66 protein-coding genes (2 of these 66 running past the window's edge) are annotated in these 56,603 nt (G+C 40.1%); 18 read left to right on the forward strand and 48 right to left on the reverse strand.

The features are described 5' to 3' along the window. From pdhB to ACRRMM_RS07065, 3 genes are all read right to left on the reverse strand, one after another. A protein-coding gene (gene pdhB, locus ACRRMM_RS07055) for a pyruvate dehydrogenase complex E1 component subunit beta (protein WP_007498597.1) crosses the window boundary here: on the reverse strand, positions 1-589 show its 5' portion. The gene continues 389 nt to the left of window position 1, outside the view; only the first 589 of its 978 coding nucleotides appear in the window; it begins with the start codon at positions 587-589; the stop codon falls past the left edge of the window. 3 nt (positions 590-592) lie between these two features. Then, positions 593-1,708, reverse strand: coding sequence for a pyruvate dehydrogenase (acetyl-transferring) E1 component subunit alpha (gene pdhA, locus ACRRMM_RS07060; protein ID WP_007498599.1), 1,116 nt, complete (start codon positions 1,706-1,708; stop codon positions 593-595). 562 nt (positions 1,709-2,270) lie between these two features. After that, positions 2,271-2,939 carry a YkyA family protein gene (locus ACRRMM_RS07065; RefSeq protein WP_342493478.1) on the reverse strand — a complete coding sequence of 223 codons (669 nt, stop codon included), beginning with the start codon at positions 2,937-2,939 and terminating at the stop codon, positions 2,271-2,273. Between the two features lie 235 nt (positions 2,940-3,174). Here ACRRMM_RS07065 and ACRRMM_RS07070 point away from each other — a divergent pair, with 235 nt between their 5' ends. After that, a complete protein-coding gene (locus ACRRMM_RS07070) occupies positions 3,175-3,354 on the forward strand; it encodes a YjcZ family sporulation protein (protein WP_026050085.1) in 180 nt (59 codons plus the stop codon). 112 nt (positions 3,355-3,466) lie between these two features. Then, positions 3,467-4,024 (forward strand): peptide deformylase, encoded by a 558-nt coding sequence (gene def / locus ACRRMM_RS07075; RefSeq protein WP_008345111.1) that lies wholly within the window; start codon positions 3,467-3,469, stop codon positions 4,022-4,024. A 39-nt stretch (positions 4,025-4,063) separates the two neighbouring features. On the opposite strand, the gene ACRRMM_RS07080 is transcribed toward def, so the two are convergent. Beyond that, positions 4,064-4,843 (reverse strand): Cof-type HAD-IIB family hydrolase, encoded by a 780-nt coding sequence (locus ACRRMM_RS07080; protein ID WP_024719544.1) that lies wholly within the window; start codon positions 4,841-4,843, stop codon positions 4,064-4,066. Between the two features lie 394 nt (positions 4,844-5,237). Here ACRRMM_RS07080 and ACRRMM_RS07085 point away from each other — a divergent pair, with 394 nt between their 5' ends. Both ACRRMM_RS07085 and rnjA read left to right on the forward strand, forming a co-directional pair. Continuing rightward, positions 5,238-5,447 carry a DNA-dependent RNA polymerase subunit epsilon gene (locus ACRRMM_RS07085; RefSeq protein WP_008345114.1) on the forward strand — a complete coding sequence of 70 codons (210 nt, stop codon included), beginning with the start codon at positions 5,238-5,240 and terminating at the stop codon, positions 5,445-5,447. 5 nt (positions 5,448-5,452) lie between these two features. Beyond that, entirely contained in the window at positions 5,453-7,120 is a 1,668-nt protein-coding gene (rnjA, locus tag ACRRMM_RS07090; RefSeq protein ID WP_008345116.1) for a ribonuclease J1, read from the forward strand. A gap of 99 nt (positions 7,121-7,219) precedes the next feature. Here rnjA and ade read toward each other — a convergent pair whose 3' ends face one another. The 5 genes from ade to ACRRMM_RS07115 all read right to left on the reverse strand — a co-directional run bounded on the left by ade (position 7,220) and on the right by ACRRMM_RS07115 (position 12,501). After that, a complete protein-coding gene (gene ade / locus ACRRMM_RS07095; RefSeq protein WP_060781035.1) occupies positions 7,220-8,950 on the reverse strand; it encodes an adenine deaminase in 1,731 nt (576 codons plus the stop codon). A gap of 262 nt (positions 8,951-9,212) precedes the next feature. Then, the gene (locus ACRRMM_RS07100) at positions 9,213-9,881 is read right to left on the reverse strand and encodes a potassium channel family protein (RefSeq protein ID WP_008345123.1); all 669 of its coding nucleotides are present in this window, start codon (positions 9,879-9,881) and stop codon (positions 9,213-9,215) included. Positions 9,882-9,918: 37 nt separating this feature from the next. After that, positions 9,919-10,761 (reverse strand): gamma-glutamylcyclotransferase, encoded by an 843-nt coding sequence (locus ACRRMM_RS07105; RefSeq protein ID WP_428828924.1) that lies wholly within the window; start codon positions 10,759-10,761, stop codon positions 9,919-9,921. 27 nt (positions 10,762-10,788) lie between these two features. Further along, positions 10,789-12,078 carry an ATP-binding protein gene (locus ACRRMM_RS07110; protein WP_428828923.1) on the reverse strand — a complete coding sequence of 430 codons (1,290 nt, stop codon included), beginning with the start codon at positions 12,076-12,078 and terminating at the stop codon, positions 10,789-10,791. Between the two features lie 144 nt (positions 12,079-12,222). Further along, on the reverse strand, positions 12,223-12,501 hold the full coding sequence (locus ACRRMM_RS07115; RefSeq protein WP_017359400.1) for an AbrB/MazE/SpoVT family DNA-binding domain-containing protein: 279 nt from the start codon (positions 12,499-12,501) through the stop codon (positions 12,223-12,225). A gap of 276 nt (positions 12,502-12,777) precedes the next feature. On the opposite strand from ACRRMM_RS07115, the gene mreBH reads away from it, so the two are divergent. The 3 genes from mreBH (at position 12,778) to ACRRMM_RS07130 (ending at position 15,330) form a co-directional block, all read left to right on the forward strand. Beyond that, on the forward strand, positions 12,778-13,785 hold the full coding sequence (mreBH, locus tag ACRRMM_RS07120; RefSeq protein WP_017359401.1) for a rod-share determining protein MreBH: 1,008 nt from the start codon (positions 12,778-12,780) through the stop codon (positions 13,783-13,785). A 74-nt stretch (positions 13,786-13,859) separates the two neighbouring features. After that, positions 13,860-13,991: a protein YkpC gene (locus ACRRMM_RS07125; protein WP_003210922.1), complete on the forward strand. Its 132-nt coding sequence runs from the start codon at positions 13,860-13,862 to the stop codon at positions 13,989-13,991. A 106-nt stretch (positions 13,992-14,097) separates the two neighbouring features. Beyond that, on the forward strand, positions 14,098-15,330 hold the full coding sequence (locus ACRRMM_RS07130; protein ID WP_326114381.1) for an aminopeptidase: 1,233 nt from the start codon (positions 14,098-14,100) through the stop codon (positions 15,328-15,330). Positions 15,331-15,372: 42 nt separating this feature from the next. Here the strand turns inward: ACRRMM_RS07130 and ACRRMM_RS07135 are convergent, their stop codons facing one another. After that, positions 15,373-16,992, reverse strand: coding sequence for an ABC-F family ATP-binding cassette domain-containing protein (locus ACRRMM_RS07135; RefSeq protein ID WP_007498620.1), 1,620 nt, complete (start codon positions 16,990-16,992; stop codon positions 15,373-15,375). Between the two features lie 144 nt (positions 16,993-17,136). Between ACRRMM_RS07135 and ACRRMM_RS07140 the strand changes: the two genes are divergently transcribed. Continuing rightward, positions 17,137-17,412, forward strand: a complete 276-nt coding sequence (locus ACRRMM_RS07140; RefSeq protein ID WP_008345136.1) for a hypothetical protein — start codon at positions 17,137-17,139, stop codon at positions 17,410-17,412. Between the two features lie 63 nt (positions 17,413-17,475). Here the strand turns inward: ACRRMM_RS07140 and lepB are convergent, their stop codons facing one another. From lepB to ACRRMM_RS07180, 8 genes are all read right to left on the reverse strand, one after another. Beyond that, positions 17,476-18,048 (reverse strand): signal peptidase I, encoded by a 573-nt coding sequence (lepB, locus tag ACRRMM_RS07145; protein ID WP_034647709.1) that lies wholly within the window; start codon positions 18,046-18,048, stop codon positions 17,476-17,478. Between the two features lie 210 nt (positions 18,049-18,258). Continuing rightward, positions 18,259-20,151, reverse strand: coding sequence for a PTS fructose transporter subunit IIABC (locus ACRRMM_RS07150; protein ID WP_008345139.1), 1,893 nt, complete (start codon positions 20,149-20,151; stop codon positions 18,259-18,261). 13 nt (positions 20,152-20,164) lie between these two features. After that, entirely contained in the window at positions 20,165-21,076 is a 912-nt protein-coding gene (gene pfkB, locus ACRRMM_RS07155) for a 1-phosphofructokinase (protein ID WP_048003195.1), read from the reverse strand. Next, complete coding sequence (locus ACRRMM_RS07160; protein ID WP_048003194.1) at positions 21,073-21,828, reverse strand: DeoR/GlpR family DNA-binding transcription regulator; 756 nt, start codon at positions 21,826-21,828, stop codon at positions 21,073-21,075. The genes pfkB and ACRRMM_RS07160 overlap by 4 nt, the downstream gene beginning before the upstream one ends. Positions 21,829-22,163: 335 nt before the next feature. Beyond that, the gene (locus ACRRMM_RS07165) at positions 22,164-23,357 is read right to left on the reverse strand and encodes an ABC transporter permease (RefSeq protein ID WP_041092427.1); all 1,194 of its coding nucleotides are present in this window, start codon (positions 23,355-23,357) and stop codon (positions 22,164-22,166) included. Further along, entirely contained in the window at positions 23,344-24,045 is a 702-nt protein-coding gene (locus ACRRMM_RS07170; protein ID WP_017367165.1) for an ABC transporter ATP-binding protein, read from the reverse strand. Before ACRRMM_RS07170 ends, ACRRMM_RS07165 begins: the two co-directional genes overlap by 14 nt. Next, positions 24,042-25,148, reverse strand: coding sequence for an efflux RND transporter periplasmic adaptor subunit (locus ACRRMM_RS07175; protein WP_050827224.1), 1,107 nt, complete (start codon positions 25,146-25,148; stop codon positions 24,042-24,044). The genes ACRRMM_RS07170 and ACRRMM_RS07175 overlap by 4 nt, the downstream gene beginning before the upstream one ends. Positions 25,149-25,157: 9 nt before the next feature. Beyond that, complete coding sequence (locus ACRRMM_RS07180) at positions 25,158-25,790, reverse strand: YIP1 family protein (protein ID WP_428828922.1); 633 nt, start codon at positions 25,788-25,790, stop codon at positions 25,158-25,160. Between the two features lie 518 nt (positions 25,791-26,308). Between ACRRMM_RS07180 and ACRRMM_RS07185 the strand changes: the two genes are divergently transcribed. Continuing rightward, positions 26,309-26,686: a hypothetical protein gene (locus ACRRMM_RS07185; RefSeq protein ID WP_017359410.1), complete on the forward strand. Its 378-nt coding sequence runs from the start codon at positions 26,309-26,311 to the stop codon at positions 26,684-26,686. 47 nt (positions 26,687-26,733) lie between these two features. Here the strand turns inward: ACRRMM_RS07185 and moaD are convergent, their stop codons facing one another. Genes moaD through ACRRMM_RS07215 form a run of 6 tightly spaced genes read right to left on the reverse strand, consistent with a single transcriptional unit; the run spans position 26,734 to position 30,864 of the window. Then, positions 26,734-26,967, reverse strand: coding sequence for a molybdopterin converting factor subunit 1 (gene moaD, locus ACRRMM_RS07190; protein WP_008345159.1), 234 nt, complete (start codon positions 26,965-26,967; stop codon positions 26,734-26,736). Then, on the reverse strand, positions 26,960-27,451 hold the full coding sequence (locus tag ACRRMM_RS07195) for a molybdenum cofactor biosynthesis protein MoaE (protein WP_008345161.1): 492 nt from the start codon (positions 27,449-27,451) through the stop codon (positions 26,960-26,962). Before ACRRMM_RS07195 ends, moaD begins: the two co-directional genes overlap by 8 nt. Beyond that, positions 27,444-27,971 (reverse strand): molybdopterin-guanine dinucleotide biosynthesis protein B, encoded by a 528-nt coding sequence (gene mobB, locus ACRRMM_RS07200; protein ID WP_046527034.1) that lies wholly within the window; start codon positions 27,969-27,971, stop codon positions 27,444-27,446. The genes ACRRMM_RS07195 and mobB overlap by 8 nt, the downstream gene beginning before the upstream one ends. Further along, entirely contained in the window at positions 27,953-29,227 is a 1,275-nt protein-coding gene (locus ACRRMM_RS07205; RefSeq protein WP_048003191.1) for a molybdopterin molybdotransferase MoeA, read from the reverse strand. The genes mobB and ACRRMM_RS07205 overlap by 19 nt, the downstream gene beginning before the upstream one ends. A 9-nt stretch (positions 29,228-29,236) precedes the next feature. Then, positions 29,237-30,253, reverse strand: coding sequence for a MoeB/ThiF family adenylyltransferase (locus ACRRMM_RS07210; RefSeq protein ID WP_428828921.1), 1,017 nt, complete (start codon positions 30,251-30,253; stop codon positions 29,237-29,239). Between the two features lie 29 nt (positions 30,254-30,282). After that, on the reverse strand, positions 30,283-30,864 hold the full coding sequence (locus ACRRMM_RS07215) for a molybdenum cofactor guanylyltransferase (RefSeq protein ID WP_428828920.1): 582 nt from the start codon (positions 30,862-30,864) through the stop codon (positions 30,283-30,285). Positions 30,865-30,947: 83 nt separating this feature from the next. Between ACRRMM_RS07215 and ACRRMM_RS07220 the strand changes: the two genes are divergently transcribed. Then, positions 30,948-31,865 (forward strand): sigmaE regulated sporulation protein, encoded by a 918-nt coding sequence (locus tag ACRRMM_RS07220; RefSeq protein WP_428828919.1) that lies wholly within the window; start codon positions 30,948-30,950, stop codon positions 31,863-31,865. Positions 31,866-31,927: 62 nt separating this feature from the next. On the opposite strand, the gene ACRRMM_RS07225 is transcribed toward ACRRMM_RS07220, so the two are convergent. From ACRRMM_RS07225 to ahpA, 3 genes are all read right to left on the reverse strand, one after another. Beyond that, complete coding sequence (locus ACRRMM_RS07225; protein WP_007498648.1) at positions 31,928-32,509, reverse strand: hypothetical protein; 582 nt, start codon at positions 32,507-32,509, stop codon at positions 31,928-31,930. Between the two features lie 481 nt (positions 32,510-32,990). Beyond that, positions 32,991-33,449, reverse strand: coding sequence for a TlpA disulfide reductase family protein (locus tag ACRRMM_RS07230; protein WP_008345174.1), 459 nt, complete (start codon positions 33,447-33,449; stop codon positions 32,991-32,993). 276 nt (positions 33,450-33,725) lie between these two features. Continuing rightward, on the reverse strand, positions 33,726-34,268 hold the full coding sequence (gene ahpA / locus ACRRMM_RS07235) for a biofilm-specific peroxidase AhpA (protein ID WP_007498654.1): 543 nt from the start codon (positions 34,266-34,268) through the stop codon (positions 33,726-33,728). 271 nt (positions 34,269-34,539) lie between these two features. Between ahpA and ACRRMM_RS07240 the strand changes: the two genes are divergently transcribed. Further along, complete coding sequence (locus tag ACRRMM_RS07240; RefSeq protein ID WP_428828918.1) at positions 34,540-35,349, forward strand: mechanosensitive ion channel family protein; 810 nt, start codon at positions 34,540-34,542, stop codon at positions 35,347-35,349. Between the two features lie 24 nt (positions 35,350-35,373). Here the strand turns inward: ACRRMM_RS07240 and ACRRMM_RS07245 are convergent, their stop codons facing one another. From ACRRMM_RS07245 to fadH, 15 genes are all read right to left on the reverse strand, one after another. Then, a complete protein-coding gene (locus ACRRMM_RS07245; RefSeq protein WP_003211408.1) occupies positions 35,374-35,616 on the reverse strand; it encodes a YkuS family protein in 243 nt (80 codons plus the stop codon). 50 nt (positions 35,617-35,666) lie between these two features. Then, on the reverse strand, positions 35,667-36,845 hold the full coding sequence (locus ACRRMM_RS07250) for an N-acetyldiaminopimelate deacetylase (RefSeq protein ID WP_046527697.1): 1,179 nt from the start codon (positions 36,843-36,845) through the stop codon (positions 35,667-35,669). Positions 36,846-36,879: 34 nt separating this feature from the next. Beyond that, on the reverse strand, positions 36,880-37,590 hold the full coding sequence (gene dapD, locus ACRRMM_RS07255) for a 2,3,4,5-tetrahydropyridine-2,6-dicarboxylate N-acetyltransferase (protein WP_008347987.1): 711 nt from the start codon (positions 37,588-37,590) through the stop codon (positions 36,880-36,882). 109 nt (positions 37,591-37,699) lie between these two features. Next, complete coding sequence (locus tag ACRRMM_RS07260; protein WP_035392205.1) at positions 37,700-38,158, reverse strand: flavodoxin; 459 nt, start codon at positions 38,156-38,158, stop codon at positions 37,700-37,702. Positions 38,159-38,174: 16 nt separating this feature from the next. Beyond that, positions 38,175-39,068 (reverse strand): hypothetical protein, encoded by an 894-nt coding sequence (locus ACRRMM_RS07265; RefSeq protein WP_035392208.1) that lies wholly within the window; start codon positions 39,066-39,068, stop codon positions 38,175-38,177. Continuing rightward, positions 39,058-39,534 carry a flavodoxin gene (locus ACRRMM_RS07270; protein ID WP_017367153.1) on the reverse strand — a complete coding sequence of 159 codons (477 nt, stop codon included), beginning with the start codon at positions 39,532-39,534 and terminating at the stop codon, positions 39,058-39,060. The genes ACRRMM_RS07265 and ACRRMM_RS07270 overlap by 11 nt, the downstream gene beginning before the upstream one ends. 199 nt (positions 39,535-39,733) lie before the next feature. Further along, complete coding sequence (locus ACRRMM_RS07275; protein WP_017367152.1) at positions 39,734-40,141, reverse strand: DUF4275 family protein; 408 nt, start codon at positions 40,139-40,141, stop codon at positions 39,734-39,736. Between the two features lie 103 nt (positions 40,142-40,244). Continuing rightward, entirely contained in the window at positions 40,245-41,126 is an 882-nt protein-coding gene (locus tag ACRRMM_RS07280) for a LysR family transcriptional regulator (RefSeq protein WP_007498669.1), read from the reverse strand. A gap of 96 nt (positions 41,127-41,222) precedes the next feature. Then, complete coding sequence (cbpB, locus tag ACRRMM_RS07285) at positions 41,223-41,666, reverse strand: cyclic-di-AMP-binding protein CbpB (protein ID WP_007498671.1); 444 nt, start codon at positions 41,664-41,666, stop codon at positions 41,223-41,225. Between the two features lie 146 nt (positions 41,667-41,812). After that, positions 41,813-42,004: an antirepressor AbbA gene (abbA, locus tag ACRRMM_RS07290; RefSeq protein WP_008347999.1), complete on the reverse strand. Its 192-nt coding sequence runs from the start codon at positions 42,002-42,004 to the stop codon at positions 41,813-41,815. A gap of 149 nt (positions 42,005-42,153) precedes the next feature. Continuing rightward, positions 42,154-42,669, reverse strand: coding sequence for a ribonuclease H-like YkuK family protein (locus ACRRMM_RS07295; RefSeq protein WP_008348001.1), 516 nt, complete (start codon positions 42,667-42,669; stop codon positions 42,154-42,156). A gap of 139 nt (positions 42,670-42,808) precedes the next feature. Further along, positions 42,809-43,051, reverse strand: a complete 243-nt coding sequence (locus ACRRMM_RS07300) for a YkuJ family protein (protein WP_003212254.1) — start codon at positions 43,049-43,051, stop codon at positions 42,809-42,811. Between the two features lie 184 nt (positions 43,052-43,235). Next, complete coding sequence (locus ACRRMM_RS07305) at positions 43,236-44,132, reverse strand: manganese catalase family protein (protein ID WP_007498675.1); 897 nt, start codon at positions 44,130-44,132, stop codon at positions 43,236-43,238. A 260-nt stretch (positions 44,133-44,392) separates the two neighbouring features. Next, positions 44,393-45,613: an EAL domain-containing protein gene (locus ACRRMM_RS07310; protein WP_076822023.1), complete on the reverse strand. Its 1,221-nt coding sequence runs from the start codon at positions 45,611-45,613 to the stop codon at positions 44,393-44,395. A 64-nt stretch (positions 45,614-45,677) separates the two neighbouring features. Continuing rightward, the gene (gene fadH / locus ACRRMM_RS07315; protein ID WP_019743904.1) at positions 45,678-46,442 is read right to left on the reverse strand and encodes a 2,4-dienoyl-CoA reductase; all 765 of its coding nucleotides are present in this window, start codon (positions 46,440-46,442) and stop codon (positions 45,678-45,680) included. A gap of 138 nt (positions 46,443-46,580) precedes the next feature. On the opposite strand from fadH, the gene ACRRMM_RS07320 reads away from it, so the two are divergent. The 3 genes from ACRRMM_RS07320 (at position 46,581) to ACRRMM_RS07330 (ending at position 49,443) form a co-directional block, all read left to right on the forward strand. Beyond that, complete coding sequence (locus ACRRMM_RS07320; protein WP_136944406.1) at positions 46,581-47,438, forward strand: metallophosphoesterase; 858 nt, start codon at positions 46,581-46,583, stop codon at positions 47,436-47,438. 156 nt (positions 47,439-47,594) lie between these two features. Next, entirely contained in the window at positions 47,595-48,092 is a 498-nt protein-coding gene (locus ACRRMM_RS07325) for a L,D-transpeptidase family protein (protein WP_019743906.1), read from the forward strand. A gap of 73 nt (positions 48,093-48,165) precedes the next feature. Beyond that, positions 48,166-49,443, forward strand: a complete 1,278-nt coding sequence (locus ACRRMM_RS07330) for an MFS transporter (RefSeq protein WP_048001612.1) — start codon at positions 48,166-48,168, stop codon at positions 49,441-49,443. A gap of 225 nt (positions 49,444-49,668) precedes the next feature. Here ACRRMM_RS07330 and ACRRMM_RS07335 read toward each other — a convergent pair whose 3' ends face one another. Next, positions 49,669-49,845 carry a hypothetical protein gene (locus ACRRMM_RS07335; protein ID WP_196297672.1) on the reverse strand — a complete coding sequence of 59 codons (177 nt, stop codon included), beginning with the start codon at positions 49,843-49,845 and terminating at the stop codon, positions 49,669-49,671. A gap of 167 nt (positions 49,846-50,012) precedes the next feature. Here ACRRMM_RS07335 and ACRRMM_RS07340 point away from each other — a divergent pair, with 167 nt between their 5' ends. After that, positions 50,013-50,228 carry a hypothetical protein gene (locus tag ACRRMM_RS07340; RefSeq protein ID WP_048001613.1) on the forward strand — a complete coding sequence of 72 codons (216 nt, stop codon included), beginning with the start codon at positions 50,013-50,015 and terminating at the stop codon, positions 50,226-50,228. Positions 50,229-50,397: 169 nt separating this feature from the next. Here ACRRMM_RS07340 and ACRRMM_RS07345 read toward each other — a convergent pair whose 3' ends face one another. Beyond that, positions 50,398-51,330 (reverse strand): DMT family transporter, encoded by a 933-nt coding sequence (locus ACRRMM_RS07345; RefSeq protein ID WP_008348018.1) that lies wholly within the window; start codon positions 51,328-51,330, stop codon positions 50,398-50,400. A 113-nt stretch (positions 51,331-51,443) separates the two neighbouring features. Here ACRRMM_RS07345 and ACRRMM_RS07350 point away from each other — a divergent pair, with 113 nt between their 5' ends. Both ACRRMM_RS07350 and ACRRMM_RS07355 read left to right on the forward strand, forming a co-directional pair. Further along, positions 51,444-52,340, forward strand: a complete 897-nt coding sequence (locus ACRRMM_RS07350) for an AraC family transcriptional regulator (RefSeq protein ID WP_282900346.1) — start codon at positions 51,444-51,446, stop codon at positions 52,338-52,340. Positions 52,341-52,559: 219 nt separating this feature from the next. Further along, a complete protein-coding gene (locus tag ACRRMM_RS07355; protein WP_007498684.1) occupies positions 52,560-53,021 on the forward strand; it encodes a YkyB family protein in 462 nt (153 codons plus the stop codon). Positions 53,022-53,109: 88 nt separating this feature from the next. Here the strand turns inward: ACRRMM_RS07355 and ACRRMM_RS07360 are convergent, their stop codons facing one another. From ACRRMM_RS07360 to ACRRMM_RS07370, 3 genes are all read right to left on the reverse strand, one after another. Beyond that, positions 53,110-54,018: a chemotaxis protein gene (locus ACRRMM_RS07360; protein ID WP_008348035.1), complete on the reverse strand. Its 909-nt coding sequence runs from the start codon at positions 54,016-54,018 to the stop codon at positions 53,110-53,112. Positions 54,019-54,091: 73 nt separating this feature from the next. Further along, positions 54,092-55,402 carry an MFS transporter gene (locus ACRRMM_RS07365; protein ID WP_428828917.1) on the reverse strand — a complete coding sequence of 437 codons (1,311 nt, stop codon included), beginning with the start codon at positions 55,400-55,402 and terminating at the stop codon, positions 54,092-54,094. A gap of 124 nt (positions 55,403-55,526) precedes the next feature. Beyond that, the gene (locus ACRRMM_RS07370; RefSeq protein ID WP_007498690.1) at positions 55,527-56,066 is read right to left on the reverse strand and encodes an RDD family protein; all 540 of its coding nucleotides are present in this window, start codon (positions 56,064-56,066) and stop codon (positions 55,527-55,529) included. Between the two features lie 300 nt (positions 56,067-56,366). Here ACRRMM_RS07370 and ACRRMM_RS07375 point away from each other — a divergent pair, with 300 nt between their 5' ends. Further along, on the forward strand, positions 56,367-56,519 hold the full coding sequence (locus tag ACRRMM_RS07375) for a hypothetical protein (RefSeq protein ID WP_017367142.1): 153 nt from the start codon (positions 56,367-56,369) through the stop codon (positions 56,517-56,519). A 64-nt stretch (positions 56,520-56,583) separates the two neighbouring features. Here ACRRMM_RS07375 and ACRRMM_RS07380 read toward each other — a convergent pair whose 3' ends face one another. Beyond that, positions 56,584-56,603: the 3' portion of a cation diffusion facilitator family transporter gene (locus ACRRMM_RS07380; RefSeq protein ID WP_428828916.1), read on the reverse strand. 865 nt of this gene lie beyond the right edge of the window; the window shows 20 of its 885 coding nt (coding positions 866-885); its start codon lies beyond the right edge, outside the window — the gene reads right to left on this strand; it ends in the stop codon at positions 56,584-56,586.

Here is a 56,603-nt window from a genome sequence, read left to right on the forward strand (position 1 = left end):
CAGCTTTACCGATTTCAATTGTGTACTCTTCTTCAGGAACTTCCTGACGGAAAGAACGATAAAGTTTCATATGCTCAAGGAATACAACCGGATCGTTGTCACGGATTGCAGAAATTAATAGTCCTTTTGCATCGTAAGGTGTTGAAGGAATAACAACCTTGATACCAGGCTGTTGTGCAATAAGACCTTCTAAGCTGTCAGCGTGAAGCTCAGGTGTGTGAACTCCTCCACCAAATGGAGAACGGATTGTCACTGGAGAATGCCAGCGTCCACCAGAACGGTAACGCATACGAGCCATTTGTCCAGAAACAGAATCTAATACTTCGTAAACGAATCCGAAGAATTGAATTTCCATTACTGGGCGGAATTCTTGTAGTCCAAGGCCAATTGCAAGACCGCCAATACCAGATTCAGCAAGTGGAGTATCGAATACACGATCCTCACCAAACTCTTTTTGCAATCCTTCAGTCGCACGGAATACGCCGCCGTTTTTACCAACGTCTTCTCCGAAAACAAGAACGTTTTCGTCATTTTTCAGTTCTGTGCGTAACGCATCAGTGATCGCTTGAATCAATGTCATTTGCGCCATGGCTTACTTCGACTCCTTCTGTTTGTAGATTTCAAGCTGTTCAACCAAGTTAAATGGTTTCACATCGTACATGTTTTCAATCAAATCAGTGACTTTCTGCTTAGGCTGTTCGTCAGCTTCTTTGATTGCTTGTTTGATTTGTTCTTTTGCATCTTCGATGACTTTATTCTCTTCTTCTTCAGACCAAAGGCCTTTGTTTTCCAAGAATTTGCGGTAGCGTACCAATGGATCTTTTTGCTCCCACTCATTTTCATCTTCTTTTGTACGATATCTTGTTGGATCGTCACCAGCCATTGTATGTGGGCCGTAACGGAATGTAAGAGTTTCAATTAATGTTGGACCTTCACCATTTACAGCACGCTCACGAGCTTCAGCAGTCGCTGCGTATACAGCTAATGCATCCATACCGTCAACTTGTACGCCTACGATACCAGCTGCAGCTGCTTTTTGTGCAATCGTTTGTGCAGCAGATTGCTTTTCAACAGGTGTAGAGATCGCATATCTGTTGTTTTGGACAACAAAAATCGCTGGCGCTTTGTAAGCCCCTGCAAAGTTAATACCTTCGTAGAAATCACCTTGTGAAGCTCCACCATCACCAGTGTAAGTGATTGCAACAGCATTTTTACCGCGCTTTTTCAAACCAAGAGCTACACCAGCAGCTTGAATGATTTGTGCACCGATAATGATTTGCGGAGAAAGTGCATTCACATCTTCAGGCATTTGGTTTCCAACAAAGTGTCCACGAGAGAACAAGAATGCTTTTGTTAGTGGAAGACCATGCCAGATTAATTGTGGTACATCACGATATCCTGGAAGAATGAAATCTTCTTTCTCAAGTGCAAAGTGAGTTGCAAGCTGAGAAGCTTCTTGTCCAGCTGTTGGCGCATAGAAGCCAAGACGTCCTTGACGGTTCAATGAAATTGAACGTTGATCTAATACACGTGTAAACACCATACGGCGCATTAATTCTTTTAATTGGTCATCTGAAAGATCTGGCATTGCCGCTTCGTTTACGACTTCGCCTTTTTCGTTTAAAATTTGGAACGTTTCAAACTGCTTTTTGATGGCATCGAATTGCTTTTTGCTATCAACAATTGCTTTTTTTGTTTTTGCAGCCATTCTAAAGTCACCTCTTCCTTTCTTTTAACAGTCAATTTGTCGTGAATCCATTTATACATACAGATATAGGATAACCCAAAATGCTCATATGACTCCTGTATATAATAGCCACAAAGATCATTGTCGAAACATTGGATGATCGCTTGCTTTTGAGTTTTTCTAACTGTATTAACGATAGTTCACAAAAAACTAATACAACTTCTGTTAACAAGGAATAGTTTACAACAAGAAAAATAGTCCGTCAATTGATTTAACGGCTTTATTTAAATAAATGTATTCGCTTTACTTTTTATGGTGACCTGTATCAATCTGTTTAATCAACAGCACAAACTGTACTAGTATAGAGTGGATCACTGTACTACAATAGCACATGTTTGTTTTTGTCGAAAAATAAAAAAAGAGCTATTTTTAGCTCTTTTGATCATGATGGACAAAGGGCTAAAATGAACTTCATTTTAACCCTTTCTCTTCTTTTCAGTTTGACATCTTGGAAAAACGAGTAACGACACGCAGGCACTTTGTGAGTAGCAGCGATAAACAAAACTAGCAGCAAGTACTGTTTTTAACTGTTTTGTGATTCTTTCTGAGCTGTTTTGTATAAAGCTTGTTTATATTCGTTCAATTGATCTGTATATTGATTGAACTTCTTGCTTTCTTTTCTCACTTTACTATAGGAACGATTGACTGTTTTCAGTTTGGATTTCAGTTCAGCGTATCCTAAGTCTTTTCTTTTTAAAGATTCATACAAGTGCTTGTCTTGTTTCAGCGCCTTTTGATACTCACGGTAAAGCTGATCATACGATGCATATCTTTTTTCAATTGATTTGACTGTTTGTTCTGCTTTGTCTTTTACTTCCGCATCTTTTATCTGTCCAGCGAATTCTTTTACAGATTGAAATTCTTTTTTCGATTGATCCATGCTGTCTTTTTCTGTTTTTAAATGTTCTTCACGCTTTTCTGCCGATGCTAATGCTTGATCAGACAAGCTTGAGACTGTTTTTGTGTGGTCTTTTGTTGTTTGAATCATTTTTTTATACAACTGCTGCTCTTTTTTCTCATAGCTTTGCAGTGTACCTTGTTCTTTTTCAAAGGATGCTTCTTTTTCGCTCATTTTCGTCATGGCATCTTGCATCTCATAAAGCGGATTTTGACCTCCGCAGCCCGCAAGCAAGAGGGTGCATATCCCCGCTAAAGTTGCACCTGCTTTTATTCTTCTTTTCATCTGTTTCAATTACAAGGTCCCCCTTTACATCTCCACATACCACTATAATTTTTCAGGGCGGTTGTGACAAGGAAAGAGGCTGGTTTTTTGAGGGGAAAGAAGATTTTTTTCATGCTCTAGGCTCATGACTATACAAATAGTGCATTCATACATAGTTTATATTACACGCTTCGCCTTCACTTATGAGAGGCTGAGTGTATTTCCAAAGGAGGTCAAAAGTATGTCTAATTATAGTCATGGAAGTATGTATGGTGGATACGGCGGTTACGGTTATGGATACGGCGGCGGTTGTTGCTATCCAAGTTATGGTGGTGGATACGGTTGCGGTTACGGTGGTGGACGTACATTCGCTTTAATCGTCGTCCTATTCATTCTATTGATCATTGTTGGCGCAGCATTCTTAGGCGGCGGTGGCTGCTGCTAATGGCTGAATAAGCCTCTGACCGGTCTCATACGACCGGTCTTCTTTATTTCATTGCATATGTTGTGTATCATTTTATATACTTTACATACAAAGGAAATAGGAGTGAAGTTTTGTGATTACCATGGATGATATCGTACGAGACGGGCATCCCGTCTTAAGACAAACAGCTGAAGCGGTCGAACTCCCGCCAACAGAAGAAGAAAAACAGCAATTAGCTGACATGATTGAATTTGTCAAAAACAGTCAGGATGCAGATATTGCTGAAAAATATGAACTTAGACCCGGTGTTGGCCTAGCAGCTCCGCAAATCAATATCAGTAAACGAATGATTGCTGTTCACTGTGAAGACGAGGGCGGAGAACTTTACAGCTATGCATTATTCAATCCTCGCATTGTTAGCCATTCAGTCAAAAGAGCTTATTTAGCTACTGGAGAAGGCTGTTTATCTGTTGATGAAGCCATCCCTGGATTCGTCCCGCGCTATGAAAAAATCAGGGTGAAAGGTACAACGCTTGAAGGTGAAGACATTGATATTCGCCTAAAAGGGTTTCCGGCCATCGTTTTTCAGCATGAAATTGACCACTTAAATGGCATTATGTTTTATGATCATATTCAAAAAGATCATCCATTCGCCGAGCCAGACAACGCGGTTGCGATCGGCAGATCATAATAAAAAAACAAGACCCGTCCATCAGCGGGTCTTGTTTTTTTATTCATCAATAAGGCCTAATTCAGTCACAGCGTGGAATATGCCATCCTCATCTACAGGTTTGGTGACAAAGTCAGCTAATGTTTTTAATTCATTGACTGCATTCCCCATCGCAACGCCTGTTCCAACAAACGAAATCATTTCTCGATCGTTCAGCCCGTCACCGAAGGCAATTGTGTCCTTTTGATCGTACGGGAGTCTTTCAATGACTCGTTTAATTCCTTCAGCCTTTGATCCACCTTTTGGCAGGACATCCGTAGACAGCTCATGCCACCTGACGAGATCAATTTCTTCACGGAACGCTTCATATAGATGTTCCTCTTCTGCTTTACAAAATAGCAGCATTTGATAAATGACGTTTTCTTTAAAGAATGACAAATCGTGCTCGGGATGCTCTGTTTTTAAAGTGCCAATCCCTTCATGGATAAATGGATGGTTCGGCACAGACGCCTTCATCGTCTTCTCTCCCATGAAAACAAGCGGATGATCATGTTGATCCGCTGTTTCATAAATTTTATCCATCAGCTCTTGCTTAAGCGGATTGCCATAAATGACTTCTCCTTCGTACATGACATACTGACCGTTATAAGCAATAAATGAGTCAAGCCCTATTTCTTCTAAAATAGGTTGGATGAGAAAAGGCGAACGGCCAGATGCAATGAAGAGATGATGCCCTTTTTCTTTTAATAAACGAACAGCTCGCTTCGTTGATTCAGGTATTTTTTTATCATGGTCATATAAAGTACCGTCGATATCAAAGAAGATGACTTTTTTATTCATATCTCGTCTCCTGTCTCTTGTTATGTATACCCTCTCCCCTTCATCATACAGAAAGATCTTCACTGACGAAACCACTTCCTCTTAAAACGCCCATTTCCCACATATAACCATGTAACATTAAGTGGAAACATCATATAATACAAGTATATAGAGAGAACGGAACAAATGGCTGAATGAGACACATACCGAAAGGAGGCGATCCGCGATGCTTCGTCGTCTGCGCAAGAAAATTCGAAGACAATGGAAGGACATGCTTCGTAAAAAATCGATTGCTTAAAAGGATCTTCCGCACATTTGCTGAAGGTCCTTTTTTCTCTGAGACTTTTCTTATGCGCGTTTTTTTAATATAATAGAATAAGCGAGTGTAACATACGGTATTTAAGGAGAGATTTGGATGATATATAAGGTATTTTTTCAGGCAAGTACGACTGAGGTACCTGTGAGAGAACACACAGATTCACTATACGTTGAAGCGGTTTCTGAAAGAGACGTACGCGATAAGTTGAAAAAACATAACTACAATATTGAATTCATTCAGCCTGTAGACGGTGCTTTTTTAGACTATGAACGAGAAAGTGAAAATTTTAAAGTATTGGAGCTATGAGAGGAATGAAATTTGTAAAAAACGATCAGGCGGCAGTTTTTGCGCTCGGCGGATTAGGCGAGATCGGTAAAAACACGTATGGCGTTCAATTTCAAGATGAAATCATTTTGATTGATGCTGGTATTAAGTTCCCTGAAGATGAACTTCTTGGAATTGATTACGTCATCCCTGACTATACGTATTTAGTTAAAAACGAAGATAAAATCAAAGGTCTTTTTATTACTCATGGACATGAAGACCACATCGGCGGTATCCCTTACCTTCTCAAGCAAGTGAACATTCCAGTTTACGGAGGCAAACTCGCAATCGGCCTACTTCGTAACAAATTGGAAGAGCATGGTCTATTAAGACAGACCAAACTTCACATCTTTGAAGAAGAGGATACGATCAAATTTAGAAAAACAGCTGTGTCTTTCTTTAGAACGACGCACAGTATCCCAGATTCTTATGGAATTGTCGTGAAGACACCTCCTGGTAACATCGTACATACAGGCGATTTCAAGTTTGACTTTACTCCTGTTGGCGAGCCTGCCAATTTAACGAAAATGGCTGAGATCGGGAAAGAAGGCGTTCTTTGTCTTCTATCTGACAGTACAAATAGTGAAATTCCAGAATTTACGATGTCCGAAAGACGTGTAGGTGAAAGCATTGATGACATCTTCAGAAAAGTAGATGGACGTATTATCTTTGCTACATTTGCATCTAACATTCACAGACTTCAGCAAGTGATCGAGTCAGCTGTTGCCAACGGCCGAAAAGTCGCTGTGTTTGGGCGTAGCATGGAGTCTGCCATTGATATTGGACAAGAGCTCGGATATATCAAATGTCCAAAAAACACGTTCATTGAACACAATGAAATCAACCGCCTTCCAGCAAACAAAGTAACCATTCTTTGTACTGGTAGTCAGGGCGAACCGATGGCCGCTCTTTCTCGTATTGCCAACGGTACGCACCGCCAGATTTCAATTAACCCTGGAGACACTGTTGTCTTCTCGTCTTCACCGATCCCAGGTAACAATATTAGCGTAAGCCGTACTATTAACCAGCTGTATCGTGCTGGTGCTGAAGTCATTCATGGCTCACTTAATAATATTCATACCTCTGGACACGGCGGGCAGGAAGAACAAAAGCTGATGCTCCGTTTAATTAAACCTAAATTCTTCATGCCGATCCACGGTGAGTACCGCATGCAAAAAACGCATATTAAACTTGCGAATGATTGCGGAATTCCTGAGGAAAACTGCTTTATCATGGATAACGGTGAAGTTCTTGCTCTGAAAGGTGACGAAGCAAGTGTCGCTGGCAAAATTCCATCAGGCAACGTGTATATCGACGGTAGCGGTATTGGTGATATCGGCAACATCGTGTTAAGAGACCGCCGCATTCTTTCAGAAGAAGGTCTTGTCATTGTTGTTGTCAGCATGGATATGAAAGAATTCAAAATTTCTGCAGGTCCTGATTTAATCTCAAGAGGTTTTGTCTACATGAGAGAATCTGGAGACCTCATTAATGACGCGCAAGATCTCATTTCAAAGCATCTTGAAAAAGTAATGGAACGTAAGACGACTCAATGGTCAGAAATTAAGAACGAGATTACTGACACTCTTGCTCCTTTCCTTTATGAAAAAACAAGACGCCGCCCAATGATCTTACCGATTATTATGGAAGTGTAAGGACGTACAGGGAGACACAGCCAATTGGCTGTGTCTCTTTTTTATGCGCAATAAAAAAACCCGCATATCTGTACGATACGTGCGGGTTCAGTCATTGTTTTACGATTGAATCGGGAGATGCTGAAAACTTCTCACATCAAACAATCCTTGTGTTGTCATTTTCACATCAGGAATGACTGGCAGTGCCAAGAAGGATAATGTCAAAAACGGATTAAAGTCTAAGACAAAGCCTGTTTCCTTTAAAGCATCATGAAGTGCATGAAGGCTTTCATTGACCGTATGTGCAGGTTGATCTGATAATAAACCGGAAATCGGTAATGGAAGCGTATGAAGAACTTCTCCGTCTTTTACAACGGTCAAACCGCCCCCTGCTTCTTTTAACGTTTCAATGGCTTTGATCATATCAGCATCATTTGTTCCAACGGCAATTAAGTTATGCGAGTCATGGGCAACTGTTGTTGCAATTGCCCCCTCTTTTAGGCCGAATCCGCTGACAACCCCTATCCCAATTTCAGATAGACCTTTGTGGCGTTCGACAAGCACTATTTTTAATACATCTCGATCAATATCACTCGTAAATTGTCCATCGCTTCCAGATGGAGATATTTGTTCTAATTTCGTTTCAAGTTGATTCGGTATAATGCGAATGACATTCATCTTTTGGTGATCTGTTATAGGCAGCGTTAGATCTTTCTCTTGAACGTCCACTGCATGTACCGATTGCATGAGCGAAGAATTTGGCGTGATCTTGTCGACACTTGGCAAATATTCTCCATGTTCAGAGACCAATTCTCCTGCGATAAAGACGCTTGTAATTCCTACCTCATGTAAGTCAGAAATGAGCATAAAGTCCGCGTCAAAGCCTGGTGCAATCGCTCCCTTTGTTTTGAGACCGAAGCACTCCGCTGCGTTTAAACTTCCCATTTGATATGCTAAAAAGGGGTCCAATCCTTCTTGTATCGACATCCGTACTTGTTCATCAATACTTCCTTGAGCCATTAAATCATCTAAATGTTTATCATCCGTACAAAAGAAAAAGCGTCTCGCATTCTTCTCATTGACAGCAGGTAATACGTTTTTCACGTTTTTAGCAACAGAGCCTTCTCTGAGCATGACATACATGCCTCTTTTGACACGTTCAAGGGCCTCTTGAGCTGTTGTCACCTCATGATCCGTTTGGACATTAGCTGTTCGGTACACATTAATTAATCGGTCCGTTAATCCTGCTAGATGGCCATCAATGAGTTTATGTTCATGTTGAGCATCAAGCAGTTTTTGAAGCATATCTTCTTCCGCTTGTTCAACCGCGACATAATCCATCACTTCGGCAAGACCAAGCACTTCTTTCTCCTGATAAAGAGGCTTTAAATCTTTTGCTTTTAGTGTAGCACCTGATCGTTCAAAGCTGACTGCCGGTACACAGGATGGCAGCATGAAATATATATTTAGAGCAGCTTTTCTCGCTTCTTCGAGCATAAAACGGATACCTGCAACACCGGATACATTGGCAATTTCATGCGGGTCTGTTACAACAGTTGTCACACCGTGAGGAACGACAGCTTTGGAAAATTCAGCAGGAGTCACCATCGAGGATTCGATATGAACGTGGCCGTCAATGAAACCGGGAACAAGCATTTGACCTGTTGCATCCAGCTCCTGTTCTCCTTCATACTCCCCAATTCCTACTATTTTTCCATTTTCAACAGCGACATCAGCGTCTATCCATTCCTGGTTAAACACGTCCATAACCTTCGCATGTTTAATCACTAGGGCTGCTTTTTTTCTCTTTGCAGCTACCTCAATTTGATGTCTGAAAAGCTCCTTATCCAACGACACTGCCTCCTCCGAGTAAACAATATAATGTTTCTTATCGTAAACGAATCTGTTTGTCCAGTCAATGACATTTAGAGAAAATCAACCATATCAAAAGATTGATTTTTATTTCTGAATAGTGATAATTGGCTGAAAAATAACCATGTTCTATTTTGCTGTTCTTTTAGAAAGTAAACGGCTCTTTTCCACTTTGTTCTCTCCCACAACGTCCGCCCCATATGTACAATTCTAAAGCAAAAAACACCCCTTCTCGGAGTGTTTAATAGTCGTTCTGCATTTCCCGTTTTTCAAAGCGCCCGATATCTGCCACTGCCCCAATGACAATGAGGATATCTTCTTTTTGAATCATTTCATCTGCGAGCGGTGAAACGATCACTTCTTTCCCGCGCTTAATTGCCACGATATTGATCCCGTACCTTGCACGAATGTCGAGATCTAACAAAGAATGCCCGGCGAGTCTGCTGTTGGCGACGATTTCAATAAGGCTGTACTCATCTGACAGCTCTAAATAATCAAGCACGTTGTTAGAAATAATTTTATGTGCAATCCGTCTGCCCATGTCTCGTTCAGGATGGACAATACGGTCCGCACCAATTTTATTCAAAACCTTTTCATGGTAGTCATTTTGAGCTTTCACTGTGACCATTTTGACACCCAGCTCTTTCAGCATAATCGTTGTTAAAATACTCGCCTGAATGTTTTCACCTATCGCCACGATCACATGATCAAAATTGCGGATGCCTAGGTTTTTTAGGACAGATTCGTCCGTCGAATCACCAATCACGGCATGTGATGCAATTTTAGCATATTCGTTCACACGATCTTCATTCATATCCATGGCCATGACTTCAAGTCCTTCTTCGCTTAGCGCCTTGCAGATACTTCCGCCGAAGCGTCCAAGACCAATGACTGCATATTCCTTTTTCATGTTCAGACTCCTTTTATATCACTTACCATGCATTTTACTACGGTTTGATTAATGAATCCATATGTGACCGTATTTTTTTACGGAATGCTTCACTTAAGTAAAGGTCTGCTCCTTTTTCGATTTCACTGCGATAATGACCAGGAGGCGCAATTTCTTCGCTCTTTTTTAAAACGAGAAACGTTAAGCAGTCCTCATACACTTGATCACCTACTGTGACATCGACAAATGCTGGGCGATAAGTCCCTTCATTTACACCTTCTCGTTTGTACAAATAACGAATGGCATCAAAAGGCACTTCATATAGAACACCCTCTGTTTCTCCGCCGTCTTCTACCATATCTGCTCTTGATCCATCAGGGCGCACCAATGTAAACCTTGTGGTAAAACGATCAAGTGTGCCGCCGCCGATGATTTGTTTGAAATAATGTTCCACTTTCGCAAGCTTAAACCTTGCATCATCCATACAGGACCCATAGGCAAAATAATAGAAGGAAGACGGTTTGCGCTCCCATAGTTGATATGACTTCCAGCAGCCGCTTTCAATCTCCTTCAGGCTCGATGCCTTCTGCTTACCTATTGTATAAGCAACGGCTGACCTTGGCCCCTGGTCTGTCATAACCTCTATTTCCTGCTGGTCATACCCTTCCTCTAGCTCATCTATCTTATGCAGCGTTTCATCACTGACCTCATACAATTCTCCATATACTGTGTTTTGTTCCGAGACAACACACACAGGGTAACCCTCACCTGTATCGTACAGTCTCCCCTTTATCCAAGCAGATGCTGCTAATGGACTGCTTTCTTTCATCATTGTCTCGTGATACTTTTCGTGCTTTAAAAGTGTCCCATACACAAATAACGTCTTTGTCTCCTTCGTCATCACACATCACGTCCTCTCACCTTGCTACTATCTGCTTTTTTGATACACAGGTAAGTAAATATCAAAAGCCGTCCCTTTGCTGAGCTCGCTCTTTACATCCATTCTTCCATGGTGATCTTTTAAGATCGTCGCACAGATCGTTAAACCAAGTCCTGTACCTTCTTTTTTAGTCGAAAAGAAAGGATCATATATTTTCAGAATGTCCTCTTCGGACATTCCTTTTCCTTCATCTTGAATCGTGATTTTCCATTCATTCATCACTTTTTCTGTTGATATGTATATATTGCCGCCTTCAGGCATCGCCTCGATCGCATTTTTGATTAAGTTAATGAACAGCTGCTTCATTTGATTGGCGTCTGCTAATATCGTGCCAGTATCCTGCTTTTTAAATGGCTGTTTGAGATCAATATTTGAAAGAACGGCATTTGTCTTTAATAAGGTAATCACCTGCTCTAGCAAATCATGGAGCTGTACTTCTTGAAATTGAACCGATTGAGGTTTTGCTAAGACAAGCAGTTCACTTAAAACAAAATCAATGCGTTTAATTTCAGAAAAGATGATATCAAAATAATCGGTTCTTTCAGGATATTGCGTTTTCATCAGCTGCAAAAATCCATTGACTGAGGTGAGCGGATTTCTGACTTCATGGGCAATGCCAGCGGCTATTTGTCCTGCAACAGCCAGCTTTTGTGCCTGCATTTGCAATTGCTGATTTGATCTTTCAAGTTCAAGCTTTGCCTGCTTTTGTTTCGTGATATCTGCAACCGTTCCAATACCTCCAGTAAACTGGTGCTGTTCATCGAAATAAAGCTTATAATGCACATCTCCCCATACCTTTTTTCCTTCTTTATGGAGAAGCTGCAGCTCCACCCGCCCCTCATCCTTATGCTCTTTGATCACAGACAACAAATGCTGAACGACATGCTCTTCTTGATCAAAGTACTGATTGTACATCGTACCTAGACACTCCTCTATGTCGTAACCCGTCATTTGTTTCCATGCTTGATTTAAAAAAATGATTTCACCTTTTTCATTGGTTTCAAAAACGATTTCTTGCAAGTTATCTGTGATTCGATTCAGCCGCTCTGTCAGTTCGTGTGCTTCTTTTTCTCGTTTATTTAAATCTGATACAAGCAAATTCAACCGGTCCACATAGCCTGAGATGCTCCAAATACCGGCCAAAACAACGACTGTAAAGGCTAGATCGAGCGGCCAATTAATGTGATAGCCGCTAAGATAATAAAAGAAATCCCAGCTCAAAATTAATATAAATGCAAGAACGGATAACAGGATCCGTACTTGATATGTTTTGTTCAAATAATTCCACCTGCCGCCCTGAGATTCTTTGTCAATTGTACCATTTTCCACTTATTTTTTGAGGAAGATGTGGCATTTTTAAGGAACTTTTTTAGAAAAAAAAGCCTGCTCTCAGCACAATGGGAGAGAACAGGCTATTTTTATTTACTGCTGAAGGGCTTCTTGAAGCTCTTTTAGCAGTAGTTCTGCGCCTTCAGCGCTTAATGTAATTTGACCATTTCCATACTCGTGGTTCTCAGAAGTAATCTCACCAGTCATCAGGCAGACGCCCTCTGGCTGATATTTTTTCAAGACGATTTTATCTCCATCTATAAAAAATTCCATACTGTCTTTAATAGCGATATCAAGTGCTCTTCTCAATTCGATTGGCATCACAATACGCCCTAGTTCATCTACTTTTCTTACAACTCCGATAGATTTCAATTTCGTTCCCTCTTTCTTTCATTAGCTCAAGATCAATCTGTTTTTCACCAATTGATATATCGTAGACGTAAGAGATTCTTAAAAGGTTTCTCCTGCATAAAAATTTTTTTCAAAATCGAAAAACCAAAGGGAAAATTTATTGTGAATGTCAAAATGAGACTTGAATTTTACAGATTCATTTCAAGATGATCACACACCCCCACAAATGACCTCAACCCTCTGAACTTTTAAATGTAAAATTGTTTAAAACAGCAAAAATAGAGATTGGGTGAAAACATGTTTCAAAATGCCGAAATTGGAATTGATTTAGGAACAGCTAACATATTGGTTTACAGTAAAAATAAAGGAATTATTCTCAATGAACCATCCGTTGTGGCAGTAGATACGGAAACAAAAACTGTCCTTGCAGTGGGGTCAGAAGCAAAAGAGATGATTGGGAAAACACCTGGAAAAATTGTAGCGATCCGTCCGATGAAAGATGGTGTCATCGCTGATTACGATATGACAACCGATTTACTCAAACAAATTATGAAAAAAGCAGGAAAAAATATTGGGTTTACCTTTAGAAAGCCGACTGTGGTTGTTTGTACACCTTCAGGTTCAACAGCTGTCGAACGCCGCGCGATCAGCGATGCTGTCAAAAATTGCGGGGCAAAGCATGTGCATTTAATTGAAGAACCCGTCGCAGCTGCAATCGGTGCTGATCTCCCGGTGGACGAGCCTGTTGCCAACGTCGTTGTAGATATTGGCGGAGGAACGACAGAGGTAGCGATCATTTCATTTGGCGGGGTTGTCTCTTGCCACTCGATCCGAATTGGCGGAGATCAACTGGATGAAGATATCATTACTTTTGTGAGAAAGAAATACAATTTACTGATCGGTGAACGGACAGCTGAACAGGTAAAAATGGAAATTGGTTATGGTCTCATTGAACACGAACCTGAGTCATTAGAAGTACGTGGACGCGACCTTGTCACAGGTCTTCCAAAAACAATTACACTTGAATCAACAGAAATTCAAGGTGCTATGCGAGAATCACTTCTTCATATTTTAGAGGCGATTCGGGCTACATTAGAAGACAGCCCTCCAGAACTGAGTGGTGATATCGTAGATCGCGGCGTCATTCTAACTGGCGGTGGTGCACTATTAAACGGCATTCAAGAATGGCTCTCTCAAGAAATTGTTGTCCCAGTTCATATCGCAGCAAACCCTCTTGAATCTGTCGCAATTGGAACAGGTCGTTCATTAGAAGTCATCGACAAATTGCAAAAAACATTAAAATAATCTTCATGTTCTACTTCTTTTTTCATCATTTCGATCATATCGTGATGAATGGATAAACGTGAAGGAGGAAGAACATGTTGCTTGATTTAGGTAAACGGGTCGTTGTCACAGTCATTTTAACCGGTATTATTTTAGGAGGAATGAGCCTGTCGTTTTCACATATGCCCCCTTCTAATGCACAGCCTGTGAAACAACTGAACCGCTAAAAAAGCCGCACGAAAGCGGCTTTTTTATTTTGCTTCGGGACGGCTCCCTATTTTCCTTTTCGGTCTTAAATCTGATATGATGAACATGACTAAAGGAGGGTTTTTTATGAGTTCATTCGAAAAACAACTAGATCAATATGCAAAAACCATCGTTGAAGTAGGTGTAAATGTTCAAAGTGGTCAAGAAGTGGTCGTATCTGCGTTCACTGAATCTGTAGACCTTGTCCGCCTTGTGGCAAAACACGCATATGAGCGCGGAGCGAAAAACGTACATATCCGCTGGAGTGATGGTGTTCTGACCCGTTTAAAATATGAACATGCCCCACAAGATGTGTTTGAGCAATTTCCAGAATGGGAAGCACAGATGATGGAAACCATCGCAAAACGTGGCGGTGCTTTTATTACGATCTTGTCAGAAAGCCCTGATCTTCTAAGTGGCATTGACTCGAAAAAAATTGCTTCACAGCAAAAAGCTGCAGGTTCAGCACTTCATACATATCGTCAATACGTTCAATCTGACAAAGTTGCATGGACAGTCGTCGGTGCTGCATCAAAAGATTGGGCGAAAAAGATTTTCCCTGAGCATGCAGATGAAGAAGCTGTTGCATTATTATGGGACCAAATCTTTAAAGTCGCCCGCGCTGATCAGCCAGATCCTGTTGAAGCGTGGAAAAAGCATGATGAATCACTAAATGAAAAAGTAAAAGTATTAAATGAACGTCACTACCACAAGCTGCACTATGAAGCACCAGGTACAGATTTAACGATTGAACTTCCAGAACAGCATATTTGGGTAGGTGCTGGCAGCGTGAGTGAACGCGGCGTATCATTCATGGCCAATATGCCGACAGAAGAGGTCTTTACCGTACCTAAAAAAGATGGTGTAAACGGGACTGTCTCAAGCACAAAACCACTTAGTTATGCAGGAAACATTATCGATGAATTTACGTTAACCTTTGAAAATGGGCTTATTGTAGATGTGAAAGCAAAAGAGGGCGAAGACATTTTAACCTCTCTCGTTGAAACAGATGAAGGCTCACATTATCTAGGTGAGGTTGCCCTTGTACCAGATGATTCACCAATTTCTAACTCAAATATCCTCTATTACAATACACTTTACGATGAAAATGCATCCAACCACCTTGCCATCGGCAGCGGTTATGCATTTAATATCGAAGGCGGTAAAGAGATGAAACGAGAGGAATTAGACGCAGCGGGTGTGAACAGCAGTATTACACACGTCGATTTCATGATTGGTTCAAAGGAAATGAATATTGATGGGATCACAAAAGATGGTAAACGTGAACCGATTTTCCGAAATGGAAATTGGGCTTTTTAAAGAAAAAAGACATCCTCATGTGGATGTCTTTTTTCTTTATGTTTATGCATACAGTTCTTGTAGTCTTTTTTGAATCTCTTGATCTGATAAGAACTCATCATAAGTTGTTTGCTTATCAACGATGCCATTTGGCGTCACTTCGATAATACGGTTTGCAACTGTTTCAACAAACTGATGGTCATGAGATGAGAAGAGCATAGCCCCTTTAAAGCTCATTAGACCGTTATTTAGCGCTGTGATGGACTCTAGGTCTAAATGGTTCGTCGGCTCGTCTAACAGCAAAATATTCGCTCCAGACAGCATCATTTTTGATAACATACAACGAACCTTTTCTCCACCTGATAAGACGCTTGCTTTTTTCTTCACTTCTTCCCCAGAGAAAAGCATACGGCCTAAGAAACCACGCAGGAAGCTTTCACTTTGATCATTAGGAGAATATTGACGAAGCCAATCAACAAGATCTAAATCGCTTCCTTCAAAATATTCACTGTTGTCTTTAGGGAAGAATGCTTGAGATGTTGTCACGCCCCATTTAAATGTCCCGCTGTCTGGCTCCATTTCACCAGCAAGGATTTTAAATAAAGTAGAGACAGCAAGTTCATTACGGCTTAAGAACGCAATTTTATCCTCACGATTCATAATAAAGCTGACGTTATCAAGTACTTTTACACCGTCAATCGTTTTTGATAGACCTTCTACTTGAAGGACATCATTTCCGATTTCACGCTCTGGCGCAAAATGAACATAAGGATATTTACGAGAAGATGGTTTAATGTCATCTAGCGAAATCTTATCAAGCAATTTCTTTCTTGATGTCGCTTGCTTCGATTTAGATGCGTTCGCACTGAACCGAGCAACGAATTCTTGAAGCTGCTTAATTTGTTCTTCTTTTTTCTTGTTGGCATCCTGGCTGAGTTTTAATGCCAGCTGGCTTGATTCATACCAGAAATCATAGTTACCGACATACACTTGAATTTTTCCAAAGTCAAGGTCTGCAATATGCGTACATACTTTGTTTAAGAAATGACGATCATGCGATACGACGATGACGGTATTTTCAAAGTTAATGAGGAACTCTTCTAGCCACTGGATCGCTTGTAAGTCCAAGTGGTTCGTTGGCTCATCGAGAAGGAGAACGTCAGGTTTACCGAATAAAGCTTGTGCTAAAAGCACTTTTACCTTTTCAGATCCGCCAAGCTCAGACATTTTCTTCGATTGCAGGCTCTCTGGAATGCCAAGACCTTTTAATAGGATCGCAGCTTCACTTTCCGCTTCCCATCCGTTTAACTCAGCAAACTCACCTTCAAGCTCTGCTGCACGAATCCCGTCTTCATCTGAGAAATCAGGTTTCATATAAATCGCATCTTTTTCCTGCATCACATCATATAGACGTTTGTGACCCATGATGACGACTTTTAACACTTCAAACTCTTCGTATTCAAAGTGGTTCTGTTTTAAAATCGCTAAACGTTCACCAGGACTCATATGAACATCGCCCGTTTGAGCTTCAATTTCTCCAGAAAGAATCTTTAAGAACGTTGATTTACCAGCTCCATTGGCACCAATTAGTCCGTAGCAGTTGCCAGGAGTGAACTTAATATTTACTTCTTCAAATAATTTACGATCAGCAAATCGCAAACTAACATTATTCACTGCAATCATTTATTAATCCTCCATCACTCATTCATCAATATGAAGTATAACATGAATAACGATTGATAGAAACGTCTCTCGCTAAGAACAAAGGCTTTTTGTCCAATATGGTATAATAAGTGGGAATGTTTTTGTTGAAGGAGTTCGGGCGATTTGAGATTACTCACACTCATGGAATACTGTTTATTAATTTTCTTTATGGGCATTTATTTATCGGCAACAGGCTTTAATGCAAGAGACTTTGGCCTTTATATTGGGCTTGTCCTCATTTACACACTGGTCCACATCTTTTCAAAACGCTTTTTACAAAAGCGCGGAAAAGACAATGTGAAAATTGGATTATTCCGTTCTGTTTTGGCGATTACTGGGTCCGTTTTCGCTTCTGTTTTGGCCATTGTCATCATTGTCACGATGCTCACACCAAATTAAAAACGACCCTACAGGAAGGGTCGTCCATTCAAGCACCTTTCTTACGCAATGAGAAAGGTGTATTTATTGTGTTTGTCGAATATCGCCAAATGGGAAGAAAACAAATTCTGATGTGCCGACAATCCGATCCTTTTCAATGAGTCCGAGTCCATTTCGACTGTCCATAGAATTCAGTCTGTTGTCACCCATAACAAAGTAATCGTTTTTCGGTACTTTCACTGGACCAAAATCTCCTGTTAAATGTACCTCATACTCTTTGGCATGCGCCTTGTTCTCTTTTAAATAAGGCTCATCTACTTTTTTACCATTAATGTAAAGCGTATCATCCTTCATTTCAATCGTGTCGCCTGGAAGGCCGATCAATCGTTTGACATAATGAATTTTCTGACCGTCTTTTCCATTAATAATCACGATGTCACCACGTTTGACTCCACCGAGATAGTTGATGGTTTTGTTGACAAACAGCTTTTCTCCATCATGAAGGGTTGGTTCCATTGACTCTCCTTCCACCACATACGGCTCAAAAATAAACGTACGGATGATGAGGACGAGGGCAAGTGCAATTAAAATAGCTTTGATCCATTCAAACAGAGAACTTTTCTTCTCTTTTTTGGCTTGTTTCCCATCAGATTGAATGTCATTTTCGTTTTGTTTGTTTTCTTCGTTCAAAATACTGCTTCCTCCTAAGACTTTCTGCTAAAAGACTTGAAACGCGAATTGAATAACTTTACTTTATCACATGTCATTTAAAAATTCACAAGACAACCATTCAATTAGATATTTTTTCCTAATTTGCTGATGATTAAACAAAAAGAAGCACCGCTCTTCACGATGCTTCTTTTCAAATTAAGCTTCTTGTCGGACTGGTTTTTTTAGAATTCCGAGAAGTAGCGCTGTAACGATGGCACCGATTAAGATGCTGATGATGTAAAGAACTGGATGGTTTGTTACCCAGAAAACGAATAGTCCGCCGTGCGGTGCAGGAAGCGTCACTCTAAAGAATTCTGTTAATCCACCTGCAACTGCTGCACCAATCACAGCTGAAGGAATGACGCGCAGAGGATCTGCCGCTGCAAACGGGATAGCCCCTTCCGTAATGAACGCAGCTCCCATGAAGTAACATGTAATACCTGCTTCACGGTCACGTTTAGAGAATTTGTTTCTAAAGATCGTTGTCGCTAGGGCAATTCCTAGCGGCGGCACCATTCCGCCTGCCATAATCGCAGCATGCGGTGCATAGTTGCCAGCAGCAATCATCGCAAGACCAAATGTGTAGGCAGCTTTGTTAATCGGACCACCCATATCAATGGCCATCATACCAGCTAAAATAATCCCCATTAATACAAGGTTTCCAGTACCAAGTGATTCAAGCCAGTGTGTTAATCCGTCCATTACCATTTTAACAGGTGTGTTGACGATGTAATGCATGATAATTCCTGTAAAGAAAATACCGAACAATGGATAGAGCAGAACTGGTTTAATACCATCGAGCGACTGTGGTACAAAAGTGAATACTTTTTTGAGCAGCACCACAATGTAACCAGCAAGGAAACCAGCAATCAATCCGCCTAAGAATCCAGCACCTGCTGCAGAGGCCATGAATCCGCCAACCATACCTGGTGCGAAACCTGGACGGTCTGCAATACTCATTGCGATAAATCCAGCTAATACAGCAACGATTAAGGCAAGTGCATTATCTCCGCCAATCCCTTTTAATACAGCTGCAAATGAATTGAAAGAAGGATCTTTAGGGTCAGCTGAGTTAATTCCCCAGAAGAATGAAATCGCAACGAGGATACCGCCCCCAACAACAAACGGAAGCATGTTGCTTACACCGCTCATTAAGTGCTTATAGAATCCACTTCTTCCCTTGCCTGACGATTCATTTTCATCTTTTGAAGAACTGCCGCCTGAACCTTTATAAATCGGCGCATCTTGATTGATGGCTTTTTCGATCAATTCTTGCGGACGGCGAATTCCAGCTGTCACAGGTACTTCAATGACATGTTTGCCTTTAAAGCGTTCCATTTCAACTTGTTTATCAGCTGCCACAATAATAGCTGGCGCTTCTTCAATTTCTTTTGCTGTCAGGGCATGTTTAATTCCACTAGAGCCGTTTGTCTCAACTTTAATGTCAACGCCCATTTCTTTTGCTTTTTCTTTCAAAGCATCTGCGGCCATAAATGTATGCGCGATGCCTGTTGGACAAGCTGTCACCGCTAAAATTTTAGCAGGTTTTCCCGGTGCAGCCGGTTCCTCTTTGACTTCCTCTTCTTCTTCATCGTCTTTATCATGTGTATTGATAATTTCAATGATTTCATCTTCAGTAGCCGCTTCAAGAAGCTGCTTTCGGATCTCTTCACGCATGAGAAGTGTGGATAAACGAGAAAGTGCTTCTAAATGCGTGTTGTTTGCGCCTTCAGTTGCTGCAATCATAAAGACAAGATGACTTGGCTGTCCGTCTAATGATTCATAATCTACACCGGCTGTTGAACGGCCAAATGCAATAGCAGGTTCTTTCACACTTGCTGTTTTCGCATGAGGAATCGCAATTCCTTCTCCGATTCCCGTAGAGCTTTGTTTTTCACGATTAACAACAGCTGCTTTGTAGCCTTCTTTATCATTTAATTTACCAGCTGTATCTAATACAGTGACCAGTTCTTCAATAACGGCTTCTTTTTGCTGGCTGTCTAATTGAAGCTTAATCGTATGCTTCGTGAGTAGTTCTGTAATTTTCATGATGACTCCTCCTTTAAATGCGTGTGACTTTTACTTGTGGCAATAATGTATCGACAAGCTCTTTTGTTCCAAGTTCCTCAGAAAATGCTGTAGCACTTCCTGATGTGACGCCAAGCTTAAATGATTCTTCTCTGGAAAGGCCTTTAGAAACGCCAGCTAAGAATCCTGCAACGACTGAATCCCCTGCACCAACTGAGTTGATCAGCTTGCCTTTTGGAACATTAGATTGAAAGATCCCTTCCTTACTGAATAAGAGAGCGCCGTCTCCAGCCATAGATACAATGACATGTTCAGCACCTTGTTCCAACAGCTTTTTCCCATAAGGAATGGCTTCTTCTGCAGATGAAATACTGGTTTCAAACATTTCACCTAACTCATGATGGTTTGGTTTCATTAAGAATGGTTTCAGATCTGCTGCTTTTTTTAAGGCTTCTCCAGAAATATCAAGTACTACTCTTACCCCTTGCTTCGCACATACCTCAGCAATGCGCTCATATGTGTTATGAGGCAGTGAAGAAGGAATGCTACCTGCTAATACAACGACATCGCCTTCTGTTAATGAAGTGAATTGGGATAAAAACGAATCGAACTGTGCTTCAGTAATACTTGGACCGAGCCCGTTGATTTCTGTTTCTTCGCCTGTTTTTAGTTTCACATTGATACGTGTATCTTCTGACACCTCATGAAAGGCTGTTTGTAATTGTTCGTTTTGTAAAAAGTCTTGAATATATTTGCCTGTAAAACCGCCAATGAATCCAAGTGCTTTTGATTCAACACCGTGCCGTTTTAAAAGCCTTGAGACATTGATTCCTTTACCACCTGGATATTTTTTGTCATAGGTTGAACGATTTAAACCGCCGACCGCAAAATCCTCCACGTGTACGATGTAATCAACTGATGGGTTTAAAGTAACTGTATAAATCATGTTTTCACTACCTTTATAACCGTTTTTTCATGGTAATTATCGAATGAATCCTCTTTTGCGTCGTTTGTGATAATGGTGGCTTCCTGTAAACTAGCAAAGGCTGAAAACGATATTTCGCCAAACTTTGAGGCATCTGTTAAGATGTAGGTTTTTTTCGCCTGCTTTATAGCTCTTTTTTTAATGAGCGCTTCTTCTGGATCAGGTGTTGTAAACCCTGCCTCGGGATGAATGCCGTTCGTCCCAACAAAGCTCTTGTCAAAACGGTAATTTTCCATAGCTGTCAAAGCTGCGGCTCCCACCATGGCTCCTGTTCGATGTTTCACTGATCCGCCTATCAGGTAAAAAGAAATGCCTTTTCTCATGAGTGCTTCAATGTGCATGACACCATTTGTCACCACCACGATATCTTGATCTGGATCGATAAAGTCAATCATTTGCTGTGTTGTCGTACCAGCATCTAAGTAAATACAATCGCCTTGTTTTAAAAGTGATGCAGCTGCCTCTGCAATCAATGACTTTTCATGAAGGTTTTTGGCAGATTTCTCAAACACATCTGGTTCAAGACGAATACTAGATATTTTAGCAGCTCCTCCGTGAACTCTTTTAAGAAAGCCTTTTTCTTCGAGGGCTGATAAATCTCTTCTAATTGTAGATTCAGACGCATCCGTCATAATCGTTAAGTCCTGTATTTTGATGACATCGTTTTCTTCTAAATAGTCGATAATGAGTTGATGTCTTTCTGGTGTGAGCATTGAAAACACCCCCTTTTGAAAACGTATTCATTTTGCGCGCACCTTTATTGTAATCGCTTTTTTCAACATTATCAATACAAAACAATCAAATACATTCAATAACTATCAAAATCTTTCACAATGGTCATCTTACCTTTATATGTACCATTTGTAAACTGAAAAATATGTGACATTGAGAAGAAAGTCATGATATTAGCATTTCTATCATTTTTCATTTCATTCAATTGAACGAAAAAAAGCCTTTATGCGTTTTGCATAAAAGCTTCAGGTGTGGAGCAGCAGGCAATATATCTCGTTCTACCTTCTTGTCAGCACTTTGAAAGTTAACTTTAGGATTATTCATATCTAAGTGATTCAATCGGATCGAGCCTCGCTGCTTTATTGGCAGGAATCAGTCCAAAAATAATACCAATGAGCATACTAAATAGGACGCCTCCACATACGATTTGCCACGATACAAGAGAAGGCCACCCTGCAAACAGTGACACAAGTGAAGCACCTCCGAAGCCAAGCGCAATTCCAAGTAACCCACCGATCAGTGTAAGGACGACAGACTCAATTAAAAACTGAACGAGTATTTGAGCCCTAGTTGCCCCAAGTGCCTTTCGAATTCCGATTTCTCTTGTTCTTTCTGTGACAGATACGAGCATAATATTCATGACACCAATGCCGCCAACAAGTAATGAGATTCCAGCAATTGAGCCAATGATTGTTGTCATGACAGACGTAATTTGACCAATGCCTGCTGCAATCTCTTCCAGATTGATCATTTCGTAAGCATCGTCTGTATGGTGATTTTCATTTAAGCGTGCAGCCGCACTCTTTCCCACTTCTTTCATTTGATCAGCATGTGCGACTTGAATAGACAACTTATCATATTCTTTCACACCAAATGCAGTTGTCAGCATTGCAAAAGGGACATATATTTCATTCATATCAAATGAAAACAGCCCTTCCTGTTTTGCTAAAACTCCGATCACCTCAACCGGCTGTCCATTCATCCAAATCAACTCGCCTACTGCCTTCTCTCCATTAAACAATTCTTTTTGTATCCCTTCTGAAATAACAGCTGCCCTTCTTCCGCTCCTAAAATCGATTTCACGTAAGTCCTGTCCTTCTGCTATATGTAAAGAATGTACATTCGTGTAGCCTTCATTAATCCCATTGACCGTTGCATCTATTGTTGTATCTTGGAATCTTAATTGCATGCCTTGTGCAGTGGAGGAGGCAACCTGTTTAACCCCATTCAATGCTTGAACACTTTGAATGTCTTCTTCAGTAAATGTGGCTTCAAATAACGCATTAGGATTCGCATTTAACTCCTCATCAGAGGGTGTATAGGTCATATCAATGGTATTGTTTGGCCCTGAAATTGATTCTTTCAGCATTTGCTCTCCGCCTTGACCGATGGCAACGACTGCAATCACTGATCCAACCCCAATAATAATGCCAAGCATTGTTAAAATAGACCGCAATTTATGAGCTAGGACAGAATTCAGCGCTATTTTGATATTTTCAAAGAGTTTCATTCATTGCGTCTCCTTGTATCAATCTATCTTGAACGAGGCGTCCATCTCTTACAACGACTATCCGGTTTGTATACGCAGCTATTTCTTCTTCATGAGTAACTAGCACAACCGTTGTTCCTTCCTCATTGAGCTTTGTAAACTGTTCCATAATCGAGCCGCTCGTTTTTGAATCAAGAGCGCCTGTTGGTTCATCTGCCAAGATGAGCTTCGGCTCATTGACAATCGCTCGTGCGATGGCTACTCTTTGCTTTTGACCCCCTGACAACTCGTTTGGCATATGCTTCATTCGATCTGCCAAACCAACCTTTTCAAGTGCCATTTCCGCACGTTCTTTTCTTTCCTTTTGACTGATACCAGCGTAAATCATCGGAAGTTCAACATTTCGCCTCGCATTTAATCTAGGCAGTAAATAAAATTGTTGAAAAACAAAACCAATGGATCGATTTCGAATCACTGCCAGTTCTTGATCCTTTGCTGCCGACAGCTCCATACCTTGAAAATGGTACTGTCCGGAGGTCGGGTGGTCCAAACAGCCAATGATATTCATTAACGTTGATTTTCCAGAGCCGGACGGGCCCATAATGGACATATACTCGCCTTTACCAATGACAAGGTCCACATCACTTAATACATCAAATGTCTCCTCAGCGACTTCGTAGCTTTTTGTCACGTTTGAAAGCTGAATCATTCAGCATTCACTTCCATTCCGTCATACATATCATCTGATGGCTCTGCAATGATTTGATCTTCTTTTGTTAAACCTTTCGTCACTTCAAGATCTTGACCTGACGTTTCACCTAATGTCACTTTTACTTTCTTCAGTGCATTCTTTTCAACAACATAAACGTATGATCCATCTTTCTCTTTTTTCACGGCTGTTTCAGGAATTGTGAGCACTTGACGCTTGTCCGTTTCAATTTCCATGATCATTTTAAAGCCTGGTTTTGCATCCGGCTTTTTCCCTTTTATTTCAATTTCGACTGGATATTGTACCGTTTGATCACTAGCAGCTGTTTCTGCTGTTGAATGGGCAGGCACAGCGCCCACTTTTTTCACCACTCCTTGCCAACTCTTTCCGCGAATGACATCAGACGTTACCTTTACTTTTTGTTTCTTTTTGACTTTCATAGCGTCATACTCAGTGATTAAGCCTCGTACGATCATTTTTTTCTCATTGCCAATATGGATCACCGGCTGTCTCTCTTCTAGCTTCCCTGCGCCAGCATCTTGCTCGATGGAGATGACTGTTCCTTCAATTTTGCTATGTATCGTTAAATCTTCTATTTGTGCCTTTATTTTTTCTTGGTTAAGCTCCGCTTGTTTTTGCTCTAATTCAGCGGCTTTGAGTTCGAGTTCAAGCTGATCTCGCTCGTTTTTCGAATCAGAGCCCGCCTTTTTTCCCTGATTTTCATCTAATGTATTGAGTCTATTTTGTAATTGTTCAAGCTTTAGTGTACTTGATTCAGCCGCAAGTGCTTGCTGCTGTTCTTCAAGCTCCAGTTCCTTATTTTCATATGTAAGGAGCGGTGTTCCAACTTTCACCTTTTCTCCTTCTTTCACAGCGATATGATTCAGTCTTCCCTTCTCCTCTTCTGTATAAATGAATTGCTCCTCCGAGAATGAAAGTGTTCCAGGCGTCATCACCGTAGAAGTTATTTCTTTTGATGCAAGTTGGACTGTTTTAAATGATGCCGTAGAGGCAGGCTTTGATTGGTTTTTTGCAATATTAAATCCAATGAATAGACCAATCACAATAATGATAATGGATCCGATGATGATTTTCTTTCTCATAAAAACATTCTACCCCCAGCTTAATGACATGTTAATGGTGATTGTGGTTCCTACATATTGAAAAATTAAAGATAGCACATAAAAGACAGCTACAATGATCCAAGATATTTTTGGCGAAGTGCGGCCGACTTTGATCAATAAAAAGCCTGTTAAAACAAGATTCCAGATCACAAAAAGATCGATATTGGCTAACACGGCATGCCATGGACCAGACATTCGAATGAATGCGTTTAATGAGGTAACCGTGATATCTTTTGGCACATGAAAAAAAATGATCGCTAAATGAGAAATGATCGTACCAATGATCGTAATAGGTGTGATATAAAGCACACCTGAAAATAGCTGCTGAAACGTTGCATCACCTTTTGCTAAAAAGACGATGAACTTGTATACGGCAGTATTAATGACAATCCCAATGACCAGACCAATAAGCGTGATCACATAAACGAAAGGGATTGGTAAAATTAAATCTGCCCACAATCCTTCATTCACTAGCTGAGACAAATAAGTGACAACAACTGTTAATACAAGCACACATGATAAAGGCCACCAAACGAATGGCTGCTCCCACACTCTTTTTAAATGCTCTGATGGTCTTGTGCTTACTCCAATCATTGTGGGTTTTGGCGTTGTTTCTTTCATCAAATGTCATCCTCTCCATGTGCTGTAAGTATGGAAACGTTTTTTCATACTCTTGTTGTTCCTATTTTATCAAAAGATTGCCAATAAGTGATAGATCATTTGATTTTCTTATTTTCATAGTGATAGGATTGAATCTATTATTCTATTTTCATGAACGACATCCTTCAAATGATACCTTGATCCGACCATATTCATATGAAAAAATCATGATTTTACTGACTGAAAAACATTTTATGAAGTAAACAACATGTCTTTCGGAATAAATATCCTTTTCCTTTGGATTCAGATGGTCTCAGTTAGACACAACAATTTTTTGTTAAAATATTCCTAGTAATTTCAATGAATCCCGGCTTTATAGGACTATGTTTAGCGCCTTTTATAGAACAGATGAGCCTTTAGTATCAATACTTTCATATTAAAAAAATAAAAATAAAAGGATTTTACTTGATCAAATGTTATTTTTTCATATAATGTAAAATAGAGGTAGGTTAAATGATAGTGGAAATGGAGTCAAGTGAATGTTAAGAGAAAAATTGAAAATGCAATTGATTTTACTTTATGAAAAGGAACAAGAAGCATGGCAATACTTTAGAAAGGAAAGAGAACTGATTTATCATGAGCTCAAATTACTTGATATGAAAGAGAGCAGACCTTCTAATGACAAAATATACTACGCAGCAAGGTGTGTAGATATTATTAAAGAAAAAAAGGGAAGCATCGTGAGCACAAAAGAACTAAAAGAACAGCTTCAAGCTCAAACAGATTTCAATGTGAGACGAATCAGCGAATTGTATGATCTCATTCAACAGCTCGATCCTCACATTTCTAAAGCACGCCGGGGATGTTTTATTTACGAAGATCATACCCAAGTACCTCTCCAAACTTTTCACACATAAAAAAATTGGTTACAGCCGCTGGCCATAACCAAATCCTCTAATATCTATTATCCACCACTTACAGGAGGAATGAGTGCAACAGTGTCCCCGCTACGCACTTCAGCATTTCCCCTCGTATATATTTCGTTGACTGCAACCATCACGTTTTGTGCAGTATCAACACCATATACCTCCTGTAATTCTATTTTAATCTCATCAACCGTTGTTTGATCTTTTTGAATGATGATTTGTTGTTTACCGGCCTTCTCAGCAAGGCCGGCGAACAATAATACGCTAATCATGCCGCTTCCCTTCTTTCTCGTTAAGTTGGAGAGTACTAGGTTTTCCTTCCGGGTATGAAACGGTTTCAAGCTGATCACCTATCCAAGCCTCTCCATCTTCCCAGTATTCCTTTTTCCATATAGGAACTATTTCCTTTATTCGTTCAATCGCATATTCATTGGCTTCGTATGCAGCTTTCCGATGAGGTGATGAAACAGCTATTGCCACTGCAATGTCACATATCTCAAGAGTGCCAATACGATGCACAATAGCAGCTTCTGTATCGGGCCAGCGTTTTTTAATTTCTTGTCCAATTTGACTCAACATATTTTCCGCCATTGGTATGTATGCTTCATATGTTAAACGCAACGTTTTTTTGCCATTTGTCCATTCTCTTACCGTGCCTATGAATGTCGTAATGGCTCCCGCTTTGCGTCTTGTGACATGCTGAATCAATTCATTCACATCAATCGGCTCTTTTGTGATCTTAAAAAGTTCATTCATACGAGGCTTCCCCCTTCAATAAATTAAAAGCAAATGTGATCCCGCGCTTGTCAAATGCTGAAAACACAGGAAACGGGTATTTCTCAGTGAATTGTATTTCTTTATTGAAATAAATGGCTGCTTGTATATGAGAAAGTGTTGAAAGATCAATGAGTTCCTGTTCGTCTTTGACACACAGGATTTTGCGATAAGGCGCCTGTTTGTATCCTTCGATCAAGACGGCATCTAAAGGAAGATGCTGACACATGTTGATTAGTTGTGTGAATGTCATGTGCCGTATGAAAAAGTGACATTCACCTTCTCCCTCCACACCTGCGGCAAATGCACCCGCTTGAACATATCGATCCGTATCTTTTTGTTTGAACAGACGGTCTGGCTTTCCGCCATGTCCGTGATGTTTGAAGCAGCCTAGCTGCATTTCTTCTTCATCCGCCAGCTGACATAATTTTTCGATCAGCGTCGTTTTACCACTATTTTGATAGCCCACGACTTGTAGAATGTTTAATTTGTCATCCAACATGGAGCACCGCCTTCGTGGTGAAATAGCAGAACGCTGACCTGGTCACCTGCACTAAACCCTCTTGTTCCTCCAGGCAAAACAATGAAACAATCAGCATGAGCAATAGATGTCACCGCACTAGATTTATCAAGACCGGTTGGCGTCACACTCAGCTGGCTGCCAGCGAAATCAAGTGATGCTCTAACAAATCGTGTGAATGGATTGGCTTTTGGAAAATCATGTGTCAGCTTCGCCTCAGCAAAAACGGGAAATGGATTTTCTTTCAAACACCATTTATAAATGATCGGTTTGACAAATAGTTCAAAGCCAACAAAACAGGCAGCCGGATTTCCTGACAGCCCATAAAGCAATTGACCATTTGACAACGCAGCAACGGTCGTCACACTTCCAGGTCTCATGGCGACTTTATTAAACAACACCTCTGCACCTAGTTTTTCATAAATAGCAGGTAAAAAGTCAAAATCACCTACCGATACACCACCTGTTGTGATGAGCATATCAACTTTGCTTAAGGCTGCTTTTACGGCTTCATAGCTTTGATCAAAATCATCGGATACACCGCCTAAATCAAGCGGTTCTCCTCCAGCTTCAAGAACCTGAGCGTATACCATGCTTAGGTTACTATTTCTAATTTTACCGTCCACCATGGCATCACTTACTTGTAGGAGCTCGGTACCTGTTGAGATGATACCGATCACCGGTTTTTTGACGACTGGCACAACCGCATACCCGAACGTTGCCAATATCGCCGTCACGCCTGGGGTAACTTTTGAGCCTTTTTTGATCATGACGTTCCCTTTGAGGGTCTCTTCTCCTTGCCGAGAAATATTGCCCCCCTTTTTCAGCCGTCTTTTAAGTGACATCATTGATTTACCGTCTTTTTCAAACGTTTTCGTCAATTCGAGCATGATCACAACATTTGCTCCTTTTGGAATCTTCGCTCCTGTCATGATGCGAATCGCTTGAAAAGGACCGATCGTTTTTGCAGAAACAATACCTGCCCCTATATGATCAATGACCTCAAATTCAATCGGATGCTCGCTCGATGCTTCCTTTGTATCTTCTGCTCGAAGTGCAAAACCATCATACGGAGAACGATCAAAGGCAGGAACATCGTGATCTGCTAAAATATCCTCTGCAATCCATCTTCCAAGGCTGTTCTTTAAAGGAACCCATTCGACTTGTCCATGTTTTTGAAATTGGTGGACTTTCTTTACTGCCTCTTCTACTGGAATTGGCTGTCGTCTTTCCATCACTTCTCACTCCTATATGCCTAGCAGTCTTGCTAGTAATGAATTGGCTACTCTTTCATCATTTGTCCCATGGATTAATACACGTCCTCCTTTAAAACAAACGATACGGTGTCTTTCATAGCGTATATGAATTAAAAAATCGTTCACTTCCACCTCACAAATAGAGGACAGACGCTCTTTTACATGCTGAAATGAAAGGTTTTCTAAATCCTTCGATATGATCTGAATGGTGTCACGCCCGCAAAGAATCGCTGTTTTTTTTCGCTGTTCATCTAAATATGGATACGTTCTATTTATGCCGCAAGATGGACAGCTCTCCTGCTTCGTACGAGATACATCCATTTTAAACGAAGACGACTGCCACAAATCAAACGTGACAAACTTTCGCTCCATTTGCTCTTCATGCCCTGTTAAATATTTTAATGCCTCTGTTTGCTGATAAGCCGACACCATTTGGACAGCAGGAGAAATAATACCAGCTGTATCACATGTCAAACCCCCAACAGGCACTGAGGTAAACACACATGATAAGCAAGGTGTTTTGCCCGGCAAAATGGTCATATACATTCCCTGACTGCTCACACAGGCACCGTAAATCCAAGGCGTATTTGTTTCTAAGGATAAGTCATTCATCACCATTCTTGTCTCAAAATTATCAGTCGCATCAATGACGATATCTGCCTTTCGGAATAAAGGTCTTAACAGCTCTACTCCTGCATTTTCAATAAGAGCGTGAATGGTCACTTCATGGTTGATCTCTTGGAGACGTTTTTTCGCCGCTGCCGCTTTTGGCACATGCATCTTTGCATCGTGTTCAGTGTACAGCTGCTGCCGCTGTAAATTTGAGAATTCGACATAATCACGATCTACAATCGTCAAAGTACCAATTCCTGAACGGACAAGCCCTTCAGCAGACGCTGTTCCAAGTGCACCAGCTCCAACAATAAGGACATGACTTTCGGCAAGCGCAGACTGCCCTTTTTCCCCTACCGGAGGGAACAAGATTTGCCTTGAATATCGCTCGTTCAATATTGTTCTCTCCTCCTCGTTTTTATGTATCATATCATACCGTTTTCAGGTAAATCGCTTCTTTTATTGATATTGTGAAATTCATTTGGTGCCACGTTCAGTTCGTCGGCTGGAACAACCTGGACGTGAAGTTTTTGTAATAAGTCTTTGATAGCTAATTGATTCTCTTTTAAGCACGCAGAAATAAACGGAAGACTGCGGCGGTGATAAAGCGCAAATAACGGCTGTAATCTTCCCTGCACCATCGGGACCACAGCATCTACATGCTCATGGCAATAGGAAGATAAAGCGACGGCTGTCTCTTTTCGTATGAATGGCATATCACATGCCGTCACTAAATACCACTCTGCTTCTTGCTTTTGCATAGCGGTATATATGCCTGCAAGCGGGCCATACCCACGCACCTGTTCATCATCTAACCAAACAGCTTGTTCCCCTCTTGCTTTGAAAAAAGGCAGAAGCTTCGGGTGACTGATGATGATGGTTTCCCCTTTCAAAAGTTGCTCTTTCACATGTTCATATAGTGGTTTCCCCTGATAGACATGACTTGCCTTTGGCTCTCCAAAACGCCTAGAAGCACCTCCGGCTAGTATCACATTCACTATTCTCATCATCTCATCCCCTTTGATATGGTTGTTCTAATCGCACTCATTTCGCATACTTTATTGATAACATGAATAAGGAGGGTCTACCTATGAACCGGCGCCATGCTTCTCCCCTATTCCATGATCTGTCTCAAGAAAATCTATTTTTAAAAGCTGAAACGGCCAAATATCAACAGATGATTTCAGATTTACAGTCCACATATACGTATGCTAAAAACAAGAAGCTATCTCAAGAATATCATGAGATGAAAAAGGATTTCACTCAATTAAAACAACAATTGGATGAAATGACCATTGACCAAGACCAAGCATCATCTAAAATACAGGATCTCTCTTATAGCAAATCGGAATTATTACATAAAATCGTCCTTCTTCATGAAATGCTGCAAAAGGAAACCTATCATAGACGAAAAGAAACAGAGGAAAAGCACCGATTGCATTTGAAGGTTGTAAAATATAAGGAAATGTCTCAGCAACTACATGAGCGATTACTAGACCAAGATAAACAGCTTGCAAAAGAGGAGAAAAAAGGAAATACTTTATCCGCTGTGATTGAAAAACTGCAACAAACTCTAAGCGATAAAAACGCAGAGCTTCATTTATTACAAGAAGGCGTGCGGCATCTACAGGAGCGTTTTTATGAAACACAAGAAAAATTACTGCAAATCGAAAAAGCAAAAGAAGCCATTTTTTATGAAACGCTCACGAGCTACCAAAAACAGTTGGCCGAAAGCGAGGAATGGATCGCTTCTCATTTTGCTGATATCGACCAGTCAGCCCAAACAAATGCCGAGCCGTTCTCACAAGACCCTATTTTACAAACAACCGAAGAAATAGGACCGATTTTGAAGAAACTAAACGAACAAGTAGAAACGCTCCAGGCAAAAGTTGATGCGGTGCAGCGGAGTGGAGAGGTCATGACAGTGAAGATCGATAGATTTAAAAAACAGCGCGACAACATGCCCAAAGAACGAAAGATTGTCTATACAGTTGATCAAAAAAAGTGATTCATTCATCACGTACGCAAGAAAAAACTGCTGGCATTTACGCCCAGCAGTTTCTTTTTTATTTATTCGTCTTCTGTTTGAATGTCGCCTTCTAAAATATACTGTCCGCGATAAGGTTTCTTCACTTCTGGGTACATTTTAATTAAGCTTTGCATAAACGTTGTCATATTTGGAATTTCAAGACCGCTCTCTTTTTCAATCTCTTTTTGAAGTTCAGAGCTTTTAATCGCCGCATTATGACGCTTTAATGTTTTGATTGCAGCTTCACGAAGCTTAGCTGCCTTTGATCCAGGTCTAGCTGTGCCTCTTCTGCGTCTTGTAGATCCTTCAGGAATACCTACAGGTGCACCATTTAGCTGACCTGTTCCTAAAGATGATGTAACGTTTGACTGCGTTTGCGCAGGCTGATTGTAGCTTCTCATTTCTTGTGCAGCCAGCTCAGCTAATACAGGCAGTGAATCTGTTTTTCTCTCTGTACGTACTTCTTTTTTTGTATCTGTGACGAGACCTGTACCTTGACGGTCTAATTCTCTTAGTTTTGCGTAAATCGCATCTCGTTCAATTTGATATTCACGGATGACCTTTACTTCTGCTTCATTTAATTGTTCCAATCGTAAACGTAACGCTTCCCTCTCATTAAACAATGGATTTCCCCCTCATCATATAAAAAATATTCTATAGTAAATATTAGATTAGAAAACTAATTTTATCAACTATTTTTTTATCATTTTACAGTTTGCTATCAGATAGGTATTTCCAACTAAAATTTTGCCAAAGAAGAAAAATCGGCACCCATTTCATTGCCACTATAGGCTTTTGACCACCTTTAAAATATTGTAAAAATTTTGAATAAATGCTTATACTACTTGATTTATATAGTTATTTACCAAACTGAAATTTCTTTTGTGCAAAAACGTTCTGAATAGTAAAAAGTTAAAATCTTTACATTTTCATTTCAAAATAAAAATGTAAATAGGTCATAATACCTTTTTATTTTAGGAAATTTTTTTAATGAAATCCCTCATTTTCTCTTTTCTTAGGCATTCCACCTACAATCATATTCATCCAGTGCAATATGTCTCCTATTTTTCCCCATGAAAAAACCCCCATTCATGGGGGGAAAGCCTATTCTGCAGCCTTTTCAGACTCAGAAAGAACTCGATTGACACGTTTTTCAAGCATTTTCATACCGCTTCCGCCAGCTTGGAAGTGGCGTAAAGCACCTGTTTTATCGAATACATAGTAAGCTGGTACATATTCGTTCTCAAATGCTTCTGTTAATTTATGGTCGCTGTCTACAAAGATTGGCTGTGTGATTTCATGCTCATTTGCAACCTCTTTGATTTTTTCTAGATCAAGGTCATCCTCTGAACGTGGCATGTGAACTGCGATCACGTTTAGTTGATCTTTGTATTCATCACGGAATTGGTTCACTTGCGGCATCGCCTCTTTACAAAGGTGACAGCTAACTGACCAGAAGTGGATCAATGTTGGTTTATCACCAATTAATTCTTCTCTTGTTACTTCTCCATTTAACCATTCTTTTGCACCAGTTAGTTCCGGCATTGGTTGACGTAATTTCATTTTGAAGCGCCTCCATCCATTGTATGTCTCGAAACAAAAAAGTCTAACATCAGTTAGACCCCAGCATGTAGACAAACCCTCGCATTCTTTTTCGGTCCTGCGTGCTGGTACTCACGAATGTCACATTCGCTTCGCGCCAGTACTCGTCCTTCCTAGGGCTGCAAAGGTTTTCTATCACGCTGAAAAGAAGACAAAGGGCTAAAATAAACAACATTTTAGCCCTTTGTCAACAATCTGAAGGTCTAACACCAGTTAGACTGTTTCTTCAACTATCAATTAAAGTGTTTTTTGACCAGGTTTCCAGTTCGCTGGGCAAAGTCCACCAGTTTGTAATGCTTGAAGAACACGTAGTGTCTCATCTACATCACGACCGATATTGTTGTGGAATACTGTTTGATATTGAAGTTCGCCTTCTGGGTTAATGATGAATAGACCACGTAGTGCAATTCCTTCTTCTTCAATTAAAACACCGTATTCTCTAGATACTGTGTGGTTTGTGTCAGCAGCTAGTGGGTATTTTAATTCTCCAAGACCATTGTCTTTACGATCTGTGTTGATCCAAGCAAGATGCGTATGGATTGTATCAGTAGATACACCGATGATTTCTGCATCTAAATCTTCAAACTCATCATAACGATCGCTCATTGCTGTAATTTCAGTTGGACAAACAAAAGTGAAATCCATTGGATAGAAGAAAAGAACTGTCCATTTGTCATTCTTGATGTTTTCCTCTAAACTCACTTTACCAAATTCCTTATTAGCAAGTACTGCTTCCATTTCAAAACGTGGAGCTTGTTTTCCTACAAAACGCTCTGCCATATGTAAATCCCTCCAAAAATAATATCTTTATACAGACTTCTTAGCTGTATATAAAATGAGAATCAATAGGTTGAATTCTCATTTAGTTAATAACTTCACAAATATAATTATAATACTTAAGCGATTTTTAGTCAATATTAATTAATAATAAATTTAATTAACGATTTGTCACAATCTCTCGCTCCAACTATTAAAAGTTTAACATGACTTGCATAAGGGAACAAATGATTAGCTTCTCATTTCGCACATACATAGAAAGGTTTTGAAGATCATGAAAGCACTTGAACAAGTAGATTGGGTTTCCATCATCATGAATATCAGTATGATTTTTCTAAAACTCATTGCTATTTTTGTGATTTATTTTATCATCAGAGCGATTGGAAATAAGATGATTAAGCGTGCCTATTCAGCATTCTCTGAGAAGCACGGTGTCTCTTTATCACGAGCTCAAACGCTGCAAAGTCTTACCTTAAATATTTTCGCCTACTTGCTGATTTTTATTCTAGTTGTGATGATCCTCGACTTATTTCACTATAACCCAACCGCCTTATTGGCTGGCGCAGGTGTTGTAGGACTTGCCATTGGATTTGGCGCTCAGGGATTAGTGAGTGATATTGTGACAGGCTTCTTCATACTGCTCGAAAAACAATTTGATGTCGGCGAGTATATAACGGTTGCTGGTTTCGATGGGATCGTTGAACAAATTGGACTGAGAACAACACAGCTTAGAAGCTTTGATGGCACTCTTCATTTCATTCCGAATCGAAGTATACTGAATGTAAGCAATCATTCACGAGGGACGATGCAGGCACTCGTTGATATCGAATTATCCCCAGATGAAAATGTGGATCAGATGATCACCACTTTGCAAGCAGCCTGTGATGAAGTTCGTGAGAGCATGCCGCAAATCATCGAAGGTCCTCAAGTCGTTGGAGTGGAATCATTTGGCTCCTCATCCCTCGTCATTCGTATCATTGCAAAAACTGAAACGATGGAGCAGTGGCGTGTCGAACGAATTCTACGCAAAAAAATGAAAGAAGCACTCGATCTAGCCAAAGAGCAAAAAGAACCAGGATCATAATATCCTGGTTCTTTTTTGTTAGTTTTATTGAACACGCTGTTCTACTTCTTGACAAATTTCATCAGCCGTCATACCTGACGCTGTAATGACAGATGCCTTTGTCGTTGTGTCTGAAATGCCAAGAACATTTGAATCTAACCCTGTGACCACATAACAGTCACACTGATCCATTTGCTGTTCATTTTGAATACGTACGACATCATACCCTTTTTGCTTCAAAAGTTCTTCTACATCGGATAAAGATGGTTCTACACCAATTCTTGTCATAATCAAGAACACCTCCTGTTCATAAGGTGTACAGGAGACCATTTGATTATTCATTCACCTGCTTGCTTTTTAAAATAAGCCGTCATGACGTTCACAGCTGTTTCAATCGCATTTTCGTCAGGCGTGAGTTTTGCATGGTGCAGACCATATTCTGAATCTACCCCTAGCCAAAACATGAACCCAGGGTATTTTTTCAGCATGTAGCCGAAATCTTCTCCTGTCATCGCTTCTCTGCATTCAATGACGTTCGCAAGACCTTCTTCGGCTACATATGACATAAATTCTTCTGTCAAATCCTTTGAATTGTCCACTTCGTAATAAGATGAAGGGTATCGAACTGTCGCCTTGCATTCATAGCCAATTTCAATTCCCTTTGCAAGTGCTTCAATTCGTTTTCTCACCTTTTCCATAGACTCTGGCGAGAGCGTGCGAATGGTTCCATCAAGCTTTGCGTGCTGCGCAATGATATTTTGAGCAGTGCCACCTGTAATCGTGCCAACTGTAATGACGGCACTATCAAGCGGGTCCACATTACGTGAAATCACCGATTGCAGCTGCCCTACTAGTGCACTTGCAGCCACCACCATATCATTTGCTAAATGAGGGTATGCGGCATGCCCGCCTTTTCCTTCAAGATCGATCACAAGCTCACTCGTATTAGCAAATAATAGGCCCGGCTTTGTTGCAATCGTGCCGACTGGATATTCAGGTGCAATATGCAGCGCTGTAATAAAGTCTGGCGTCCACTTTTTTAGAACATCACTTGTAAGCATTGGTTCAGCTCCGCCTGGCCCTTCTTCTGCCGGTTGGAAAATAAATAGCAGATCTTCTTTGATTGGCTGATGCACGAAATGATCAATGATACCAAGAGCAATGGTCATATGAAGATCATGTCCACATGCATGCATGTGGCCTTCATGTACCGATTGAAATGGATAGCCCGTTTCTTCAGGGATAGATAATCCGTCCATATCTGCACGATACGCAAAGACGCGCGTAGGATTTGTCCCTTTTACTTTCACAAAAAGTCCAGTCCGCCATGTTTCCATCTCGATTCGATCTGTTGGGTACGATTCGAGATGCTTGATGAGGTAAGCTTGTGTTTTAAATTCCTTAAAACCAAGCTCAGGAATTTGGTGCAAATCTCTTCGAATGGATATTAATTGCTCACGATTTAACAAGTGAACTCGCTTCCTTTCCTCTATACGAATAAGACGTGGATATATCATCCACGTCTATGTCTTCAGCTGCGAATTGTGTCAATTAAAGCTGACGCAGTTCTTGTTTGATTTCAGTTTTACCTTTTGTTTTTTCATCAATGTCTTTAATTTTCTTTGCAGGTGTACCTGCTACAACCGTGTAAGGCTCGACATCGTTCACAACGATCGCTCCAGCTGCTACAACCGCACCTTTCCCAATTGTCACACCTTCTAAAACAACAGCGTTTGCACCAATGACAACATCATCTTCTACTACAACTGGCTTAGCAGAAGGCGGCTCAATGACACCTGCAAGAACAGATCCCGCACCGATATGACAGTTCTTACCTACTGTCGCACGGCCGCCAAGAACAACGTTCATATCAATCATCGTACCTTCACCGATGACTGAACCGATATTAATAGAAGCACCCATCATGATGACTGCATTGTCGCCAATTTCCACTTGATCACGAATAATTGCACCTGGCTCAATACGTGCTTTGATGTTTTTCAAATCCAACATAGGAATCGCAGAGTTACGACGGTCATTTTCCACGACAACATCTTCAATTTTGTCTTTGTTTGATGCTAGAGCTTCTTGAATTTCGCTCCACTCACCGAAGACAACACCTGTATTGCCTGTAATAAATGTTTTTGCATGTTCACCAAATTCAATACCTTCTAAGTCACCTTTAATGTAAACTTTAACAGGTGTTGATTTTGTACTATTTTGAATAAATGAAATAATTTCATTAGCGTCCATTTGTTTCATGTATGTATGTCCTCCTCTTAATTTATACTTCATTACTGTACCAAAGGAGAGTTTTAATGACAAGTGAAAGAATCGTCTGCGCCTTGGCAAATAAAACAAGCGGGCCTCTTTATCCCGCTTCTTGCTGGTGAAGATGAACAAATTGTCTACCAAAAGAAATCAATTCCTCTTCCTCGTTTCCTTCTGGATTCAGCTCAATTTTGATGGATGGCAGGACGATATCACCGCCCAGCTCCTTCACTTTTTCTTCAATTAAATCCACAGCTCCGCAAAAATGTTCATAAGATGTATCTCCAGAACCGAATACAGCAAATGCTTTACCCGTCAAATCAAGCTCTTCCATTTCCTCATATAGATCAATAAAATCATCTGGAAGATCACCATCTCCCCAAGTATATGCACCTAACAGAATGTGCGAGTAATCATGAAGAAGTTCAGCATCAATATCCATCGCTTCATGCCGGTCCACGCTAGCCCCAGCTTCCTTTAATCCTTTTTCGATTAAATCAGCCATTGCTTCTGTATTTCCTGACATTGTGGCATACACCAATAAAACTCTTTTCGTCACTTTTTCTTCCTCCTTATTAATGAATCAGTGCAGGTTCCTCATAAGGCCTGACAAACTTACTTTCATATAAACCCGCACAGAAAAAATTCTCCTTTTGATTGGCGACACGAAAACCATGCCCTTTGATCGTATCAAACCACTTGAGCTCTTTTTGCTCTATATCAAGCTGATACACCTTAGAAAATCCATGCTCGTCCTGTGAGGTGGTCACATACACAATGCCGTTATCCTCTGACACATCCAAAAATGATTCCTCTCGCGCAAAAGCTTGTGATTGAATATCATGCAGCATATTTGTATGTAAGTCTAAAATTTGAACAGACCCTCTTTTCCCTTTTTTAGATCCCAACGCACAGACAAGGAGGTGTTCCCCGCAAAGCAGCATAGAAGCAGTCATTCGGTGCTCTTCTCTGTTTAGGAGAAAAACCTGTTCACTTTGCAAGTCATACACCCATATTCCTCCATGCACCTCATGAATCTGTGTTCCAATATAAAGATAATCGCCCGCTACACATAATGAGCGAATCACAGGGGGGTGATTTACATGAGCAAATGGCTTCATAATTTCCCAGGAAATTCCGAAATCGGTTGACACATAAATACTATGCTTTCCATGTGCGCATACAAACCCATCTTTGCGTCCTGTAATAGACCAAACAACTGCATTTGTCGGAAAAGATGATAGCGCCCATGTGTGGCCCTCATCTCCTGATCGTATGACAGTTCCATTTTCACCAACACCGAACAAATAAGGACCAATATAACTGATAGCATGGATTTTATGCTTAAGCTTAAAAAGCTGCTGCCATCCGCCCTCCACACTGTAATGAAAAATACCTTCTCGTTTGACAGCAACAAAGTAGCCGCCACTTTTAGACGCAGCAACAGCTGTCGCACCTTTATGAAACATGATTTTCAACTCTTTTCTCAGACAATGATGCCCACGTTAAAAAGCTCGTTGCAAACTCCTCACAGCACGCCACATCTTCATCTGTATCTGGCGCAAGTTCCATTTTCAATGTTTCAGGAAATACGGATGCACCTGTCGATTTCAGCATGTCATGAAAGGTATGAACAGCCTCGCAAAACTTCGGATAACTGTAATCGCCTGATCCAAATACCGCCGCTTTGATGTGAGAAAGTTCAAGGGATGAGACCTCTTCATAAAAATCTTCAGCTTCATAAGGTAAATCACCGTCACCCCATGTGTAAGAGCCGATCATGACATAATCGTATGAAGAAAGATCTTCTGCACTTGTGTCGTCAAATTCCATCATCTCTGTCTCTATCCCTTTTCCTTCAAGCGTTTGTTTTAAGATCGCTGCCATATCTTCCGTATTGCCAGACATACTCGCAAATGCAATTAGTGCTTTCATCTATTGGTCACCTCATCTAAATGATAATCATTTTCAATTATTATATGTACACTTTAAATGATAATGATTTTCATTGTCAAATGTTTTATGAAAAGGTGCTGTTCAAAATACACATGACGTACATCAAAAAACCGCTCATTCCAATTGGAAGGCGGCTTTAATTGATCATCACTCTATCTCTTTGTGATGTACTCTTTTTTTATTTCTGAATAAAATATGGACCGCAATCGGTTTCGTGCGTCATCACAAATGTCCAATTTTCTTCCCAATCCATGACATACAGATCGCTATAGTCCATGTGTCCGTCTGTATATGGCAATTCCTTCACTGACAGGTCAGCGGCGTTTTCAAACAGATACGCTTCTTGAGTAAATTGATAAAAAAGAGTACATGTATGCTTTGATTGCTGATGAAAGGCGTTGATCGCTGCCTCTTTTTCAAGGCATTCAACTTTTCCCCAGCTACATAAGTGCCATAGGAAGCCATCCATCCCAATCTCTTTTTGTTCTTCTAAAGAAAGATGACTTGCAAAACGTCCACGCCATCTCTCGCGTAAATAAGTTCCCCACTTCGGTATATCCGTCTTCTTTTTTCGTTGATTTCTCATCATTTCTTCCAGCTTTCTGTTTTTTCAGTATGAAACAGGTAAATCTATTAGAAACCTAATCAAACTACTTATCCTAAAAAAGCACCTCCTCTTCCAGAAGTACTTACACTGCCTCACTTTCAAGCATTTCTTTCACCACACCAACAAATGCTTGAACTTGTTTTAACTGAAAAGAGGCTTCATATCCTAACAGCCACGTGTCACGTCCGATTTGCTCTCCATTTGCGTCTACGAGCGGGGTTTTGTGTACGCTTTTCTCATGATCATATAGGGTGACCGAAGGCAAAATGGCGTAGCCGATACCGTGATAGGCCATTTGTTTACATGTCTCAATCTGGTCCACAAGAATCGTCTGTTTTGGCGACACTTTAAACTTTTGATGCCACCAGTGCTGAATTTCTTGATAATAGGTGCTATCACTTTTAAATTGAATAAACGGGCGTTCTGTCTCAATTAACTCATCCACGTCCTTGATGACAGAATCGACTAAATATAAATGATCGGTCATTAAGTATTCCTTTGTGCCCTTCCAATCAGGATTCCCGCGAATGATGCCGATGTGGACATGGTCTTCATACAGACTTTTAAGCATCTCACTGCTCCAGCCTGTCACAAGAGATACTTTGGCATTTGGGTATTTCTCGACATACCGCTTCAACACCTTTGGCAGCCAGTGCTGACCAATAATGGACGCAACTGCAAGCTTGAGTGTACCGTGAATGTCTCCTTCAAGCTCGTCAATTCTCTCTCGCACTCGATCCTGCTCAGTCGTGACCTCTTTGGCGAATTGAATGATCTGTTCGCCAGCTGAAGTGACTGTCAAGCCTTTTTGTGAACGAAAAAAGATTTTGGTTCCCCACTCTTTTTCAATCGTTTGCAGCCTTTGAGATAAGGCAGGCTGAGAGACAAAGAGCCGCTCTGAAGCCTTTCTCATATTCAATTCCTCACTAAGTACAACAAGCATATGTAACTCTTGAAGCTGCATGGGCGCCCTCCTTCTCTCGATAAGTTTTTCTTATTTTATATAGTCATTATATAAATAATAGCTTATGAAGGCAAAAAAAATAAGCTGGGCTGCAGCTCATTTTTTTGCGGAATGAATGACTTCATTTAAGCGCTTTAATACAACACGCCGAGTGAAAATCCCTTCGAATACTTGCTCTTCATTTTCCACACAAACAAATCCATTATTCGTCACAGCGTGAACACCTTTTAAAACAGGATCGGTCGTTTTCAGTCTTGGAATATCTGATAGCATGACCTCTTCTACCTTCAATTGGTCGAGCTTTTCAAATTCAATTCGTTCTAAGCCAAAGATTTTATCCATAATCATATTTGTTCCAATTAACCCATGAAGGTGATAAGAAGCATCCAGAACAGGTATGGCTGTATATCCTGTTTTTGTCAGGACCAATAGGGCGTGTTCAAGATTATTTCCAATTTGAACGTGTGCCACTTTATCTGCATCAATCATATGCTCAGCTACTGTTGACTCAAGTAATTGAGCCGGTTCTATCTCTATCATGTTTCTTCGACCCCTTTTCTCTCAATCATCAATCATACATTCCCCTTTAACATTAAGCATAAACTAAAACGAATTTTGTCGAAAGATTTTTTTCTGCATAAAAAAGATACTCAGCGTAGAGTATCTAATAGAATGTTCAATCGATATTAATTCTCAAACCTTACTCTGTCATACAATGTGATCAATTTCTTATACGTATTGTCGTCGACATTTTTTGTTCCACATTCTATATCATTGATCTCACTGCTTAGTAATTCGACAGCATATTCCTGATTCAGTAATACGTTTAATAATAGCTTTTTCTCTTCTTCATTAAAACGATTTTCGATGACGCTCATTCAACATCAGGCCCCCTGTTTCATATATGCTTTTATATTGATTAGCAGGCGTTTGAATGTCTGCTTCCTCTCTATACAGCTAGAATAAGGAACTAGAATCGAATCGTCAACCGCACGTTTCGACAACGTTTGGAGAAAAATGACGGAATTTATTTTGTGTATCGATTGGCGTAGCAAAATGCTGCGTATGAGTCGGGTTTTATTTTTGCTTCAATTCCCATGGCTGTGATCATTCCGGTCATTTCCTGGATCAGCTCTTTTGTACTTCCTTTTTTGCCAATATCTAGATGGACTTCAAAACGAAGGTCTGCCCCTTCCTCAGCAAACGGAAGAAGCAAATCCATCAGTTCTGTTAAAGGTCCCTCAAGGATGTCTGCACATACCTTTTGGCTAAACGCTGTCTCTAATGAAATTTTTTCTCTAAGACTTTGTACAGGCCGATTCAACACTTGCTGCGTGAGACAGCCCCAAGCTCCTTTGCCGATCCGGTGAAGATGAATTGCAGTCATAAATGTTGTGACATTCTGATTGACCTGAGAGTCCGTACCAATTGATAGTACATAAACAGATCTCGGGTCTTTTTGAATAAAGTCTTTCATTCTCATGACAACATCAGAAAACGCTAAATGCTCTTCAGAAAGATTAAAGAAAAAAGAATCACTCACAGAAAGGAACTCCTTTTTAATGGTCTCTTATCCGAATATTGCACTGAATGATCATCTTCCATTTGTTCATCACTTATGAAGTGTATGCTTCCGCAATCAACGAAGGAATTCTTAGAAAAAACATTTCATACGATTCAGCTTAGGATTGTAGAAGCTCAAAAATCTCAATCGAAATCATATCAATGTTGTCAAATGGGAAAGTGTTAGGCTTATCCCCTTGTTGAAAAACAGTCAATTCAAACGTTTGATTCTTTTCGAAATACTTAACACTACAGATTTTCTCACCGTTCACTTCGAAATAACGCTGTGCCGGCTCGTTTGCAGCTTCTGCTGTCTCTTGAAGACTTTGCAGCCTTGTAATGATACCCATTAATTGTGACATTCTAAAAAAAGACTCCTTTCAAAAAAACAACTCAAGATGAACCCGTATTGATTATACACAAGTCCTACAAAGCATCATACCATAAAGTGTTCTCAGATGATATTTTTCCTCTTGAATTCAAAAAAAGAAAAAGAATCTGTTTTTTTATTTTGAGTCTTTTTTCTTATCTCATGCATCTTGTTTTTTATAAACCAGCCGATCTCATCAGGCGTTTTGCAATTTCGTCAAAATCTTCTTTTGAAATACCTGGAGCAAACTCTTCCGGCAAATCTCTATAATCTGGCACGGGTGCACCTTTTGGCGTACCCTCAATAACTGTCAGCGGCTTTCCATCAATTGGATGGTTTCCTTTCCAAATTTGATTGATATCTTTATAATCTGTGTCACTAAATGTATACAGCTTTGTATGAACATTTTGATCTTCAAACTTTCTTGCAGAATCAAAGTATTTATTGTCGAGATTTGGAATCGGCAGCATCTTCCCAACATCTACTCCTGTCGCTACCTCAAGGGCTTTTGCATACGCCACAACATGTACGCCGCCTCTGACAAGTAAATAACCGATCATTTCTCTTGCCGTAGGGTGATCCGTCATTTCATATACGCGCATTTTATGCGTACGAGCTCCGCACTCTAGGAAGAAGTTATGAAGAAGATCCAGAATCAGATTACCACTTGAGAACACATTCTCACCTGTCCACGGCTTTGCCATGGAGTCAAACGGATAGCCTGTTTGTGCCGTTTGGATAAAATGCTGCGTATTTCGTTTATCAACAGCCGCTTTCATCGGGGTCGTATCTGGATCGCCCCCATGGGTGGTTCCCGTAATCATGAGATTGACTGCAGTTGTCACAAGCTCTACATGACCGAATTCTTCAGCTGTAATACTTGATACAAGATCATAAAATGGTTTGAGCTTTCGTTTCCCTCTAAAGTTAAACGATTGAAACATGTAGTTATTTAATGTGGACATTTCACCAAATTTTCCGCCGAGTAATTCTTGCACAGCCGCTGCACCATTTGCATCTGGGTGATCAGGCATTGGTAAATCAATCAGCAGCCGCTTGTCACGTTTGATCATGACTTTTCCCTCCTACTGTCTAACTATCATCATTTAAGGTGTATGGATGAATTGGGATGTCCTATGCATGAAGGGAATGATTGGCGCACAAAAAAAACTTGGCGGGGGTAGCGCCAAGTTTTTTGGATCTTGATCTGATAGAGGGGTTGGGGAACAGAGAGTAGCTTCTCTCTATAACTAAATGATAATGATTATCAGTTTCATTGTCAACCATTTTTTCTATCTTTTTTCTAATAAAAAAACAGCCATGACGGCTGCTTTTAAATTAATCCTTCCTGCTCATATAGATACGCATACGGAAGATCTACAAACAAATACACGTCTCCCTCTAACGGATAAGAAAACGTACGTATTCGTTCTCCAGTTTCTAAATCACTGTAGATATCGCTGAAAAATCCTTTTCCGCTAATTCTCATTTGAAGAATATTCGCTAGAAAATAAGGGCGCCAGCTCCAGTTTTTCTCTATATACTCTGGCTGAAACAGCCATTCTTTCTCTTTCTTAAACACATTCCCAGTGATTTGAAACCCTTCTTCATTACACATATAAATGCGAAAGCTGCAATCGGTTAGTTCATGTGCCAGTTTTTGTATAAGTTCATCATTTGTGCTGCATGATTTTTTTAACGTACTGACGGCTTGATGTATTCGCTTATAAAAGGTTTCAGAATGTTCATAGACAGCTTGGAGTTTCTTTTTCTCATGGGCAATGAATTGCTGAAATTCTTCTTTAAGCTGTTCTTTTCGTTTGTTCCGGTCAATTAATTGTGCCGCAGGCTCGTGAAGGTAGAAGCCTTGAAAATATCTTCCGCCATTTCTCCATGCATATTGCAGCTGAAAATTCGCTTCAATGTCTTCATAGATTAAAGCCGCTCCTATTTTTCTTGCAAGAAGTGAAATGCTGTATAACACATATTCATAGGAAGGAGATGGAGACGAAGCTCTTAAAGCCTGTAGATCTATTTTTAATAGATCAGGTGAAAGCAGAGCAATCCGGTCAAGATTGCTGCTTTCTTTTCCTATATTAGATACGGCGATTTTGATCCCATATGTACGATAATACGTTAACGTATGGTAAAGCTGTTCAATGTCGCCGCTAAACGTATGTTCAGTAATTTCAATGACAAACCGGCTAAGCTGAATACCCTTTGCTTCATATTCTTTTAAAAGTTCTAAAAAACTTTCGCCATGATCAAGCATGAGGACGTTCGCATCATGATTAATAAAGATGAGCAAATCTTCATCTGCGGTTGTGAAGAGATCAAGCGCTTGACTTAATACTTTGTGATCTACTTCCAATTTATATTCGTCAGGAATAGATGAATCCGTAAAGAAGGAGCCTAGACTAACTGTTCCCGACTCAAGCTTCATTCTTCCAAGAATCTCATAGCCTATCACTTTTTGTTCCTCCGCACTGAAGATCGCTTGATAGTGCGGGAAAACATCTTCAATATTCGTTAAAATATCCAATGGATCGACCATTTTCATCACCTGCTTCTCTCTTTGTGTGATTATACCATATCAAAAGCAGGTCTTACACGGTCATTCAAAATGGTGATTGGTTGAGCCATTGCCCCCCATCCATCGTGATACAATCTCCATTAATATAAGATGCATGCTCAGATAATAAGAAACTCGCAAGTTCTGCAATTTCTTCTGGTGTGCCAAGTCTACCGAGCGGAACACTATCTAATGTTCTTTGGGCAGCCTCTTCAGATTCCCACAGTTTATCAGCACCACCTGTTCTTTCAATGGGCCCCGGCGCAATGGCATTTACGCGAATGCGATATTGCTTTCCCCATTCGACTGCAAGCGTTCGGGTAAGTGATAGTACGCCTGCTTTTGCGGCTGCTGAATGCGCTACACCAACACCAGCCCCCCATGCATATGTGGCGACCATGTTGATCATACTTCCGCTTTTCTTTTGACGAATCCAATAGTTGCCCACTGCATGGCTGCAAAAAAAGGTGCCATTTAGCACAATATCAATGACCGCTTTCCAGCCGTTAGGAGACAGTTTTTCTGCTGGAACTAAAAAGTTGCCTGCTGCGTTATTGATGAGTGCATCCACATCACCAAATGTATCTACTGCAAACTTTACCATTTGATCAGCATCTTCTGGATGTCGCACGTCCATTTGAAAATAAGCGATCGAACCACCTTGCTGTTTGATTTCATTTGCCGTTGTTTCAAGGGTCTCTTCTGTTCTTCCAGTAATCACAACATTCCAGCCCCCGAGTGCCAAATGAGTCGCCATCGCCTTCCCCATTCCGCTTGATCCCCCTGTGACAATCACTGTTTGCTTCGTCATTTGTTCTCCCCCTTTGTGGTTTTGAATGACTATTCATTCATTATCCGTCTATCATATCATGATTTCCCCTCCATACACCATATGGGAGATTCATCAAAAATCATGCTATACTTAATTTTATTTTTAAAGGAGTCTTATATGAAGCAACTTTCCCGTAGGCAGTTTTTAAAAGGAGCAGCTGGTGCGAGTATTCTCGGACTTTTGGCGACCACATCCGGTTATGGCTATGCTCGGTACATTGAACCGCGCATGATCGACACCGTATCACTCACTATTCATGATGCTCAGCTACCGGCTTCTTTTGACCAATTTAAAATTGCGCAATTTAGTGACGTTCATTTAAGTGATACATTCCCGGCAAAAGATTTAGAGACTGTTGTCCAAAAAATCAACGCTGCATCTCCCGATCTCATTGTGTTTACAGGTGATCTTGTTGATTTTGAATCATCGATTGAAGAACATGAAAAAGCCAAAGCCTCTTTGTCTAAGCTTGATGCTCCGTTTGGAAAGTTTGCCATATGCGGAAATCATGACTACGGACCATTTGGCATCGATCTATATGAGGAAACGATGAAAGCCTGCGGTTTTACATTATGTAAAAATGAAGTGTTTCACTTAGAAAAAGAAGGCAGACGCATACAGATCGCTACACTGGATGACCTCATGATGAGTATGCCTGATTACCATTTCATCAAACGAGAAGTCTCTTCTGATCTCTTTACGTTATTGCTTGTGCATGAGCCTGATGCCGCACTAGAGCTTGAAACAACACCTATTAACTTGCAGCTTTCTGGGCATACGCATGGTGGTCAAATACAGCTTCCTTTCTATGGACCGATTCTCACAGCACCTTTTGGGCGTACATATGTCGAAGGCTTATACGGTAGCTATCAGCACCGTATCTATGTCAACCGCGGGCTTGGGACAACTAGACTGCCGCTTCGGTTTTTAGCCAAACCTGAAATCACTTTTTTCACCTTAACATCTCACGTGTAAAGAGAAGCCAAATCACCTTTTCCTGCATATGTATAAACAAAGATCATTCTCATGACAAATGTTAGGAGAAACCTTACTGGGCCTGATCCCGTCCATATAGTATATGTGAGGCGGGGATCATGGCTTCTTTTATTTGAGTAAAAGGAGTGTGCTTTCGTGCTGCGATACACGGTAAAAAGTGGAGAAACACTTGCTTCTATAGCACTTGATTTTCGAACAACGACAGATGCTTTAAAGGCTGCAAATCCGTCACTTCAAACCCGCGAGCCAGAACAAAATGAAGTCATCATCATCCCTGGGTTACCGGATCCTAACACGATCCCTTACCGCATATCTGTGTCAATTTCAGCGAAACGTCTCGTACTGTTTTCTGGATCACAGCTCTTGCGCTCATACCCGATCGCAACTGGCAGAATATTAAACATGACACCGACAGGTTCTTACTATATTGTCAACAGACAGCCAAACCCAGGAGGTCCCTTTGGCGCCTATTGGCTGAGCCTTTCAAAAGTTCATTACGGCATCCATGGAACGAATAACCCGTCTTCAATTGGTAAAGCTGTGTCTAGAGGGTGCATTCGCATGTACAATCAGAATGTCATCGAACTTGCTTCAATAGTTCCAAATGGAACACCTGTGACCATTAGCCAGTAGGAGAAATCAATTGTACGAATGGTTAAAATTTTATATGATAGAAAGTGGGATCTTCAGGTTAAGGAGCGTATTTATGGATATTTTTAAAAACAGAAATTTTGTTCGTCTCTTTTTTGCAGCACTTGCCTCGCAAATGGGGACAACAGTAGGCAATATGGCGTTTGCCTTTTATTTGCTCGATCATTTTAGTCATCAGCCCGCTTACGCCACTTTAGCAGAGCTAATGTATTCACTGCCTACGATCTTTGTCTTTTTTATGGTCGGTGTGGTCGCAGACCGTTTTGATCGTAAAAAAGTCGCAGAGAATTGTGATTGGATACGAGCTGGGCTGACGATCGTTTTATTTATCGTCATTTATTTTAATTCACTGCCGCTTATTTTCTTGATCTTGTTTATACGAAGCGCCATTACGAAGTTCTTCTATCCAGCTGAAGCCTCTCTCGTTCAGGCCATTTTAAATAAAGATCAATATGCAAAAGCTGCTGGTTTAAATCAGATGCTGTTTAGTTTGTTTATGGTATTTGGTGTTGGAATAGGTGCCATTATGTATAAAACGATTGGACTTCACGGTGCCATTACCATTGATTTGGTCAGTTTTATTATTTCCGGTATTCTCATTCGATCATGCAATATTCCAATTGAAGCACGACAGCCAAATGGACAAGCAGGCTGGAAAGGCATGACCGTTAAGACGTCTCTAAAAGATTTTAAAGAAGGCATTCTCTATATTTTAAAAAATAAATTATTGGCTTCTTTAATTTTCGGCTTTTTTGTTTTTGGTCTTGTGAATGGCGCATTTGCCGTTCTTCCGATGTTTACAATGAAATACGGTCTTTCACCGGACCATTTTGAACTGCATACATCCTTTTTTACGATCGCAATCGGTGCCGGACTTCTAGTTGGAAGCTTACTTGGCTCTATTCTTGCGAAAAAGGTAAAGATGCAATATCTCATGTCGATTCCAATTCTAGTTGCAGGTATTTTAATTTTTGTCCTTGGTTCTACCCATACATTATGGTTATTTTATGTCACATCATTTGTCATTGGTACATGTATTGGTCCAGTCAACATTGTCATTGGAGGCTGGCTCCCAAGAATTGTTCACCCTCGTCTGATGGGACGCGTATCAGGGTGGGTTGATCCGCTCACCATGTTTGCACAATCAATGACGCTAGGTTTAATTGCCATATTATTTCCAAATCTCATCACCAATGTTTCTTACATTTATTACGGAATGGGTATTATTATTTTACTCGTCTTCCTTTTTTACTTCATTACACTGCCAAAGTTCAGCAGAGAAGCTGCCGACTTAGATGTACAGCGTGAATTAAAAGGTCAGGGAGTACAATAGATGAAGCAAAAAGGGCTAAAATAATGTTTATTTTAGCCCTTTTTCTTCTTTTCAGCGTGATAGAAAACCTTTGCAGTCTAGGAAGGACGAGTACTGGCGCGGAGCGAATTTCACATTCGTGAGCACCAGCACGCAGGACTGACAAAGAATGCGAGGGTTTGTCTACACGCTGAGGACTTTCTTCTATAGAAAGTCCTTTTTTCATGGCAGTAACATAAACGACGATTATTTTTTCTGCTCATCGAAATGATTTGAAGCAAAATGAACGATTCTATCGACTGTATAAATGCTGATAAATAAGATGATAAAAAGAAGAAAAGGATGAATCGGCCGATCATCTATCACGTACACAATGCCTCCAACGACAAAAGCGACCAATAAAGGCGTTAAAATATCTTTCAATCTAAACCGTCCTTTCTGTCCTCATTGACTTTGATCTTCATATTTTATAATATATTTTCCTTTTTATAAAATAAAAGGAATGTACATAAAATTGCAACAATTTTAATAAAAAACCTTTACATTATTGGAAGTTTTATAGTAGGATAGTCAGGTTGGAGGTGAGGGGTATGCTAAAAAGCTATTATTTTATTCATTCAAAAAATGATCAAGGACAATATGTTGTACATACAGAAGACTGCGCATTTTTAGGTGATGCAGCAAGCCGTACATTGATTGGTCTGCACATGAACAGTGAAAGCGCCATGGATGAAGCCAAAAAAATGACGAGTGAAACTGATTTTAACGGCTGTTTTTACTGTGCTTATTCTAGCCATACAAAATAGTCCATGTTTTTAAGCCATATGTTCGACTTTGATTGTCTTGCATATGGTAGATTTTATCCGGCAATCCCGTTCTCATATAAGTCATTAACTACCCATTTATTTTAAAATAGGTAGTTATCTATGTTTAATAGTTCACTTTATATACATTTCACACATACAATTTACCTTATCATCTATCCAATGAACCCAATTTCTTCTTTTCCCCTCTTATTTTAGGCTGGTATAATGCCATGAATAATATCATGTATACAATACACGCTGTCCCTATCCACTGGAAAAGACCAAATGGCTCTTTTAACCAGAAAACAGTGGTTATCACTGCTGCAAGGGGTTCGACACTTCCAATTAAGCTTGAGTCCTTCGGAGATAAATACTTCAAACTTTCGATGTAAAACCAAAAAGCGACCATCGTTCCAAATACAATGACAAATAATAAATAGATATACGCTTCAAAAGGTAATTGAGACAGATTCACCTTCCATGGAGGATGGACCAAGCTAAGGGCAGCTCCCCCTATAAGCATCGCCCAGCCAACAACAACAAGTGAATCGAATTGTTTTAACAGGTTGATTGGATATAACGTATAAAAGGACAATGCCACGGCTGATAGTATTCCCCAAAATACCGCGACAGCTGGAACAGTTAATGTGGAAACGGAACCATTCGTCAATAAGAGAAACATGCCAACCAAAGCCAATGCGACCGTCAACATATCTCTTTTTGTAAAAGTGGATTGCCGGCGAAATACTAGATACACGATAATCATGACAGGTGCTGTATACTGTAGCAATGTAGCTACCGCAGCATTCCCATGATGAATGGACACCATATAAGTATATTGAACAGCTAACATGCCCATTAGTCCAAATATCAGCACTTGAATGGCCGTACTCTTCATTTTCAACACGCCAATCAATTGCGTGCGTTCTTTCGTCATGTAATGAACAAATAAAAGCAACCCGCCTGAAATGAGCAGCCTGACAGTGACCAGCCAATGGACGTCAATTCCATATTGCTGAAACAATTTTTGTGAAACGGTTCCTCCTACTCCCCAACAGATAGCTCCTATCAGTACAAGAAAGATTCCCTTTCTCCTCTTCATTTTTATTCTCCTCAATTCTAAAAAAATCATGATAATATAGTTGATAGTAGTTCAATTTTTTACATATTGATATATCAATTGAACATAAAAATAAAAGAATATTGAGGAGAACCATGCACAATCATCATTTTCTTATTGACAACAATCTGAAAGAATTAACGGAGCATTCAACCACCACATGGCCTATTGCTCTATATCATACAAAGATTCGTGATCATATGAGCGGATATATCCCTCTTCATTGGCACGACGAATTTCAATTCGTCTTTATTTTAGAGGGAGAGGCTGAGTTTCACATTAACGAGAAGATATTGAACATTCAGCAAGGAGATGGTGTATTCATCAACAGTGGCTGCTTACACATGGCAAAGGATGCAAATGGGACGACATGTACTTATATTTGTTTAAACGTTTCACCTCACTTCATCACAGCCAATGAGTTATTCACCACGTTCGTTCATCCATATATGCATGCGAGTCAAACACCTTTTATTTTATTCAACCGAAAAGACGGATGGCCAAACCGAATCTATCAATGTATACAAATCATTCAACGATTAATCGAACAAACTCCGGCATATTATGAACTCGAACTTAATATACAGCTCATCACGATTTGGAAATGCCTTTTACAAAATCGTTTTCAACTGACATATGATGCACGTAAGCACGATAGAAATGAACGTATGAAACATATGCTGAATTGGATTCATGAACATTATCATGAAAAGGTTCTTCTTCAAGATATCGCTCGTGAAGGACAATTAAGCCGCTCTGAATGCTGTAGATATTTCAATGATATTTTAAAGAAATCTCCTATACATTATGTGAATGAATATCGAATTCAACAAAGCCTCATTTTGCTTCAAAAGACGGACTTAAACATAACAGAAATCGCCTACCAAGTTGGCTTCAGCAGCACTAGCTATTTTATTAGTATTTTTAAAAGAATAAAAAATACAACACCTTTATCATATAGAAAATCAAAGGCATCGTTTACATCCAACTGAAACGCCTAGTTGGAAAGGATACCGGATAAATGATGATGCTCTTGCTAAGAATGATTCATTCATTGTTCTTCTTCACGTTTCAGAATCATCATGAATGGCTATTGTAAATAAGAGTGATGAAAATCTAATGCTTTTTACAATAAGTCTATTTGCAATTTACTAATAAAAACGTATAATTTATACTAAGCACAGGAAGACGAAAGACAAAGGAGAGAAAAAATGGACGATTATGCTCATACTAAAGACATAGAACCTACAGCAGAAAACATCGCAAAAGCCATTTATACTGTTAACCGCCATGCTAAAACCGCACCAAATCCCAAGTTTCTTTATCTTTTGAAAAAACGTGCGCTGCAAAAACTATTGCAAGAAGGTAAAGGAAGAAAAGTGGGCCTACATTTCTCTAACAATCCCAGATATAGTCAACAACAGTCCGACGTGCTGATTGAAATTGGAGATTATTATTTTCATCTGCCACCAACTAAAGAAGACTTCGAATTTTTGCCACACTTAGGAAATTTAAATCAATCATATCGCAATCCGAAAGCGAATATGTCATTAAATCGAGCGAAACAAATACTTCAAACGTATGTCGGTTTAAAAGAAAAACCTGCCGCCACAAAACAAAAATCACATTATACAAAACCCGTCTTCAAACGGCTCGGGGAAAGTTATTTTTAAACAGAAAAACCACTCAAAGCGAGTGGTTTTTCATATTATGGACAAAGGGCTAAAATGTTGTTTATTTTAGCTCTTTGTCTTCTTTTCTTTAGATAATAAAATGATCTACTTTTTCAATCAACTGATGAATTTCTGGTTTACTAATTTGATCATCTGCACCGATGGTTTCCCCTTTATGACGCAGATCGTCCGTAATTAATGAAGAGAAAATGAGAATTGGAATGGACTGTGTTAAAGGATTGTCCTTCAGCAGCTTTGTTAATCGATGTCCATCCATTTTTGGCATTTCTATATCTGTAATAATCATATCAATTTCTTCTGTCACACTAATGCCTTTACTGACAAGATCCATGACATGGTCATATGCTTGTTTTCCATCTTCAAAGGTCACAATGTTTTTATAGCCTGCCTCGGTTAATTCATTTGTTAATAAGCGCATAAGAAGCGGAGAATCTTCAACAACATACAGCTTCTTCCCTGTTCTTCTCTCGTCTTTCTCACCGTCAAACATATGATATGTGTCTACACCAGATGCGGATTCAATATCATAGATGATTTTTTCGTAATCTGGAAGGAAAATCATTTTCTCGTCAAGCTTGATGATCCCTGTTAAATGACGGTCCATTCCTTGATTGAGTGCAGTTGGTTTTTCAATCTCTTCCCAGCTGACGCGGTGAATTTGTGATACCGTTCCTGTATGGAACACAAATTTCCGTTGGTTGAATTCAGTCACAATGTATTTCTCTTGTTCTGACTGATCTGACTCGACATTAAAAAAGGAAAATAGATTGATGACTGGTAAAATCTCGCCTCGTAAACTAATCATCCCTTCTACATCTTGGTGAGAGTGCGGTACAACTGTCACCTCAACTGGCTGAATAATTTCTCTTACTTTCATGACATTAATGCCGAATTGATTTGAACCAATTTCAAACTTCACAATTTCCAATTCATTAGTACCAGAGTCAAGTAAAATTTCTTGTTTGTTTAAAGCCACGGAAATCCCTCTATTCTTCAATATAAGATTGTACTTTTTATATCGGCAGCATGGGTAAAAAGTTGACGTTTCTTTACGCTTTCTCTCGCACGAATTGATGAATCACAAGTCCTATGGCTGCAAGGATGAGCAAAGACCCTAATGCAAGACGGCTTGCGAGATTCCCATGTGATGCAAATAGAAGTGTGACGGAGCCATAAATGATGGGACCAACAATTGAAGACACCTTTCCCGAAAACGCAAAGAGACCAAAAAATTGACCTCGTTTTTCTTTAGGCGTCAGCTCAATAATGAGGATTCGTGATGATCCCCAGCTTGCGCCAAGTGAAATGCCAAATAAACTGCCTGCTACCCAGAAGACCCATTCAGTTGTCGCTGTCACAGCTAGAATGAGCGCCACAATTAAAATGACATACACGACTGTAATCGAGCGCTTTGCCCCGATGGCCTTTGTGACATATCCGAATAGAAACGAGCCAATGATACTTGAAATCGTGGACACAAGATAAAGCAAAATAAATTGACCTGCCGTAAAACCAATGATAATTTTTGCATAAACAGCCATCATCGCAATCGCTGTCTGCAACGCATCATTCATAAAAAAGAAAGCGATCATAAAAATAAAGGTCGGTTTGTACTGCTTCATCTCTTTAAATGTACGAATAATCTCTTTATACCCGCTGAAAAAAGACGACTTTTTTTCTTGCTGCGGGAGAGGTTGAGGATCTTTTATAATAAAGAGAAAGGGCAGAAAAAAGAGAAAGAATAAAAGGGCTGTCGGAATAAATGCTTCATGAAACTGGTCATTTCCTACAAGTAAATAAACAGAAAGGCCGACAAGTGTACCTAAATAGCCGACAGCAATACCGAATCCAGAAATGAGGGGGATTTCATCCTTTGTCCCAAGATCGGGCAAAATGGTGTCATAAAAAACAAGACTAGAGTGATAGAAAAATTTGGCGATGACGAACAAGGTAACCACCACCAATAAGGAGACAGGAAGACCAAACCATTCGCTTGAGAAATCAATCCCAGCAAAGATCCCCATCATAAAGGTACAGGCAATACAAATCAGGGTAAACACCGTGATATACCGCTTCTTTTTCCCTGTACGATCAATCAGCACACCGTATAAAGGCGTAAAAATGACGAGGAAAAAGCTTGCAAGTGCGTTCGCATAAGAAATAAATGTACTGGCGATTTGATCCATCCTCGCACTGTCGCCTATCGTCTCCTGCAAGTAAAATGGGAAGAAAATGGTGATCATATTCGATGAAAATATCGTATTTGCAAAATCATACAATGCCCAGGCCAAAACAGGTGCGGTGAAAAAGAGCCCGAAGCTTACCCCTTTTTTCTGAACGGTCATTTTCCCTCTTTTCAATAGATTGACTCCCTTCTCTGCTTTATTTTCACTATCATTCTACTTTATGTGACGTTCCCCTCTTCCATACAAGCAATCTATACAAAAAGCACCCCTTACTATTTAGCAGAGGTGCTTCTCTTCATTATTTCTTTACGACAATGGTACTTGCAATCAAGTCGTGAAGTGCTTGTTTTTTTTCTGTGAAAAACGCAATGATGTAGCCAATGAATAAGATTGGAGACAAAAAGCCTTTTGCAAAAAAGCGGCCTGTCGCGCGCCCGAATGTTATTTTTCCACCCGTTACTTTTGTCACTTTGATGCCAAGAGCCATCTTGCCAAGAGTTCCTTGCAGCTTTGATGATTCCATGATCGCATAATACAGCCAAGTCACCGCGATACCGATTAAGGTCGTTACGCCATAGAAAAAGAGAAGGCCCACAATGACTGCCCATTCTTCATCCGTGATCACCGTTGAAGAATAGTAATAGCTATCATCATACATTAAAAATGCCGCCTCAGGGCTTGAGACAAAAAAGAGTGTTGCGAGAATAAATACAATGATTGAAAATGGTACACTAATAATGACACCGTCTAAAAGATGAGCAAGAAAACGATAACCTACTCCAGCTAGTTCAGGATGTTTTTCTTCTTGAATAGGTGCTTCTGACATGTTTGTTTCCATCCTATTTCTCCTTTATTATGTATGTTTTCTATAAATTTCTTATAATCATTCGTTATTATATCTTATGAATATCGCAAGATCAATGGAGCTTTACATTTTTACATGAATTTTAGATCATTTTTCAATGATGATTTATGTGAATAAATACTGAAAATTCACGAAAATTATGGCACATCTAGTTCTTTCAACGCCTGATTTTTTAACATTTTGTGATATTTTCCTCTCATTTCGATTCTTCTGTTGACAATCACGTTTCACATGGTACAATAGTCAAGGATTTTTTAAAGAAAGGTGTTCATGATGGGAACTGTCGTACTATTAAAGAACAACGAAATGACTGTGATTGAAGATATTTGCGAAGCTGATTTTTTAGATATGAAACATGGTTTATCTAATGAAGATGCTGCTTATATCTCTTGGTATGAAGATTACGATACTGCTTATGGATATTGATTTCATTTCATAGATGAAGCGTAAAAAAAGCGATACAACCTTCAAAGAGGTGGTATCGCCTTTTTTACGTTTGTGTGCTTCTTT

Origin of the sequence: Bacillus sp. XT-4, assembly GCF_050864245.1 — a bacterium.
Lineage (GTDB): Bacteria > Bacillota > Bacilli > Bacillales > Bacillaceae > Bacillus > Bacillus altitudinis.

Bases quoted from the DNA above. Each gene is read 5' to 3' on its own strand.
- mobB (WP_046527034.1), bottom strand. From the start codon at position 27,971: ATGTTGGATGACAAATTAAACATTCTACAAGTCGTGGGCTATCAAAAT.
- ACRRMM_RS07220 (WP_428828919.1), top strand. From the start codon at position 30,948: ATGAACCGGCGCCATGCTTCTCCCCTATTCCATGATCTGTCTCAAGAA.
- abbA (WP_008347999.1), bottom strand. From the start codon at position 42,004: ATGAGCGTCATCGAAAATCGTTTTAATGAAGAAGAGAAAAAGCTATTA.
- dapD (WP_008347987.1), bottom strand. From the start codon at position 37,590: ATGAAACAAATGGACGCTAATGAAATTATTTCATTTATTCAAAATAGT.
- ACRRMM_RS07275 (WP_017367152.1), bottom strand. From the start codon at position 40,141: ATGAGAAATCAACGAAAAAAGAAGACGGATATACCGAAGTGGGGAACT.
- ACRRMM_RS07175 (WP_050827224.1), bottom strand. From the start codon at position 25,148: ATGAGAAAGAAAATCATCATCGGATCCATTATCATTATTGTGATTGGT.
- ACRRMM_RS07355 (WP_007498684.1), top strand. From the start codon at position 52,560: ATGGACGATTATGCTCATACTAAAGACATAGAACCTACAGCAGAAAAC.
- ACRRMM_RS07130 (WP_326114381.1), top strand. From the start codon at position 14,098: ATGAGTTCATTCGAAAAACAACTAGATCAATATGCAAAAACCATCGTT.
- ACRRMM_RS07345 (WP_008348018.1), bottom strand. From the start codon at position 51,330: ATGAAGAGGAGAAAGGGAATCTTTCTTGTACTGATAGGAGCTATCTGT.
- ACRRMM_RS07165 (WP_041092427.1), bottom strand. From the start codon at position 23,357: ATGAAACTCTTTGAAAATATCAAAATAGCGCTGAATTCTGTCCTAGCT.
- ACRRMM_RS07100 (WP_008345123.1), bottom strand. From the start codon at position 9,881: ATGAAAAAGGAATATGCAGTCATTGGTCTTGGACGCTTCGGCGGAAGT.
- ACRRMM_RS07320 (WP_136944406.1), top strand. From the start codon at position 46,581: ATGAAGCAACTTTCCCGTAGGCAGTTTTTAAAAGGAGCAGCTGGTGCG.
- ACRRMM_RS07300 (WP_003212254.1), bottom strand. From the start codon at position 43,051: ATGTCACAATTAATGGGTATCATTACAAGGCTGCAAAGTCTTCAAGAG.
- ACRRMM_RS07170 (WP_017367165.1), bottom strand. From the start codon at position 24,045: ATGATTCAGCTTTCAAACGTGACAAAAAGCTACGAAGTCGCTGAGGAG.
- ACRRMM_RS07350 (WP_282900346.1), top strand. From the start codon at position 51,444: ATGCACAATCATCATTTTCTTATTGACAACAATCTGAAAGAATTAACG.
- rnjA (WP_008345116.1), top strand. From the start codon at position 5,453: ATGAAATTTGTAAAAAACGATCAGGCGGCAGTTTTTGCGCTCGGCGGA.
- ACRRMM_RS07280 (WP_007498669.1), bottom strand. From the start codon at position 41,126: ATGCAGCTTCAAGAGTTACATATGCTTGTTGTACTTAGTGAGGAATTG.
- ACRRMM_RS07105 (WP_428828924.1), bottom strand. From the start codon at position 10,761: ATGACGAAGGAGACAAAGACGTTATTTGTGTATGGGACACTTTTAAAG.
- cbpB (WP_007498671.1), bottom strand. From the start codon at position 41,666: ATGATAGAGATAGAACCGGCTCAATTACTTGAGTCAACAGTAGCTGAG.
- pdhA (WP_007498599.1), bottom strand. From the start codon at position 1,708: ATGGCTGCAAAAACAAAAAAAGCAATTGTTGATAGCAAAAAGCAATTC.
- ACRRMM_RS07080 (WP_024719544.1), bottom strand. From the start codon at position 4,843: ATGAATAAAAAAGTCATCTTCTTTGATATCGACGGTACTTTATATGAC.
- ACRRMM_RS07085 (WP_008345114.1), top strand. From the start codon at position 5,238: ATGATATATAAGGTATTTTTTCAGGCAAGTACGACTGAGGTACCTGTG.
- ACRRMM_RS07310 (WP_076822023.1), bottom strand. From the start codon at position 45,613: ATGGTCGATCCATTGGATATTTTAACGAATATTGAAGATGTTTTCCCG.
- moaD (WP_008345159.1), bottom strand. From the start codon at position 26,967: ATGATTAGCGTATTATTGTTCGCCGGCCTTGCTGAGAAGGCCGGTAAA.
- ACRRMM_RS07180 (WP_428828922.1), bottom strand. From the start codon at position 25,790: ATGAAAGAAACAACGCCAAAACCCACAATGATTGGAGTAAGCACAAGA.
- ACRRMM_RS07230 (WP_008345174.1), bottom strand. From the start codon at position 33,449: ATGAAATTACGTCAACCAATGCCGGAACTAACTGGTGCAAAAGAATGG.
- ACRRMM_RS07150 (WP_008345139.1), bottom strand. From the start codon at position 20,151: ATGAAAATTACAGAACTACTCACGAAGCATACGATTAAGCTTCAATTA.
- ACRRMM_RS07340 (WP_048001613.1), top strand. From the start codon at position 50,013: ATGCTAAAAAGCTATTATTTTATTCATTCAAAAAATGATCAAGGACAA.
- ACRRMM_RS07215 (WP_428828920.1), bottom strand. From the start codon at position 30,864: ATGAGAATAGTGAATGTGATACTAGCCGGAGGTGCTTCTAGGCGTTTT.
- ACRRMM_RS07185 (WP_017359410.1), top strand. From the start codon at position 26,309: ATGTTAAGAGAAAAATTGAAAATGCAATTGATTTTACTTTATGAAAAG.
- ACRRMM_RS07265 (WP_035392208.1), bottom strand. From the start codon at position 39,068: ATGTTTCATAAAGGTGCGACAGCTGTTGCTGCGTCTAAAAGTGGCGGC.
- ACRRMM_RS07195 (WP_008345161.1), bottom strand. From the start codon at position 27,451: ATGAATGAACTTTTTAAGATCACAAAAGAGCCGATTGATGTGAATGAA.
- mreBH (WP_017359401.1), top strand. From the start codon at position 12,778: ATGTTTCAAAATGCCGAAATTGGAATTGATTTAGGAACAGCTAACATA.
- ACRRMM_RS07370 (WP_007498690.1), bottom strand. From the start codon at position 56,066: ATGGAAACAAACATGTCAGAAGCACCTATTCAAGAAGAAAAACATCCT.
- fadH (WP_019743904.1), bottom strand. From the start codon at position 46,442: ATGACGAAGCAAACAGTGATTGTCACAGGGGGATCAAGCGGAATGGGG.
- ACRRMM_RS07125 (WP_003210922.1), top strand. From the start codon at position 13,860: ATGTTGCTTGATTTAGGTAAACGGGTCGTTGTCACAGTCATTTTAACC.
- ahpA (WP_007498654.1), bottom strand. From the start codon at position 34,268: ATGGCAGAGCGTTTTGTAGGAAAACAAGCTCCACGTTTTGAAATGGAA.
- ACRRMM_RS07375 (WP_017367142.1), top strand. From the start codon at position 56,367: ATGGGAACTGTCGTACTATTAAAGAACAACGAAATGACTGTGATTGAA.
- ACRRMM_RS07330 (WP_048001612.1), top strand. From the start codon at position 48,166: ATGGATATTTTTAAAAACAGAAATTTTGTTCGTCTCTTTTTTGCAGCA.
- ACRRMM_RS07270 (WP_017367153.1), bottom strand. From the start codon at position 39,534: ATGAAAGCACTAATTGCATTTGCGAGTATGTCTGGCAATACGGAAGAT.
- ACRRMM_RS07070 (WP_026050085.1), top strand. From the start codon at position 3,175: ATGTATGGTGGATACGGCGGTTACGGTTATGGATACGGCGGCGGTTGT.
- ACRRMM_RS07240 (WP_428828918.1), top strand. From the start codon at position 34,540: ATGAAAGCACTTGAACAAGTAGATTGGGTTTCCATCATCATGAATATC.
- pfkB (WP_048003195.1), bottom strand. From the start codon at position 21,076: ATGATTTATACAGTTACTTTAAACCCATCAGTTGATTACATCGTACAC.
- ACRRMM_RS07305 (WP_007498675.1), bottom strand. From the start codon at position 44,132: ATGATCAAACGTGACAAGCGGCTGCTGATTGATTTACCAATGCCTGAT.
- ACRRMM_RS07245 (WP_003211408.1), bottom strand. From the start codon at position 35,616: ATGACAAGAATTGGTGTAGAACCATCTTTATCCGATGTAGAAGAACTT.
- ACRRMM_RS07135 (WP_007498620.1), bottom strand. From the start codon at position 16,992: ATGATTGCAGTGAATAATGTTAGTTTGCGATTTGCTGATCGTAAATTA.
- ACRRMM_RS07160 (WP_048003194.1), bottom strand. From the start codon at position 21,828: ATGCTCACACCAGAAAGACATCAACTCATTATCGACTATTTAGAAGAA.
- ACRRMM_RS07250 (WP_046527697.1), bottom strand. From the start codon at position 36,845: ATGATATATCCACGTCTTATTCGTATAGAGGAAAGGAAGCGAGTTCAC.